General features: G+C 65.4%; 54 protein-coding genes and 1 tRNA gene (2 of these 55 running past the window's edge). 36 read left to right on the plus strand and 19 right to left on the minus strand.

Translation table 11 applies throughout. The features are described 5' to 3' along the window. Nucleotides 1-447, minus strand: the start of a protein-coding gene (locus tag ACLMAJ_RS15505; protein WP_412014353.1) for a hypothetical protein. It extends 840 nt beyond the left edge of the window; only the first 447 of its 1287 coding nucleotides appear in the window; it begins with the start codon at nucleotides 445-447; its stop codon lies beyond the left edge, outside the window. A gap of 155 nt (nucleotides 448-602) precedes the next feature. On the opposite strand from ACLMAJ_RS15505, the gene ACLMAJ_RS15510 reads away from it, so the two are divergent. From ACLMAJ_RS15510 to ACLMAJ_RS15560, 11 genes are all read left to right on the plus strand, one after another. Continuing rightward, complete coding sequence (locus ACLMAJ_RS15510; RefSeq protein ID WP_412014354.1) at nucleotides 603-1580, plus strand: ABC transporter permease; 978 nt, start codon at nucleotides 603-605, stop codon at nucleotides 1578-1580. 16 nt (nucleotides 1581-1596) lie between these two features. Continuing rightward, nucleotides 1597-2517, plus strand: coding sequence for an ABC transporter permease (locus ACLMAJ_RS15515; RefSeq protein WP_412014355.1), 921 nt, complete (start codon nucleotides 1597-1599; stop codon nucleotides 2515-2517). Continuing rightward, nucleotides 2514-4364 carry a dipeptide ABC transporter ATP-binding protein gene (locus ACLMAJ_RS15520; protein ID WP_412014356.1) on the plus strand — a complete coding sequence of 617 codons (1851 nt, stop codon included), beginning with the start codon at nucleotides 2514-2516 and terminating at the stop codon, nucleotides 4362-4364. Before ACLMAJ_RS15515 ends, ACLMAJ_RS15520 begins: the two co-directional genes overlap by 4 nt. A gap of 14 nt (nucleotides 4365-4378) precedes the next feature. After that, the gene (locus ACLMAJ_RS15525; RefSeq protein WP_412014357.1) at nucleotides 4379-6088 is read left to right on the plus strand and encodes an ABC transporter family substrate-binding protein; all 1710 of its coding nucleotides are present in this window, start codon (nucleotides 4379-4381) and stop codon (nucleotides 6086-6088) included. A gap of 31 nt (nucleotides 6089-6119) precedes the next feature. Then, nucleotides 6120-7799 carry an ABC transporter family substrate-binding protein gene (locus ACLMAJ_RS15530; RefSeq protein WP_412014358.1) on the plus strand — a complete coding sequence of 560 codons (1680 nt, stop codon included), beginning with the start codon at nucleotides 6120-6122 and terminating at the stop codon, nucleotides 7797-7799. Nucleotides 7800-7810: 11 nt separating this feature from the next. Then, on the plus strand, nucleotides 7811-9478 hold the full coding sequence (locus tag ACLMAJ_RS15535; RefSeq protein ID WP_412014359.1) for an ABC transporter family substrate-binding protein: 1668 nt from the start codon (nucleotides 7811-7813) through the stop codon (nucleotides 9476-9478). A 32-nt stretch (nucleotides 9479-9510) separates the two neighbouring features. Continuing rightward, nucleotides 9511-10131, plus strand: a complete 621-nt coding sequence (locus ACLMAJ_RS15540) for a hypothetical protein (protein WP_412014450.1) — start codon at nucleotides 9511-9513, stop codon at nucleotides 10129-10131. A gap of 95 nt (nucleotides 10132-10226) precedes the next feature. Further along, nucleotides 10227-10949 carry a FadR/GntR family transcriptional regulator gene (locus ACLMAJ_RS15545; protein ID WP_412014360.1) on the plus strand — a complete coding sequence of 241 codons (723 nt, stop codon included), beginning with the start codon at nucleotides 10227-10229 and terminating at the stop codon, nucleotides 10947-10949. A 24-nt stretch (nucleotides 10950-10973) separates the two neighbouring features. Beyond that, nucleotides 10974-11681: a sterol desaturase family protein gene (locus tag ACLMAJ_RS15550; RefSeq protein WP_412014361.1), complete on the plus strand. Its 708-nt coding sequence runs from the start codon at nucleotides 10974-10976 to the stop codon at nucleotides 11679-11681. A gap of 253 nt (nucleotides 11682-11934) precedes the next feature. Next, on the plus strand, nucleotides 11935-12858 hold the full coding sequence (locus ACLMAJ_RS15555; protein ID WP_412014362.1) for a hypothetical protein: 924 nt from the start codon (nucleotides 11935-11937) through the stop codon (nucleotides 12856-12858). A gap of 36 nt (nucleotides 12859-12894) precedes the next feature. Next, a complete protein-coding gene (locus ACLMAJ_RS15560; RefSeq protein WP_412014363.1) occupies nucleotides 12895-15309 on the plus strand; it encodes a heavy metal translocating P-type ATPase in 2415 nt (804 codons plus the stop codon). Nucleotides 15310-15434: 125 nt separating this feature from the next. Here the strand turns inward: ACLMAJ_RS15560 and ACLMAJ_RS15565 are convergent, their stop codons facing one another. Together ACLMAJ_RS15565 and ACLMAJ_RS15570 are read right to left on the minus strand one after the other, a co-directional pair. After that, on the minus strand, nucleotides 15435-16205 hold the full coding sequence (locus ACLMAJ_RS15565) for a PRC and DUF2382 domain-containing protein (protein ID WP_412014364.1): 771 nt from the start codon (nucleotides 16203-16205) through the stop codon (nucleotides 15435-15437). A 73-nt stretch (nucleotides 16206-16278) separates the two neighbouring features. Continuing rightward, entirely contained in the window at nucleotides 16279-16440 is a 162-nt protein-coding gene (locus ACLMAJ_RS15570; protein ID WP_412014365.1) for a hypothetical protein, read from the minus strand. Between the two features lie 576 nt (nucleotides 16441-17016). On the opposite strand from ACLMAJ_RS15570, the gene ACLMAJ_RS15575 reads away from it, so the two are divergent. From ACLMAJ_RS15575 to ACLMAJ_RS15610, 8 genes are all read left to right on the plus strand, one after another. Further along, on the plus strand, nucleotides 17017-18306 hold the full coding sequence (locus ACLMAJ_RS15575) for an ATP-binding protein (protein ID WP_412014366.1): 1290 nt from the start codon (nucleotides 17017-17019) through the stop codon (nucleotides 18304-18306). Next, nucleotides 18303-18719, plus strand: a complete 417-nt coding sequence (locus ACLMAJ_RS15580) for a roadblock/LC7 domain-containing protein (RefSeq protein ID WP_412014367.1) — start codon at nucleotides 18303-18305, stop codon at nucleotides 18717-18719. Before ACLMAJ_RS15575 ends, ACLMAJ_RS15580 begins: the two co-directional genes overlap by 4 nt. Next, the gene (locus ACLMAJ_RS15585; RefSeq protein ID WP_412014368.1) at nucleotides 18716-19087 is read left to right on the plus strand and encodes a DUF742 domain-containing protein; all 372 of its coding nucleotides are present in this window, start codon (nucleotides 18716-18718) and stop codon (nucleotides 19085-19087) included. The genes ACLMAJ_RS15580 and ACLMAJ_RS15585 overlap by 4 nt, the downstream gene beginning before the upstream one ends. Then, nucleotides 19068-19715, plus strand: a complete 648-nt coding sequence (locus tag ACLMAJ_RS15590; RefSeq protein ID WP_412014369.1) for a GTP-binding protein — start codon at nucleotides 19068-19070, stop codon at nucleotides 19713-19715. Before ACLMAJ_RS15585 ends, ACLMAJ_RS15590 begins: the two co-directional genes overlap by 20 nt. Beyond that, nucleotides 19712-20986, plus strand: coding sequence for a cytochrome P450 (locus ACLMAJ_RS15595; protein WP_412014370.1), 1275 nt, complete (start codon nucleotides 19712-19714; stop codon nucleotides 20984-20986). The genes ACLMAJ_RS15590 and ACLMAJ_RS15595 overlap by 4 nt, the downstream gene beginning before the upstream one ends. Beyond that, the gene (locus tag ACLMAJ_RS15600) at nucleotides 20983-22218 is read left to right on the plus strand and encodes a cytochrome P450 family protein (RefSeq protein ID WP_412014371.1); all 1236 of its coding nucleotides are present in this window, start codon (nucleotides 20983-20985) and stop codon (nucleotides 22216-22218) included. The genes ACLMAJ_RS15595 and ACLMAJ_RS15600 overlap by 4 nt, the downstream gene beginning before the upstream one ends. A 303-nt stretch (nucleotides 22219-22521) precedes the next feature. Then, nucleotides 22522-22923, plus strand: coding sequence for a hypothetical protein (locus ACLMAJ_RS15605; protein ID WP_412014372.1), 402 nt, complete (start codon nucleotides 22522-22524; stop codon nucleotides 22921-22923). 106 nt (nucleotides 22924-23029) lie between these two features. Beyond that, nucleotides 23030-24283, plus strand: a complete 1254-nt coding sequence (locus ACLMAJ_RS15610; protein ID WP_412014373.1) for an FAD-dependent monooxygenase — start codon at nucleotides 23030-23032, stop codon at nucleotides 24281-24283. A gap of 116 nt (nucleotides 24284-24399) precedes the next feature. On the opposite strand, the gene ACLMAJ_RS15615 is transcribed toward ACLMAJ_RS15610, so the two are convergent. Further along, nucleotides 24400-24471: transfer RNA gene (locus ACLMAJ_RS15615), tRNA-Gly, on the minus strand. Nucleotides 24472-24571: 100 nt separating this feature from the next. Next, a complete protein-coding gene (locus ACLMAJ_RS15620) occupies nucleotides 24572-25495 on the minus strand; it encodes an SDR family NAD(P)-dependent oxidoreductase (protein ID WP_412014374.1) in 924 nt (307 codons plus the stop codon). Between the two features lie 44 nt (nucleotides 25496-25539). Here ACLMAJ_RS15620 and ACLMAJ_RS15625 point away from each other — a divergent pair, with 44 nt between their 5' ends. Next, on the plus strand, nucleotides 25540-26346 hold the full coding sequence (locus tag ACLMAJ_RS15625; protein WP_412014451.1) for an AraC family transcriptional regulator: 807 nt from the start codon (nucleotides 25540-25542) through the stop codon (nucleotides 26344-26346). A gap of 93 nt (nucleotides 26347-26439) precedes the next feature. On the opposite strand, the gene ACLMAJ_RS15630 is transcribed toward ACLMAJ_RS15625, so the two are convergent. Continuing rightward, the gene (locus tag ACLMAJ_RS15630) at nucleotides 26440-27189 is read right to left on the minus strand and encodes a lysophospholipid acyltransferase family protein (RefSeq protein WP_412014375.1); all 750 of its coding nucleotides are present in this window, start codon (nucleotides 27187-27189) and stop codon (nucleotides 26440-26442) included. A 152-nt stretch (nucleotides 27190-27341) separates the two neighbouring features. Between ACLMAJ_RS15630 and ACLMAJ_RS15635 the strand changes: the two genes are divergently transcribed. Together ACLMAJ_RS15635 and ACLMAJ_RS15640 are read left to right on the plus strand one after the other, a co-directional pair. Next, complete coding sequence (locus ACLMAJ_RS15635; RefSeq protein WP_412014376.1) at nucleotides 27342-28307, plus strand: hypothetical protein; 966 nt, start codon at nucleotides 27342-27344, stop codon at nucleotides 28305-28307. Nucleotides 28308-28349: 42 nt separating this feature from the next. Continuing rightward, nucleotides 28350-29891, plus strand: coding sequence for a Rieske 2Fe-2S domain-containing protein (locus tag ACLMAJ_RS15640; RefSeq protein ID WP_412014377.1), 1542 nt, complete (start codon nucleotides 28350-28352; stop codon nucleotides 29889-29891). A 31-nt stretch (nucleotides 29892-29922) separates the two neighbouring features. On the opposite strand, the gene ACLMAJ_RS15645 is transcribed toward ACLMAJ_RS15640, so the two are convergent. The 4 genes from ACLMAJ_RS15645 to serS all read right to left on the minus strand — a co-directional run bounded on the left by ACLMAJ_RS15645 (nucleotide 29923) and on the right by serS (nucleotide 36152). Further along, nucleotides 29923-31179, minus strand: a complete 1257-nt coding sequence (locus tag ACLMAJ_RS15645) for an oxygenase MpaB family protein (protein WP_412014378.1) — start codon at nucleotides 31177-31179, stop codon at nucleotides 29923-29925. A 125-nt stretch (nucleotides 31180-31304) separates the two neighbouring features. Then, a complete protein-coding gene (locus ACLMAJ_RS15650) occupies nucleotides 31305-32708 on the minus strand; it encodes an MFS transporter (protein WP_412014379.1) in 1404 nt (467 codons plus the stop codon). Nucleotides 32709-32927: 219 nt separating this feature from the next. Continuing rightward, the gene (locus ACLMAJ_RS15655) at nucleotides 32928-34790 is read right to left on the minus strand and encodes a putative bifunctional diguanylate cyclase/phosphodiesterase (RefSeq protein WP_412014380.1); all 1863 of its coding nucleotides are present in this window, start codon (nucleotides 34788-34790) and stop codon (nucleotides 32928-32930) included. A 102-nt stretch (nucleotides 34791-34892) separates the two neighbouring features. Further along, the gene (serS, locus tag ACLMAJ_RS15660; RefSeq protein WP_412014381.1) at nucleotides 34893-36152 is read right to left on the minus strand and encodes a serine--tRNA ligase; all 1260 of its coding nucleotides are present in this window, start codon (nucleotides 36150-36152) and stop codon (nucleotides 34893-34895) included. 220 nt (nucleotides 36153-36372) lie between these two features. On the opposite strand from serS, the gene ACLMAJ_RS15665 reads away from it, so the two are divergent. From ACLMAJ_RS15665 to ACLMAJ_RS15685, 5 genes are all read left to right on the plus strand, one after another. After that, nucleotides 36373-37506: a septum formation family protein gene (locus ACLMAJ_RS15665; RefSeq protein ID WP_412014382.1), complete on the plus strand. Its 1134-nt coding sequence runs from the start codon at nucleotides 36373-36375 to the stop codon at nucleotides 37504-37506. Between the two features lie 14 nt (nucleotides 37507-37520). Next, nucleotides 37521-37871, plus strand: coding sequence for a metallopeptidase family protein (locus tag ACLMAJ_RS15670; RefSeq protein ID WP_412014383.1), 351 nt, complete (start codon nucleotides 37521-37523; stop codon nucleotides 37869-37871). Nucleotides 37872-38027: 156 nt separating this feature from the next. After that, complete coding sequence (locus ACLMAJ_RS15675; RefSeq protein WP_412014384.1) at nucleotides 38028-38348, plus strand: PE family protein; 321 nt, start codon at nucleotides 38028-38030, stop codon at nucleotides 38346-38348. A 45-nt stretch (nucleotides 38349-38393) separates the two neighbouring features. Beyond that, a complete protein-coding gene (locus ACLMAJ_RS15680) occupies nucleotides 38394-39545 on the plus strand; it encodes a PPE domain-containing protein (RefSeq protein WP_412014385.1) in 1152 nt (383 codons plus the stop codon). After that, nucleotides 39542-40372 carry an ESX secretion-associated protein EspG gene (locus ACLMAJ_RS15685; RefSeq protein ID WP_412014386.1) on the plus strand — a complete coding sequence of 277 codons (831 nt, stop codon included), beginning with the start codon at nucleotides 39542-39544 and terminating at the stop codon, nucleotides 40370-40372. Before ACLMAJ_RS15680 ends, ACLMAJ_RS15685 begins: the two co-directional genes overlap by 4 nt. A 13-nt stretch (nucleotides 40373-40385) precedes the next feature. Here the strand turns inward: ACLMAJ_RS15685 and ACLMAJ_RS15690 are convergent, their stop codons facing one another. From ACLMAJ_RS15690 to ACLMAJ_RS15700, 3 genes are all read right to left on the minus strand, one after another. Next, complete coding sequence (locus ACLMAJ_RS15690; protein ID WP_412014387.1) at nucleotides 40386-41051, minus strand: histidine phosphatase family protein; 666 nt, start codon at nucleotides 41049-41051, stop codon at nucleotides 40386-40388. Next, on the minus strand, nucleotides 41048-41962 hold the full coding sequence (gene pheA / locus ACLMAJ_RS15695; protein WP_412014388.1) for a prephenate dehydratase: 915 nt from the start codon (nucleotides 41960-41962) through the stop codon (nucleotides 41048-41050). Before pheA ends, ACLMAJ_RS15690 begins: the two co-directional genes overlap by 4 nt. 203 nt (nucleotides 41963-42165) lie before the next feature. Further along, nucleotides 42166-42594, minus strand: a complete 429-nt coding sequence (locus tag ACLMAJ_RS15700; RefSeq protein ID WP_412014389.1) for a hypothetical protein — start codon at nucleotides 42592-42594, stop codon at nucleotides 42166-42168. Nucleotides 42595-42740: 146 nt separating this feature from the next. Between ACLMAJ_RS15700 and ACLMAJ_RS15705 the strand changes: the two genes are divergently transcribed. The 5 genes from ACLMAJ_RS15705 (at nucleotide 42741) to ACLMAJ_RS15725 (ending at nucleotide 47108) form a co-directional block, all read left to right on the plus strand. After that, on the plus strand, nucleotides 42741-43502 hold the full coding sequence (locus ACLMAJ_RS15705) for a DUF2470 domain-containing protein (RefSeq protein ID WP_412014390.1): 762 nt from the start codon (nucleotides 42741-42743) through the stop codon (nucleotides 43500-43502). A 46-nt stretch (nucleotides 43503-43548) separates the two neighbouring features. Then, nucleotides 43549-44343, plus strand: coding sequence for a CPBP family intramembrane glutamic endopeptidase (locus tag ACLMAJ_RS15710; protein ID WP_412014391.1), 795 nt, complete (start codon nucleotides 43549-43551; stop codon nucleotides 44341-44343). Nucleotides 44344-44538: 195 nt separating this feature from the next. Further along, nucleotides 44539-45930 (plus strand): LCP family protein, encoded by a 1392-nt coding sequence (locus ACLMAJ_RS15715; RefSeq protein ID WP_412014392.1) that lies wholly within the window; start codon nucleotides 44539-44541, stop codon nucleotides 45928-45930. A 9-nt stretch (nucleotides 45931-45939) separates the two neighbouring features. Beyond that, nucleotides 45940-46488 carry a ferritin gene (locus ACLMAJ_RS15720; RefSeq protein ID WP_412014393.1) on the plus strand — a complete coding sequence of 183 codons (549 nt, stop codon included), beginning with the start codon at nucleotides 45940-45942 and terminating at the stop codon, nucleotides 46486-46488. 71 nt (nucleotides 46489-46559) lie between these two features. Next, on the plus strand, nucleotides 46560-47108 hold the full coding sequence (locus tag ACLMAJ_RS15725; RefSeq protein WP_412014394.1) for a ferritin: 549 nt from the start codon (nucleotides 46560-46562) through the stop codon (nucleotides 47106-47108). Nucleotides 47109-47411: 303 nt separating this feature from the next. Here ACLMAJ_RS15725 and ACLMAJ_RS15730 read toward each other — a convergent pair whose 3' ends face one another. The 4 genes from ACLMAJ_RS15730 to ACLMAJ_RS15745 form a co-directional block, all read right to left on the minus strand. Next, complete coding sequence (locus ACLMAJ_RS15730) at nucleotides 47412-48332, minus strand: DUF5926 family protein (RefSeq protein WP_412014395.1); 921 nt, start codon at nucleotides 48330-48332, stop codon at nucleotides 47412-47414. A gap of 481 nt (nucleotides 48333-48813) precedes the next feature. Continuing rightward, on the minus strand, nucleotides 48814-49581 hold the full coding sequence (locus ACLMAJ_RS15735; protein ID WP_412014396.1) for a glycerophosphodiester phosphodiesterase: 768 nt from the start codon (nucleotides 49579-49581) through the stop codon (nucleotides 48814-48816). Beyond that, nucleotides 49578-50672 (minus strand): DUF4328 domain-containing protein, encoded by a 1095-nt coding sequence (locus tag ACLMAJ_RS15740; protein ID WP_412014452.1) that lies wholly within the window; start codon nucleotides 50670-50672, stop codon nucleotides 49578-49580. The genes ACLMAJ_RS15735 and ACLMAJ_RS15740 overlap by 4 nt, the downstream gene beginning before the upstream one ends. Before the next feature lie 105 nt (nucleotides 50673-50777). Continuing rightward, complete coding sequence (locus ACLMAJ_RS15745; RefSeq protein ID WP_412014397.1) at nucleotides 50778-51143, minus strand: rhodanese-like domain-containing protein; 366 nt, start codon at nucleotides 51141-51143, stop codon at nucleotides 50778-50780. 547 nt (nucleotides 51144-51690) lie between these two features. On the opposite strand from ACLMAJ_RS15745, the gene ACLMAJ_RS15750 reads away from it, so the two are divergent. Beyond that, on the plus strand, nucleotides 51691-52296 hold the full coding sequence (locus ACLMAJ_RS15750) for a hypothetical protein (protein WP_412014398.1): 606 nt from the start codon (nucleotides 51691-51693) through the stop codon (nucleotides 52294-52296). A gap of 75 nt (nucleotides 52297-52371) precedes the next feature. Here ACLMAJ_RS15750 and msrA read toward each other — a convergent pair whose 3' ends face one another. Next, a complete protein-coding gene (msrA, locus tag ACLMAJ_RS15755; protein WP_412014399.1) occupies nucleotides 52372-53052 on the minus strand; it encodes a peptide-methionine (S)-S-oxide reductase MsrA in 681 nt (226 codons plus the stop codon). A 261-nt stretch (nucleotides 53053-53313) separates the two neighbouring features. Between msrA and ACLMAJ_RS15760 the strand changes: the two genes are divergently transcribed. The 3 genes from ACLMAJ_RS15760 to ACLMAJ_RS15770 all read left to right on the plus strand — a co-directional run bounded on the left by ACLMAJ_RS15760 (nucleotide 53314) and on the right by ACLMAJ_RS15770 (nucleotide 55666). Continuing rightward, a complete protein-coding gene (locus ACLMAJ_RS15760) occupies nucleotides 53314-53937 on the plus strand; it encodes a superoxide dismutase (RefSeq protein WP_412014400.1) in 624 nt (207 codons plus the stop codon). A gap of 185 nt (nucleotides 53938-54122) precedes the next feature. After that, nucleotides 54123-54650: a peptidase gene (locus ACLMAJ_RS15765; protein ID WP_412014401.1), complete on the plus strand. Its 528-nt coding sequence runs from the start codon at nucleotides 54123-54125 to the stop codon at nucleotides 54648-54650. A 293-nt stretch (nucleotides 54651-54943) separates the two neighbouring features. Continuing rightward, the gene (locus ACLMAJ_RS15770; protein ID WP_412014402.1) at nucleotides 54944-55666 is read left to right on the plus strand and encodes a TMEM165/GDT1 family protein; all 723 of its coding nucleotides are present in this window, start codon (nucleotides 54944-54946) and stop codon (nucleotides 55664-55666) included. A 163-nt stretch (nucleotides 55667-55829) separates the two neighbouring features. Here ACLMAJ_RS15770 and ACLMAJ_RS15775 read toward each other — a convergent pair whose 3' ends face one another. Continuing rightward, on the minus strand, nucleotides 55830-56418 hold the 3' portion of the coding sequence (locus tag ACLMAJ_RS15775) for a TetR/AcrR family transcriptional regulator (protein WP_412014403.1). It continues 101 nt past the right edge of the window; only the last 589 of its 690 coding nucleotides appear in the window; the start codon falls outside the window, past its right edge; it ends in the stop codon at nucleotides 55830-55832.

Here is a 56418-nt window from a genome sequence, read left to right on the forward strand (position 1 = left end):
CAGCCCGATGCCACTGCCGAGGCCACTGGTGAGCAGGGACGAGTCGCTCGTGGAACCGTCGACCTCCAGCAGGATCAAGAACCCGGCGATCCCCGCGACCACAACGAGCACGCACCCCGCGGCGACGAGAAACCGCCCGACCGGCCTGCGCAGGAACATCATGACCGCGCCGACGCCGAGCAACACCGCCACCGTCAGCGACACCGCACCGAGCACCACGAAATAGGTGGTGAACCAGCTTTTCCCGAGCAGTCCTGTCGCGTCGTATTCGGCATAGTCGCGGCCGAAATCACTGGCCGCGATCACGATATCGAGTCCGCCGCTCAGCAGATTGGCGATACTGCCGAGAACGGCGAGCACCCCGGCGATGATCGCGGTAGCGCCGTTCGGTGCGGGCTGAACCGATGGATATGGGTCGTAACCACCCGGATATTGCGGATAGTTCATGGTCCCTCTCAGCGTCTGAAAGCCCGGACGCACACCTATCCACAGAATATCGGACATGCCGAACCCCCGCGTGGCACGCGCACAGGCGCACACGTCCTTATGATCAGGGGCTAATACTCGACGCTGGCCCGCCCAGCCGTAAGACCAGAGGACTGATGACCGGCTTCCTGCTACGACGCGCGCTCAATTATGTCGTGCTGTTACTGCTGGCCTCGTTCCTGACGTTCAGCCTCGCTTCGCTGACGTTTCGGCCGTTGGACAGCCTCGAACAGCGCAACCCACGGCCGCCGCAGGCGGTGATCGACGCCAAGGCGGAGCAGCTGCATCTCAACGATCCGATCCCGCAGCGCTACGTAATCTGGCTCAAAGGCATCGCGCACGGCGACTTCGGCACCACGCTTGCCGGACAGCCGGTCAGCGAGGAGTTGCCGCGCCGGGTTGCGGTCAGCCTGCGTCTGCTGATCATCGGTTCGCTGGTCGGCACGGTGCTCGGTGTACTGATCGGCGCGGCAGGGGCGATTCGCCAATACAAATTCAGCGACTACTTCACCACGGTGATCTCGCTACTCATCCTCAGCACCCCAGTCTTCCTGCTCGCCACGTTGCTGAAATATGGTGCGCTGGAAGTCAATTCGCTTACCGGTTCGCAGATCTTCCTCTATACCGGGGAAACTTCGGCGAATACGGTCAACGGCTTCTGGCCACAGTTGCTCGACCGCGTCCAGCATCTGGTGCTGCCCACGGCGGGCCTCGCGCTCGGCGGCATGGCCGGTTACAGCCGCTACCAGCGCAACGCAATGTTGGACGTGTTGCAGAGCGACTTCATCCGCACCGCACGCGCCAAGGGCCTCACTCGCAACAAGGCGTTGTACAAACATGGCCTGCGAACCGCGCTGATTCCGATGGCGACGCTGTTCGCCTACAGCCTCGGTGGCCTCATCACCGGCGCGACGTTCACCGAGAAGATCTTCGGCTGGCACGGCGTCGGCGAGTGGCTGGTCGACTCGATCAACGCCCAGGATCTCTACGTCGTTGTGACGGTGACGGCCTTCGCCGGGCTGGTGGTGCTGGTGTCGGGTCTGCTCTCCGACGTCGTCTACGCGATTCTCGATCCCAGGGTGCGTGTGTCGTGAGGGAGCGTAGCGAGTCGTGACCGAAGCTGAAATCATCGTCCAGGGCGCGCCCGAGATCACCGCAACCGGCAGGCGCAAACTCGTCTTGCGCCGATTCCTACGCAATAAGCCCGCGATCGGGGGCGCGGTGGTGCTGGTCGCGTTGTTCGTCGTGAGCTTCGCGCTGCCGCCGCTGCTCACCTACGACTATCAGCAGCTGGACTACACCGCGCTGCTGAAGCCACCGAGCGCCAAACATCCCTTCGGCACGACGCAGATCGGCCAGGACGTGCTGGCGCAGACGCTGCGCGGCCTACAGAAGTCACTGGTCATCGGGCTGTGCGTCGCGCTGTTCTCCACCACCATCGCCGCGACCGCAGGCGCGGTCGCCGGCCTGCTCGGCGGCTGGACCGACCGGGCGATCATGTGGGTTGTCGACCTGCTGCTCGTGGTGCCGAGCTTCATCATCATCGCGCTGTTCGCACCGCGCACGAAGGGCAGCGGCTCCATCGTCTTGCTGATCGTGCTGCTCGCGGCGTTCGGCTGGATGATCAGCGCGCGCATCGTGCGCGGCCTGACGCTGAGCCTTCGCGATCGCGAATTCGTCAAGGCCGCACGGTATATGGGCGCACCGACCCGGACGGTGATCGTCAGCCACATCATTCCGAACATCGCATCGATCCTGATCATCGACACCACGCTCAGCGTCGGTGCGGCGATCATGGCCGAAACCGGTTTGAGCTTCCTCGGTTTCGGTGTGCAGCCGCCCGACGTATCGCTCGGCTCGCTCATCGCGGCGGGCACCAAATCGGCGTTGACCTACCCCTGGCTCTTCCTGTTCGCCGGTGGCCTGTTGATCATCACAGTGCTCAGCGCGAATCTGGTCGGTGACGGCCTGCGCGACGCGTTCGATCCTGGCGCCAAGCGAGCCCGTTCGCGAAAGAAAGCGAATCGATGACCGGAGCACATTCGACCGCGCCCCTGCTCGAGGTCACCGATTTGCGCGTGTCGTTCCCCAGCGAAGAGGGCCGGATCGACGCCGTTCGTGGGGTCAACTACACCGTGTCAGACGGCGAAGTACTCGCCATCGTCGGTGAATCGGGTTCCGGAAAGTCGGTGTCATCGCTCGCGGTGATCGGGCTACTGCCGGAACAGGCCCGCATCAACGGGTCCATCCGGTTGCGCGGGCGCGAGCTGCTCGGCCTCGGTGATCGCCAATTGTCCAAGCTGCGTGGCAGTTCCATCAGCATGGTGTTCCAAGACCCGCTCTCCGCACTGACGCCGGTGTATCGAATCGGCGATCAGGTGGCCGAGGCGCTGCTCGCGCACGGCACGATGGGCAGGAAAGAAGCCGCGGACAAGGCGGTGGAGCTGCTCGACCTGGTCGGCATCCCCGAACCGGCCGTGCGCGCCAAGATGTTTCCGCACGAGTTCTCCGGCGGCATGCGCCAGCGCGTTGTCATCGCGATGGCCATCGCCAACGATCCCGCGCTGATCATCTGCGACGAGCCGACCACCGCACTCGATGTGACGGTGCAGAAGCAGATCCTCAACCTGCTGCGCAAGGCACGCGACATCACCGGCGCGGGCGTCATCATGATTACCCACGACATGGGTATCGCCGCAACCCTCGCCGACCGGGTCGCGGTGATGTACGCGGGCAAGATCGTCGAAACCGCAACCACCACTGAGCTTTTCAGTGCGCCGAGGATGCCGTACACGGTGGGGCTGCTCGGCTCCATCCCGCGCATCGACGGTCCGGCGCGACGTCCACTGATCCCGATCGTCGGCGCACCGCCCGCGATGCACTCGCTGCCGCCGGGCTGCTCCTTCGCACCGCGCTGCCCGATCGCGATCGATGACTGCCTTGCGGCCGAACCACCGTTGGAGAAGACCAATCCCGGCCACTCCGCCGCGTGCATCCGCACCGCGGAGGTCGGCTCCAAGGACCTCTTCGAGGCCTACCGCCAGGAGATTTCGGAACCGGAAACCGAAGCCGTCACCGAAGACCGGGTGGTGCTGAAGGTTTCGGAGCTGGTGAAAACCTTCCCGATCACCTCGGGGGTGGTGTTCCGTCGCCGCAAGGGCGAGGTGCGCGCGGTCGACGGCATCAGCTTCGAAGTCCGTGCCGGGCGCACCCTGGCGCTGGTCGGTGAGTCCGGTTCCGGGAAATCCACCACGCTCACCCAGATTCTGGACCTCGTTCGGCCCGAATCCGGGAGCATCGAGATCCTGGGCAGCGATGTCTCGACCCTGACCAAGGCGCATAAGCGCGAGATACGCAGGAAGATGCAAATCGTCTTCCAGGATCCGACCGCCTCGCTCGACCCTCGGTTGCCGATCTTCGACGCGCTGGCCGAGCCGCTGCGCATCGATGGCCGTCCGCGTGCCGAAATCGCCCGCCGGGTACCGGAACTGCTCGAACAGGTCGGGCTGCGCCCGGAACATTCCGATCGCTATCCCGCCGACTTCTCCGGCGGCCAGAAGCAGCGCATCAGCATCGCCCGCGCGCTGGCGTTGGATCCGGAACTGCTCGTGCTCGACGAACCGGTGTCCTCATTGGACGTGTCGATTCAGGCCGGCGTGCTGAACCTACTGCGCGACTTACAGATCGAACGCGGCCTTTCCTACCTGTTCGTCTCACACGACCTATCGGTGGTCCGCAATCTGGCACATGACATCGCGGTGATGTATCGCGGCAGGATCGTCGAATCCGGTCCGGCCGAACAGATTTTCGCCGATCCACGCAATGAATACACCCGGGCGCTGATCGATGCGATTCCGGTTCCAGCCGTGAGCCGGTAGCAAAGGAGAGCGCGATGCGGATCCGATCGAACAGAGCCCTGATGGGGCCGACCCGAATGACCGCACTGCGATGCGTCGTGCCGTTGGTCGCGATCGGTCTCATCGCCTCCGGCTGCGGCACCGACGAAACCGATTCGGGCAAGGGACTGTCGGACGCGCTCGGCACCACCAGCGACATCAACCCGAAGGATGTCGGCGAACTGCGCGATGGCGGCAACCTACGCCTGGTGACGACCACGTTCCCGGCGAACTGGAACACGCTGTCCAACGACGGAAACGACGGCGAGATCGCCGACATCGAACGACCGCTTATTCCGCGTTCCTTCGATACCGATGCGGCGGGCGAGCTTTCGGTGAACAGGGACTATTTCACCGATGTCGCCCTGACCGGCACCAACCCGCAGCAGGTTACCTACACCATCAACCCGAAGGCGGTCTGGTCCGACGGCACACCGATCACCTGGGAGGACATCCGATCCCAGGCCGAAGCGCTCAGTGGTGCCGACAAGCGTTTCCTGATCGCGATCACCAATGGCTTCGAGTTCGTCGACAAGGTGGAACGCGGCGTCGACGACCGCCAAGCCGTCCTGACCTTCAAACATCCGTACGCGGAATGGCGCGGCCAGTTCGCGGGAAATTCTTCGCTGTTTCCGAAATCCGTTACCGCGAACCCGGACTCGTTCAACCACAGCCTGGTCGATGCGATGGGACCCAGCGCGGGGCCGTTCCTCGTGCAGTCCACCGATCGCTCACAGGGTCGAATCGTGTTGGGCCGCAACCCGAAATGGTGGGGAGCCACACCGAAACTCGACACCATCACCATCAGCGTGCTCGATCACCCCGCCTGGGTGGGCGCGTTGCAGAACAACGAGGTCGATCTGGTCCGACTCAACAGCATCGACGAGGTCAAGACGGTGCGCAATACCCACGGGCTGGCTCTGCGCCGCGCACCGGGTAACCGCTGGCGCCACATCACTTTCAACGGGGCACCCGGCTCCATCCTCGCCGATCCGCAGGTTCGGGTCGCCATCTCCAAAGCCATCGACCGGCAGGGCATCGCGACCGCGACCCAGAACGGTCTGGTGGAGAACCCGAAACCGTTGAACAATCACATCTTCCTGCAAGGCCAGGAGGGCTACCGGGACAACAGCCTCGGATTCGACCCCGCCGCCGCGGCAAGCGAACTCGACGCACTCGGCTGGAAGCTCAACGGCGATGTCCGCGAGAAGGACGGGCGCAAGCTGGTCATCCGCGACGTCATGTACAACGACCCGCTCTGGGTACAGGTCGCCCAGATCATCCAGCAGAACCTCGCCCAGATCGGTGTGCAGCTGACGATCGATACCAAGCCGGGCGCGGGGTATTTCACCGATGTCATCCAGCCGGGCGATTTCGACGCCGCTCAGTTCATCTTCCAGGGTGACGCGTTCCCGCTCGGCGGCATCCGGCAGATCTACCGCTACGACCCGAACGATCTGCAGGGCAACTACGGACGCATCGGCTCGCCGGAACTCAACGACCTCATCGATCGGACACTGTCGGAACTGGATCCGAAGAAGGCGATCGAGATGGCGAACGAGGTGGACCGCAAGGTGTTCGAGGAGGGGCACTCCCTGACACTCACCCAGTCCGATGGGAGCTTCGGTGCCCGTACCGATCTGGCCAATATCGGCTCTCCCGGCCTCGCGTCCTACGACTACACCAAAATCGGCTTCCTGAAGTAACTACACAGCATCCCTGCGAAAGGAGCGGACCATGCGGCTTCGTTCATTGACGACACGCCTGGCGATTCCCCTTGTCACGGTCGGCTTGATCGCGGCGGGGTGCGGCACGAGCGAGGAGGCCGCGCCCGAAGGCTCCGTCGCCGCGCTCGGCACCACCAATGACATCAACCCGAAGGATGTCAGCGAGCTGCGCGATGGCGGTAACCTGCGCCTCGCCGTCGGCTCACTGCCACAGAACTGGAACGGGCTGCAAAACGACGGAAACGACGCCGATACCGCCGCGCTGCTGCGGCCGACGATGCCACGGTCGTTCAAAACCAACGCGGCAGCGGAACTCTCGGTCAACACCGACTACTTCACCGACGTCGCGCTGACCGGCACCGAACCGCAGCAGGTCACCTACACGATCAACCCGAAGGCGGTCTGGTCCGATGGCACGCCGATCTCATGGGAAGACATCAAATCGCAGGCCGCGGCGCTCAGCGGCGCCGACAAATCATTCCTGATCTCCAACAACTCTGGCTTCGACCGGGTCGAGAAGGTCGAGCGCGGCGTCGATGACCGGCAGGCCGTCATTACCTTCAAGAAGCATTACGCCGACTGGCGTGGACAATTCGCGGGCAACTCGTTCCTGTTCCCCAAGGCCGTCACGGCGACCGCGGAGGCCTTCAACAAGAGCCAAATCGACGGGCTCACCTTGTCATCGGGCCCATTCATCGTCCAGTCGGTTGACCGGGCGCAAGGCCGGATCGTGCTCGGTCGCAATCCCAAATGGTGGGGTGACACACCGAAACTCGACACCATGACCTTCAGCGTGCTCGACAGTGCCGCATTCCTGCCCGCGTTGCAGAACAATGAGATCGACGCGATCGGTCTGGCAAGCAGGGATGAGTTGAAGACGGCACGAAACACCTCCGGCATCGCCGTACGCCGTGCACCTGGAAATCAGTGGTCGCACTTGACTTTCAATGGCGCACCAGGATCGATCCTCGCCGATCAGGGTGTGCGCGTCGCGATCTCGAAGGCCATCGATCGGCAGGGCATCGCAAGCGCCATCCAGAACGGCCTTGTCGAGAATCCGAGGCCGCTGAACAACCACATCTTCTTGCAGGGCCAGGAGGGCTACCAGGACAACAGCCTCGGTTTCGATCCGGCCGCGGCCGCCAAGGAACTGGACGCACTGGGCTGGAAACTCAATGGTGAATTCCGTGAGAAGGACGGCCGCAAACTGGAAATCCGCAACATCATGTACAACCAGGACGTCTGGGTACAGATGGCGCAGATCATCCAGCAGAACCTCGCCCAGATCGGCGTCAAAATGACTATCGAAACCAAGTCGGGTACCGGCTTTTTCACCGATGTCATCATGCCGGGCAATTTCGATGTCGCGCAGTGGTCCTGGGTCGGTGATCCGTTCCCGCTCGGCAGCCTCACCCAGATCTACGGCTACAACCCGAACGATCTGCAAGGCAACTATGGGCGTATCGGTTCGCCGGAGCTCAACGACCTGATCGAGCAGACCATCTCGGAACTCGACCCGAAGAAGGCCATGGAGCTGTCCAATCAGATCGATCGCAAAATATTCGAAGAGGGGCATTCGCTGCCGCTGTTGCAGTCACCCGGCAATATCGCCGCCCGCGCGAACCTCGCGAACTTCGGCGCAGCCGGTCTGGCGTCCTACGACTACACCAAGATCGGCTTCGTGAAGTGAAAGGATCAGCAATGAGGCTCCGTACCCTCGGCACCAGATGCGCTATCCCGGTCGTCGCCCTCGGGCTGGTCGTGACCGGCTGCTCCAACAGCGACGTGGCCGCGGGCACCAGCACCATCGGCACCACCAATGACGTCAACCCGAAGGACCCTGGCGAGCTGCGTGACGGCGGCAATCTGCGGCTTGCGCTGGGTTCCTTGCCGTCGAACTTCAACTACCTGCACGTCGATGGCGGCACCGAGGACGGTGCCACCGTGGTCAACCCCACGATGCCTGCCGCGTTCGTCAGTGATGCCGCGGGAGAACTCACGGTCGACCACAACTACTTCACCGACATCAAGCTGACCAACGCCGCCCCGCAGCAGGTCACCTACACGATCAACCCGAAGGCGGTCTGGTCTGACGGCAGCCCGATCACCTGGGAGGACATGCGCTCGCAGGCGGCGGCGTTGAGCGGCAAGGACAACGCGTTCCTGGTCTCATCGACCAGCGGCTTCGAACGGGTCGGGAAGGTCGAGCGCGGCACGGACGATCGCGAGGCGATCGTCACCTTCGACAAGCCCTACGCCGAGTGGAAGGGCCAGTTCAGTCCGCTGTACCCGAAGGCCGTCACCGCGACCCCGGACGCGTTCACCAACGCCGACCTGAACTCGCTGCCGGTCAGCTCAGGGCCGTTCGTCATCACCAATATCGACCGTGCCCAGAACCGGATCACGCTGAATCGCAACCCGAAATGGTGGGGCGCCACCCCCAAACTCGACACCATCACCCTCAGCGCGCTCGACCACAGCGCGACGCTGCCCGCGATCCAGAACAACGAGCTCGACTGGGCGTATATGTCCGGACTCGAGCTGGTGACCGCCGCGAAGAACTCGAAGAACGTCGTCATCCGCCGGGCGCCGGAGCCGAGCTGGTCGCATCTGACCTTCAACGGGGCGCCCGGCGCCCTGCTCTCGGATCCGCAACTGCGCATCGCCATTTCGAAGGCGATCGATCGACAGGGACTGGTCACGGCCGCGCAGAACGGCATCGTGGTCGACCCGAAGCCGCTGAACAATCACATCTTCATGGCGGGGCAGAAGGGCTACCAAGACAATTCGGCCCCCATCGCGTTCGACCCCGCCGAGGCCGCGCGAATGCTGGATTCGCTCGGCTGGAAACTCAACGGCGATGTCCGCGAAAAGGACGGCCGCAAGCTGGAAATCCGCGACGTGATGTACCAGCAGGACCAGTGGGTGCAGACCGCACAGATCGTGCAGCAGAATCTGGCCGCGATCGGTGTGAAGCTGACGATCCAGACCGTACCCGGCAGCGGTCTTTTCAAGGACGTGATCGATCCTGGCAACTTCGATATCGCCCAGTTCAGCTGGGGCGGCACCCCGTTACCGCTCGGCGCACTGCCGCAGATCTACGCCTACAACCCGGAAAATCTGCAAGGCAACAAGGCAAGGATCGGCTCACCGGAGCTCAACGAACTCATCGACAAGACCATCGCGGAGCTCGACCCCGACAAGGCGCTGGCGCTGGCCAACCAGTGCGACCAGATGATCTTCGCCGAGGGCTACTCGATCCCGCTACAGCAGGCCTCGGGCACCTACGCGGTCCGCGAAAACCTGGCCAACTACGGAGCCTTCGGCCTGGCCTCACCCGATTACACCAAAGTCGGCTTCCTGAAGTGACTTTCGGCCACCCCCTGGCCTACCCGGTCACCATGACGATCGGCGCCCTCGCGACCACCGTCGCCTGGGCGCCGTTCGCCGATCCGGACCAACTAGCCGCCCTGGCAACAACCGCCTTCTGCATCATCGGCTACACGACCTACCAACTCACCAGAGCACTCGGCCGCCTGCCAACCGGAATAACCGGCGCACCCCGCACAATCGGCATCAAGCGCGTCCGCCAGGACAACCGCCTCCTCAGCAGGACCTGGCTCGAAATCACCGGCACCGGCCGCCCCCGCTGGCTCCCGGTCTATTTCGACCCGGCGCTGCTCACGCTCACCGAAACGACCGGCGAGATCACCGATCGCTCCATCCACACCCCCGACCTCCGCTTCTACCCCTCCGGTCGCATCCGCGACACCGAACCCCCCGGTCGCTTGATCGACAACCCTTCTCGCCCCGATCCCGAGGCCCCGATCGTCGCCACCAACTCCACCCGCCCGATGCGCCGCCTCCTCCTCGACGCCCAATCAACAGTCGCCGCCCCCTTCATCGCCCTGATGTGGGTCTACATCGATAACGGCGGCCTCACCGCCTTCGCAGCCGCAACTTCGGTCGCCGCCGCCTCCGCTATCTGGCTCTCCGCCATCCAAGGCTCCGACCCGAGCTAGACACCCCGGCCGTTCCCGGTATCCGACAGACTCGAATCATCGACAAATTGGTCTGACCACTTGACCATCTGGCCGCTCTGGCGGACAGTGAAGACATGGCGTTGCAACCAGTGGTCAAGCGGTCGGTGTCCGGCGATGTGTTCGAGCAGATCGCGGCGGATGTGTTGAGTGGGGAGTTGGCGCCGGGGGCGACGTTGCCCAGTGAGCGGCAGTTGGCGGAGGCGTTGGGGGTTTCTCGGCCCGCGGTTCGGGAGGCTTTGCAGCGGCTGGCGGCCGCTGGGCTGGTTGCGGTGCGGCAGGGGGATGCGACAACGGTGCTGGATTATCGGCGGGGAGCGGGGTTGGAGGTTTTGCCTCGATTGTTGGTTCAGGGTGGGGAGTTGGATCCAGGGGTCGCGCGCAGCATTCTCGAGGCGCGCTTGCACAACGGCCCGAAGGTTGCCGAGTTGGCGGCTGTGCGACTCGGCGAGCACGACTCGGCGGGGGTACGAGAAGCACTCGAGCGAAGTGTCGAAGCGCTTGCGGGCGAGCAGGATTCGGTCGCGCGGCAGCGCCGTGCGATGGAGTTCTGGGATCACGTCATCGACGCGGCCGATTCCATTGTGTTCCGGCTGATGTTCAACATGCTCAGCGCCGCTTACGAACCCGCGCTCACGGCGCTTGCTCCGATCATGTCCGCCGAAGTGGGCAATGCCGAGGCGTATCGCGAACTCGCCGCCGCCATTGTGGCGGGCAGGCCGAAACAGGCCGCCGAGATCGCTCGAGCATTGCTCGAGCCGGCGACCACCATCCTGATCGATGCCCTCGGCGGGCACTGATCACGCTTCACCCTAGGAAGAAAAATGACGAAACCGCAGTCTTCAGAACAGGATTCGAGCGCACGAGCCCGCGTCCAGCGAGACGAGCGCGCCTTGCGGCGTGGCCTTTCCCTCGGCGAGGCCTTCCGCGAATTCCTCCGCCACCCATCGCCATGGCTCATCGGAATCACCCTGCTGGTAGCCCTCACTGGGCGACTCATCGTGGGCGACTGGCAGTTGACCGACGCGCTGGTGCCCGCCGCGATGCTCGCGGTCTTCCCGATCTTCGAGTGGATCGTGCACGTCACCGTGCTGCACTGGCGGCCACGCAAACTCGGCCCGGTCGCCATCGACAGCGAACTGGCCCGTAAACATCGTGAGCACCACGTGGATCCGCGCAATATCCCGCTGATCTTCATCCCGACCAAAACCCTGTCGGTACTGGTCGTCGTACTCGTCGCCCTCGCCGCCCTGGCATTCCCCCGCCTCGGCCTCGGCCTGACCTTCCTACTCACCATCACCCTGCTCGGCCTCGCGTACGAGTGGACCCACTACCTCATCCACACCGACTACAAGCCGAAAGGCTCGCTCTACCGCGCGGTCTGGCGCAACCACCGTCACCACCACTACAAGAACGAGCACTACTGGTTCACCGTCACCACCTCCGGCACCGCGGACCGCCTCTTCGGCACCCACCCGGACCCCGCCGAAGTCACCGCCTCCCCCACCGCCCGCAACCTCCACTCGGCCTGACCACCGACCCACCCACGAATCGTGGACGCCGCGAAAGATTGAAACCTGACCGTCGATCACCGATCACGGCGAGCCCGGCCCCGACGATCATCGATCGTCGGGCCGGGCTCTCCGCATTTCTGGAACCTCCACCTGCGCCCTTCGGTCCGGCACCGATCTCGACAAATCGATCGGTTGACAAAATACCCTAGGGGGGTATGGTAAAAATCGAATCCGGCGGCACTCGCCGTCATCGAAGAAAAGGAGCATCCCGATGAACGCCTCGAGCAAGTTCGCCGGCTTCACCCTCGGTCTCGCGGCGGTCTTCGGGATCGCCCTTGCCATCGGTGCCGCGCTCGGACCGAACGCCACCGACACGGCCGCGCATGATGCCCATGAGGAAGGCCCCGCCACCGATGGCGGGCCCAGCGAATACCCTGCCGGACTTATGGCCACCCAAAACGGCTACACCCTGCGACTGGACACCACACAGACCACCGCCGCGGCGAATGCCGGGCTGCGATTTCGCATCCTGGATCAGGCCGGGACACCGGTCACCCGCTATACGCGCAGCCACGACAAGGACCTGCATCTGATTGTGGTTCGCCGCGACATGGTCGGCTACCAGCATGTGCATCCGGTACTCGACCAGGACGGGACATGGAGTGTCCCACTAGATCTCAGCCGTGCGGGTGACTACCGGGTGTTCGCCGACTTCACCCCCGAGGGCGGCGACAATCTCACCCTCGGCGCGGACCTGCGGGTCGCGGGCAACTACGACGCGCAACCACTACTCGCCCCGGCGACCACCAGTACGGTCGGCGCTTACACCGTCAGCATGGACGGCACCATTACCCCGGGCCGGACTTCCGAAGTCACGCTCTCGGTGAGCCGCGACGGCAAGCCGGTCACCGACCTACAGCCCTACCTCGCCGCCTACGGTCACCTCGTCGCACTGCGCGCCGCCGACCTCGGCTACCTGCACGTCCACCCCGAAGGCCACCCCGGCGACGGCATCACCCCGGCAGGCCCTGACATCACCTTCGCCGTCACCGCCCCGAGTGCGGGCGACTACCGACTGTTCCTCGACTTCCAACATGAAGGCGTCGTCCGCACAGCCGAATTCACCCTCACCGTCGGCCCTGCTCCAGCGCCGACCGGAAACACACCCGTGCCCGAACCAGCGCACGGCCACTGACCATCCACACCCGCGTCGCACAGAACGGAGCACACGATGACCACCGCGACACAACCCTCGAGCACCGCACAGGTCGAACTGGTGATCGGTGGCATGACGTGCGCGTCCTGCGCCAATCGCATCGAGAAGAAGCTGAACAAACTCGACGGAGTCACCGCGACGGTGAACTACGCGACCGAGAAGGCTCGCGTCGACGTCAGCGGCGACATCTCGCCGGATGAGTTGATCGCCACCGTTGAGCAGGCCGGTTACACCGCAGTGCTGCCGACGCCGAAGACCGATGCACCCACGGAAACTACTGTGGGCGAGCCGGATCCGACCGCATCACTGCGGACCCGCCTGCTGGTATCGCTGGTGCTGACCGTTCCGGTTATCGCCATGGCGATGGTGCCCGCGCTCCAGTTCACCAACTGGCAGTGGCTGTCGCTGACGCTGGCCGCGCCGGTCGTGGTGTGGGGTGCGCTGCCTTTCCACAAGGCGGCGTGGACCAACCTCCGCCACGGGACCGCGACCATGGACACCCTGGTGTCGATGGGAACAATCGCCGCACTCGGCTGGTCGCTGTACGCGTTGTTCTGGGGTACCGCGGGGATGGCAGGGATGAAGCATCCGTTCGAGTTCACCATCTCGCGGATGGACGGCAGCGGCAGCATCTACCTGGAGGCCGCGGCGGGCGTCACCACGTTCATCCTGGCCGGGCGCTACTTCGAGGCCCGATCCAAGCGGCAGGCGGGTGCGGCACTGCGCGCGCTGCTCGAGCTCGGCGCGAAGGAGGTTTCGGTGCTGCGTGGCACCGGGGGACGGCAGCCGGCGGGGTGGGTCGGTACCGGGGGACGGCAGCCGGCGGAGCCGGTGGGGTGGGTAGGTACCGGGGGACGGCAGCCGGCGGAGCCGGTGGGGTGGGTAGGTACCGGGGGACGGCAGCCGGCGGAGCCGGTGGGGTGGGTAGGTGCAGTCGAGCAGCGAATCCCGGTCGGCGAGTTGACCGTCGGCGACTGGTTCATCGTGCGGCCCGGCGAGAAGATCGCCACCGATGGCGTGGTTGTCGAAGGCTCCTCCGCCGTCGATGCCTCGATGCTGACCGGCGAATCGGTGCCGGTCGAGGTCGGCCCCGATGACGCGGTGGTCGGCGCGACGGCGAACGTCGGCGGACGAATCGTGGTGCGCGCCACCCGAGTCGGCTCCGATACTCAGCTCGCACAGATGGCGAAACTGGTAGAGGACGCGCAGACCGGTAAAGCGCAGGCGCAGCGGCTGGCCGACAAGATCTCTGGGGTCTTCGTGCCCATCGTGATCGCATTGTCGGTCGCGACCCTCGGATTCTGGCTCGGTACCGGCGGTTCCATCGCGGCGGCTTTCACCGCGGCGGTCGCGGTGCTGATCATCGCCTGCCCGTGCGCCCTCGGGCTTGCGACACCGACCGCGCTGATGGTGGGCACGGGTCGCGGCGCGCAGCTCGGCATCCTGATCAAGGGCCCCGAGGTGCTCGAATCGACCCGGCGGGTGGACACCGTGGTGCTGGACAAGACCGGCACCATCACCACCGGCAAGATGACGCTGCTCGAGGTTGTCGCCGCGGCGGGCGAGGACACCGCCGAGATCCTGGCTCTGGCTGGGGCGCTAGAGGATTCGTCCGAGCACCCGATCGCGCAGGCGATCGCCAAGGGTGCCCGCGACAAGGGCGGCGAGCTGCGGCCGGTCGAGGGTTTCGCGAATATCGAGGGCCTCGGTGTGCAGGGCGTGGTGGACGGTCACGCGGTGATCGTCGGACGCGCCCGGCTGCTCGCCGACTGGTCACAGCAGCTGGACACCGACCTCGAGCAGGCGATGCGCGAAGCCGAGTCGCATGGCAAGACCGCGGTAGCGGTCGGTTGGGACGGTAGGGCCCGTGGCGTGCTCGTTGTGGCGGATGCGGTGAAATCCACTTCCGCCGAAGCGATCTCGCAGTTGAAGGCGCTCGGGCTGACACCGATCATGTTGACCGGCGACAATGCCGCCGCGGCCCGCGCCATTGCCGACCAGGTCGGTATCGATGAGGTGATCGCGGAGGTGCTGCCGAAGGACAAGGTCGAGACCGTCACGCGGTTGCAGGCCGAAGGCAAGGTAGTCGCGATGGTCGGCGACGGCGTCAACGATGCCGCGGCGCTGGCTCGAGCCGACCTCGGCTTGGCGATGGGCACCGGCACCGATGTCGCCATCGAAGCCAGCGACCTGACACTGGTGCGCGGTGATCTGCGTGCGGCGGCTGACGCAATCCGGCTGTCCCGCAAGACCCTCGGCACCATCAAGGGCAACTTGTTCTGGGCCTTCGCCTACAACGTCGCGGCGATCCCGCTGGCCATGGCGGGCCTGTTGAACCCGATGCTCGCCGGTGCGGCTATGGCGTTCTCCTCGGTGTTCGTGGTGAGCAACAGCCTGCGGCTGCGCAGCTTCCGGTCCACCGCGCTGTAGTTGTGCGACAGGACAGGTGGGGCGGCGAAGGATATTCGCCGCCCCACCCGTTTGTTCGGCAAGATCTGCGCCACTGCCCCGTCGCGCAGACCGGCCTACTGCCCGCGATCGGTCATCGACGATCGTTACCGACGATCATCACCGATCTTCGGGCGCTTTTCGGTTTCGACCTGCTCCTTGCGGACGGTCTCGGTGACGGTCTGCTGGTCTTCGACCTCGTCGACCGCCAGCCGAACCCGCTCCACCGGCACCGCGTGCTTGGACACGTGCACCTCGTCCTCGTGCAGGATCACCTCGCGTTCCTGCTCGCCCATCCGCACACCATCCATCACGGACGGGTCCGTTATCGGCTCGCGAACTACCCTGACCTCCTCGTGGATGGTCGGCACCCTGATGGACTGGTTCTCGGTCACCACGTATTTGCGCAGATGCGCGGCGCCGACCTCGTGGCGTTCGGTGCCGATATCGAGCCGTTCCTCGGACCGGACAACACTGTCGCCGTCGATGCGGCCGTCGCCCGCCATGGCGCGCCTACCGTCCGCACCGTCGTAGCCGTCCGCACCGTCGTAGCCGTCCCACCCTGCGTGACCGGGATCGACTCCGTAGTGGATGAACAGTTCGTTTTCGTCGTCGCGACTGATCCGTCCGTCGTGGTCGAGATGCGGCGCGGACTTCACCGCCGCTTTCTGGACCCGTACTTGCAACGTGTTCCCGTCGCGCTGGCGGGCTCCCGCCAGCGGCACCAGCGAATCATCGCTGAACAGGCCGGTCGACACCGCGATCCAGGTCGGCGATCCGGAGTTGTTGTCGAGGTAGATCTGATGAACCTTGCCGATCTTGTCGCCGCCCATGTCGAAGACGGTATTGCCGATCAGTTCATCCAACTTCTGGGCCATGATTCTCCTCCTCGATTGTTCGACGGGCATGGCAGATGAACGCGACAGCCCGCCGCGTATTCAGGGAATTGATTCAGTCGTTCTCGGCCGAGGTGAGCTCGTCCTCGGCCATCCGAGATGCCAGGCGAGATGTCCGCACGGCGCCATCGTGGCCGGACATACCCAGATATCGGCTGATGTCCAGCCGCTGGGTGTCCTGGTCGAGCGTGTCTTTTCGGTAGGCAATATCAAGCATCGACGTGCTCCTGCCTTTGTAGTGAATATTCCCGCTCCCGTATGGAGAAGTGGGCCGATCAGCTACAAAATGGCAACTACCCGGTGCGTACGGCGTCAAACAACCGTCCGTAGATATCGAATCCGACCGGCAGCGCTATCGGAGCCGCCATTATTGCTGCTCGGTCGCCGAAACAGTCGACTGCACCTTCCATGCAATAGGACCAGCGGCATTGTCGATATCCGCGACCGGCGGATTGCCGCAACACCGGCGCGTGCGGGGTTGCCATCATCATCTGGGTGAATATGATTCAAACTTCAAGTAACACAATGGGTTACGGGCATGTTGCTACGTCTTGCGGATTTCCCAGGATGGAGAATTTGATCTTTCGTTCACCGATCCGGGCAGCTATGCTCGGCCGCGAGATTCGGAACTGTTTGGCGGTCTGCGCATTTGGGTAGGTCGCCGCACGCAGGTGGGTCGGGGGAATCACGCCGTCTCCCGTAGGTGAACGCGAGTGCGGAAGTGCGGAACTTGTCAGAGTTATTGAATCCGCCGGATGGCGAACCGCAGGAACACGCCCATCAGGGTCCATACATGCCCTATACGGCGCTACTCACATCCGCTGTCATTACCGCGGTCGTGGTGGTAATTGCCGTGATCAGCGCGCCCTCCCAATTCCGTATCCCGCTCGCCGGGGGCACGATCCTGGCCTCGATCATCCTGTGCGCCAGCATCACCGCAACGGCGCACTATCGCGGCGAAACCGAGCGAGCCCGCCGCGCGGCCGCGACCGCGAGCGCCGACACCTCCGCCACGTTCACGGCCGCGATCACGGCCGCCGAAGAGCTGGCGGCAAGCCATGAGCAGGCGTCTATCGCCAGCGAGAACCGCAGAGCCGCAGCGATGTCCGCATTCGCGGGCGCCGCGGGCCGCATGCAAGCAATGACCACCAGCATGCTCGCGGAACTGCGGGAGATGGAGCACCGGCACGGCGACCCGCGTGTGCTCGCCGACCTGTTGCACTTGGATCACCGCACCGCACAGGCGGGCCGACTCGCCGACAGTATCGCCGTACTCAGCGGTGCGCGAACCGGTCGCCGCTGGGCCAAACCGATTGCCATGGAATCGATCCTGCGTGGCGCGATGGGCCGAATCGCCGGATATCAGCGCGTGCGGTTGCGCGCCATTACCGACATCGCCATCGCGGGCCACGCGGCCGAAGGCGTCATGCATACCCTGGCGGAACTGCTCGACAACGCCTGTAATTTCTCGCCGCCGACCACCGAAGTCCACGTCTACGCCGCCGAGGTCCCCGCCGGGGTCGTGCTGACCATCGAGGACAGCGGGCTTGTCATGAGCGAATCGGCGCTGCGCCGCGCCCAGCAGGCCGTCTCGGTATCGGGTCCGAACGGACGCGGTGGCCGGGCAGGGTTGGACCTGTCGTCGCTGACCGGGACCCGGCTCGGACTCGCCGTAGTGGGTCATCTCGCGCGCAAACACGGACTCACCGTGTCCTACCGGCCCTCCGCGATCGGCGGAACGGCGGTGGTCATGGTGGTTCCACGAGATCTCATCGCCCGCGTCGAGCGCGCACGGGAACCGATCACCGCGATCGCGCTGCCCGCACCCGCCGAACTCGCTACCGCCGTCGAACCCGCGCCGACGCCCGCTCCGGCGGCTTCGGCGCTGCCGAAGCGGCAACGGGGCAGCACCCTGGCCGCGGTCCACCCGGAAGGCCTGTCCACCCCGAGTACACAGACCGCGGCGACCCCGCCCGCATCGACGCCTTCCGCGATGGGCGCATTCCAGCGCGCGTTGGCCGGTCGTGAGACCGATACCACCACACCCCCTTCCCCTTCCGTTGCTGTGGAGAATGAACAATGACAACGTCTTTGCCGACGCAGCTGGGCTGGCTGTTGGAACAACTGCTATCCCGCACTCCGCGAACGCGACATGCCTTGCTGTTGTCCGGCGACGGCCTGAAGATCTGCCACACACCGGAACTCGGCACCGATAGCGCCGATCAGCTCGCCGCGATCGCGGCGGGTATCCAGAGCCTTTCCCATGGCGCCTCGGTCGAATTCGGTGACGGCCGTGGCGGTGTGCGCCAGTCGATGACCGAGTTCTACGGCGGCATCCTGTTCGTCGTCGAGGCCGGTATGGGCGCCCATATCGCCGTCGTCGCCGCCGAGGACGCGGATGCGGGACTGGTCGGCCACAACATGCGGGAGCTCGTGGAACAACTGGGGCACTACCTCGCCGCCGCGCCGCGCGTCGGGGGAGGGAGCGTGTCTTGAGTTGGAGCGGCCGCGACGACGACCCGGATCGGCTCTACACACTGACCGGCGGACGCAGCACACCGGACTCCGACAGCTTCGATCTGGTCGCCCTCGTGGTCAGCGAGTGCGATCCGTCACCGGGCATGCAGTCCGAACACGTGGCGATCCTCGATATGTGCCGGGCGCCGACCGCCGTCGTCGAGATCGCGGCGGAGCTACGACTACCGATCGGTATCGCAACGGTCCTGCTCTCGGACCTGCTGCACGCAGGCAAGATCACCGTGCGTCATCCGCAGACGGGCCCCACAGTTCTTGGCGCACCGTGGAATTCGCTGCCCGACGCCACCACCCTCGAGAAGGTGCTCGTTGGACTCCGCAAACTTTGATTCTCGGCCCGCACGGGCCGACGCACCGCTGAACAACAGCGCCCGTCATGGACTGAAAATCGTCATAGTCGGCGGCTTCGGTGTCGGCAAGACCACCATGGTCCGCTCGGTCAGCGAGATTCGCCCGCTCGACACCGAAGCGACAATGACTAAGGCGGGCTTGGGAATCGACGACCCGCGTGGCGCGCCCGAAAAGTCGACGACGACGGTCGCCTTCGATTTCGGGCGGATCACCATCGACGACGAGAACGTGCTCTACCTTTTCGGCGCCCCTGGCCAGGAACGGTTTCGGTTTCTGTGGGACCGCCTGTTCACCGGCGCGCTCGGTGCGATCGTGCTCATCGATCAACGCAGGATCGCCGACTCTTGGTACGCCATCGACAGGCTCGAGCACCAGCGGACGCCATTCATCGTGGCGTGCAACAACTTCGGCGAATCTGCGGATGGAGGTGACGCGGTCCGCGACGCCCTCGATCTCGATCCGCGGGTACCGCTCATCGAATGCGACGCCAGGTCACGCGAATCCAGCAAGCAGGTACTGATCACCCTGGTCGAGCATCTCCACACCGACACAACGCCCGCACCGGCCCGGCCCACTCTCCTCACCGCCTCGGAGCCCGCATCATGACAACGCCAAGTGCCACGTCGGGCAACACCCAGCAGTGCCCGGTGACCGGCGCCGTACCGCTGAGCGGCCCTGGCTTCCACATCGACCCGAACCAGCTCTATCGGGAGATGCGCCGCGAGCACGGGCCGGTGGTCGCGGTGGAGCTGCCCGGCGGTTTTCCGGCCTGGCTCGTCATCGGATACCGCGAGCTGCACCAGGTCACCAGCGATCCGGAGTTGTTCCCCCGCGACGTCGGCCGGTGGAATCAGTGGCCCAACGTCCCGGAGGATTGGCCACTGCTCCCCATGGTCGGGCGGCCAATGCCGTCGATCTACTTCACCGCGGGCGCGGAGCACCTCAGGCACGTCGCGATGGTGGAGCCCGCGCTGGAATTGGTCGATCCCTTCGAATTGCGCCGCACGTGTGAAGATTTGGCCGACCAGCTGATCGACGTCTTCTGTGGCAGAGGCGTCGGCGATCTGGTCGCCGATTTCGCGGAGCCGCTGCCGGTGCTCGCGCTCGCCAGAATCGTCGGCTTCCCCGAGGAGGACGGGCCGCAGCTGGCATGGCTGTTGAAGGCGTTGGCCGATGGCGGCGCCGATGCCCAGATGGCCTACGGGCGCCTGTTCGAGCACATGCAGCACCTGGTCGCGGTGAAGAAGGAGCGGCCCGGCACCGACCTGGTATCGCGGATGCTCGCGCACCCGATGCCGTTCACCGATGAGGAATACGCGATGGACCTGATGGCGATCACCGCCGCAGGACATCTGACGACCGCGGACTGGCTCGCGAGCTCGGTGCGACTGATGCTCACCGACGACCGGTTCGCCGCCGCACTCGGCGGCGGTCGGCACAGCGTGGGCCAGGCGATGAACGAGGTGCTGTGGGAAGAAACACCGACACAGATCCTCGCGGGTCGCTGGGCGGCCCGTGACACCAGGCTCGGCGACAAAATCATCGGGGCCGGTGACATGCTCCTGCTCGGACTCGCGGCCGCCAACGCCGATCCACACGTCCGCCAACATCTCGGCGCGAGTGCCGAACCGGCGCATACGGGCAACAGCGCACACTTCGCGTTCAGCTACGGCGAGTACCGCTGCCCGTTCCCCGCCCAACAGATCGCCGAAATTATCGCGCGAACCGGTATCGAGGTGCTGCTCGACCGGCTGCCCGATATCGACCTCGCGGTGCCCGTCGAGAGCCTGATCCGACGCCCGTCGGTATTCATGCGCGGCATGGTGTCGTTGCCTGTCCGTTTCACACCTGTTCGCGCTGTCGGAGGTAATCAGTGAGCCAAGGTTGTCCGCATGCCGGGCCTATCGCCATCGACCCGATGGTCGGTGATCTCGCCGGGGAAACCACCCGACTACGCGCCGCGGGACCGCTCGCCCGCATCGAACTGCTCGGCGTACCGGCATGGACGGTCACCGAACACGCACTGGCCAGGCAACTGGTCACCGATCCCCGACTGATCAAAGACATCAATGCCTGGTCACTGTGGACCACCGGAGTCGTAACCCGGCAATGGCCGCTGATCGGCATGATCGACGTCGGCCGATCCATGTTCACCGTCGATGGCCCCGAACACCGACGACTACGCATCAAAACCACCCAAGCACTCACACCCCGCCGGTTGGACGCACTGCGCCCGGTGATCGAACGCCTCACCACCGAACTTCTCGACGACCTGGCCGACGCCGGACAAGACAACGCGGTCCTCGACCTGAAGTCCGAGTTCGCCTACCCGCTGCCCATGCGCGTCATCAGCGAGCTCATGGGCGTGGACCGCGCCGATCACCCGATGCTGCTCACCTGGTACAAAGCGTTCTTCTCGCTCCTCACCCCGCAGGATGAGCGGTTGCGAGTGATCAGCGACCTGACCGACTACTTCACCGAGATGGTGCGCAAGAAGACCGCCGATCCGACCGACGACCTGACCACCGCCCTCATCCTCGCCGACGACGACGGCCGGCCATTGACCGAAGCGGAGGTCGTCGGCAATCTGCAAGCGCTGGTGGCGGCCGGGCACGAAACCACCGTCGGCTTGATCCTCAACACCGTGCGCGCCCTCCTGCGTGAGCCCGGCCAGTTGTCCGGCCTGCACCGTGGTGAATACGAGTGGAAAACCACGGTCGAGGAAACCCTGCGCTGGGACAGCCCCGTAACCCATCTACTGATGCGGTTCGCCACCGACGACATCACCGTCGGCGACACCGTCATCGAAAAGGGCGAGGGCGTGGTCATGTCATACCGCGCCATCGGCAGAGACACCACCCTGCACGGTCCGGACGCCGACGAGTTCGACATCACTCGCCCAACAGCCCACCGGCACATGGCATTCGGCTACGGCCCCCACATTTGCCCAGGCGCGGCCCTCGCCCGACTCGAAGCAAGCATCGCGCTACCCGCGCTGTTCGCACGCTTCCCCGACCTACGCCTCGCGGTACCCGACGAGGACATCCACAACCTCCCCGTTCTCACACAGAACGATTTAGCCGCGTTCCCAATACATTTGGGCAGCTGAACGCTTTCCAGCAATGGGAGGAAGGCGCTGCAACGATGAAGACCGCTCGAGGACAATCTTTTCGGTTCCGAGCATGCCACTGCTTGGATTCCAAGGGCCTTGGGTCCGCTCCGTCAACGCTCGTTCGTCGCACCCTTTGCGACCTTGGCCGCCAGCTCCCTCCGCCACGGAGTACGCGGACCCTCGGATTGGGGAATGGTGGGGAATGTGGCATGCATTGTAGTTGAGTCAACGCGGCGACTTCTAGAGTTCGGCGAAACCGCGTACAATTCGACCAGGTCGGGACAGCATCTGGAGCCCATCATGACTGAGAGAAAGAATTCACACACAAAATTCGCCCGGTTGGCGGCCGCCGCTGGTATTGCCGCAATTGCTGCGATTCCGGTCGTCGCAGCGGCGCAAGCGCCTACCGCACATGCAACGACGCCCAAGTCTGCAACCCAACTCGTCGACAGCCCCGGTTGGGGTAACGGCGGCGGCTGGGGCAACGGCGGCTGGGGTAACGGCGGCGGCCGAGGCAACGGCGGCTGGGGTAACGGCGGCGGCTGGGGCTGGGGGAACGGCGGCTGGGGCTGGGGCAACGGCGGCTGGGGCTGGGGCAACGGCGGCTGGGGTAACGGCGGCGGCTGGGGTAACGGCGGCGGCTGGGGCAACGGCGGCGGCTGGGGCTGGAATCCCGGCTGGGGTGGCTGGGGCAGCTTCTAGCGCAGGTGACTGAGCCCGGACACGCACAAGCGTGCCGGGCTCGGCTGCATCGAGTACCGATCATGTGACGCCAGGTTCGACCAACCGGGCTGGAGCTGGTGACCAGATGAAGATTGTGTGTATCGGTGGCGGGCCGGCCGGTTTGTACTTCGCTATTTCGATGAAGCGGCGCGACCCGGCCCATGACATCACGGTGATCGACCGCGATCCCGCCGGATCCACCTATGGCTGGGGCGTCGTGTACTGGGACGACCTGCTCGACATTCTGTATCGGAATGACCCCGACAGCGCCCACGCGGTGCGTGCCGGGTCGGTCCTATGGCGTGAACAGGCAATCCATGTGCGCGACGACCAGACCGCACATTTCGGGGGCTACGGGTTCAGCATGGGGCGCGCGGCATTGCTCGACGTACTTTCCCGACGGGCGAGCGACCTTGGCGTCGATGTCCAGCACGGGCGAGAGATCCACGATCTATCCGGCTTCGACGACACCGATCTCATCGTCGCCTCCGACGGCGCGAACAGCCAGGTACGGCAGCTGGGTAACCATCTTTTCGGCACGTCCGTCACACTCGGCGAGAATCGATATATCTGGCTCGGTACGGACAAGATCTTCACCCGATTTACCTTCGCCTTCGAACACACCTCGGCCGGTTGGATCTGGTTCCATGCCTACCCGTCGGTTGCCGAAAAAATCAGCACCTGCATCGTTGAGTGCCAACCGCAGACTTGGCATGGACTGGGATTCGATTCCCTGGACAACCTGGAGAACTTGCGTGTTCTCGAGAACATATTCACGCGCCTTCTGGACGGTCACTCGTTGATCAGCAAGACACGAGACGAGTTCGCAAGGTGGAGCCGCTTTCCCGAGGTAACCAACAAGACCTGGTATCACGACAACGTGGTACTGCTCGGCGATGCAGCACACACGACACACTTCACCATCGGTTCGGGCACCCGGTTGGCAATCGTCGACGCCGTCGTACTCGCCCAGAACCTGTACGAGCATGCCGAGGTCACCGACGCGCTGGAGAACTACGATGCGCAGCGGCGCGCTGCGCTGCGCCCAGTACAGGCCGCCGCCCGCACCAGCATGATCTGGTTCGAACACGCCGACCGGTATCTCGACCGCAACGCCGTGCAATTCGCCTATGCAATGGCGGCACGGCACGGGCTACAAATGCCGTGGCGATATCAGCAACACCTGCTCACACAGGTACCCACTGTGCGCAAGATCCGCCGCGCCATCGACTCCGGACGGCGATGGTGGCGGGCTGCCCGACGGGGGGAACTCGCGATGGCACTGCCCACGCCACGACACGCACCCGAACCGATACCGACCGATCAGTCGATGTTCTGATCCCCGCACAAGCCGGGCGCCGGCACATGGACTGTGCCGGATCAGAGGTAACGGTCGTTCGGACACAGCGACATTCAGACCCACGGAGAGGAATCCGTCGCGGCGCTTTTTATGAGAGCGGATGACGGGATTCGAACCCGCGACCCTCACCTTGGCAAGGTGATGCGCTACCACTGCGCTACATCCGCGTGCGTCGCATGTCGGCCGGGTGTCCGGCCGCGCATGTTGTGCGACGCTGAATTGTAGTGGGTGCGGCCCGGATCGGTGAAATCCTGAGGTGTCGGGGCGTTACTGGGACATCGCGTTATCGGCCGCGCCGAACGCGGCGGCGTGGTCGGTTGCCCATTCGGCGTATGCGCGTGGTGTGCGGCCGAGGACCTGTCGAACGTCGTCGGTAAGGACGGCGTTGCCGCCCGCACGAACGAAGGCCTGACCCGCGAGAGCGCCGTCGGCGAATTCCAGGGACATGCCCGCGGCGAGCATGTGTTCACGAGCGGTGTCTTCGGGGACGTCGATCGATTCAACGGGGTGGGCGAGGACAGTGGCGAGCACGGCGGCCTGGTCTGGGCCGGTGAGGAGTTCGGGGCCGGTGAGGGTGTAGATACGGCCTGCGTGGCCGGGTGCGACAAGGGCCTCGACGGCCACTGCCGCGACATCGCGTGGGTCGACGACGCCCTGGGTGCCCGAACCGGTCAGGTTGGGTACGGGCCGGCCGGACCGGATCGCATCCGACCAGCTCAGGGTGTTAGAAGCAAAAGCGCTCGGGCGCAGGATCGTCCAGTCCAGTCCACTTTCGCGGGCAGCGGTTTCCCCTGGGAGGTGCCAGGTGCCGACGCGGCCGAGCTCGGGCTCGCCGGTACCGATCGCGGAGAGTTTCACGATTCGGCGGACACCTGCCGCCTTGGCGGTCGCGACCAACGCTCGGTCGGTTTCGGCGTCGTCCGGGCCGAGCACGCCGACGATGAAGGCCGCGTCCGCGCCGGACATGGCCGCGGCCATCGATGCGGTATCGGTGTAGTCGCCACGCACCACATCGATCTCGGCGGGCAGCTGTGCCCGCTCCGGGTCTCGCGTCACCGCGCGGACCCGCTCGCCGCGTGCCGCGAGTTGACGGACGATTTCGCTGCCGATGGTGCCGGTAGCACCGGTAATGAGGATCATGATGGCCAGCCTGCCGCCGCACACCCCGCGTTCTATAGGAAATTTCGGCACACCCGTACGACCTCGAACTGCTTACAGTGGATCGGGTGACCACCATGCTGCATCCGGCGCACACGCTGACCGAAGACCTCATCGAGACCACGGTCGCAGCGCCCGAATCCTTGCGGCCGTGGATCACCGAGATGGGGCACATCCCGACCGTCGACGACGTCTCGACGCCGTTCACTCATATCCCGCACACCGCGACGACGATCGTGCTGCGGGCCGAGGCGGCGGGCCACCACGAGGCGATGGTTGTCGGACCGCAGACCAGGGCGACCTACTACCAGGCCGACAAGCCCGCGGGGTGCCTACGTCTTCGCCTCGAACCGGGGGCAACCCGTCAGCTGCTCGGTGTGCCGGCCACCGACCTCGCAGACCGAGTTTTCCGGCTCGCCGACTTTCCCGGCGTCGCGGCCGACCTGGCGGATGAACTCGCACGCCTCACACCCGACGAGGTACTGCCCTTCTTGGAAGATGTCCTCCCGCAACGTATCTCCGAGGACCGCACGCAGCGCGCGCACCGGACCCTGCTCCGAACCGCCGTAGCCGCCATCTCCGCCGCACGCACCCCCATCCACGAACTAGCCGCCGACCTGGCCGTGAGCGAACGCCAGCTCCGCAACCTGTTCACCGCAGGAGTCGGTATCTCCCCCAAGCATTACGCCCGCATCGGCCGAGTCCGTCACATCCTCGCCCACGCCGGCAGCGCCCCATGGGCCCAACTGGCGACAACCACCGGCTACTACGACCAATCCCACATGACCGCCGACTTCCGCACTCTGATGGGCGTCCCCCCAACCTCTTTCCTGCGCGGTAACCTCCCCGCCCCCACCGCGTGCCAACTCCCAAGCCGCCCCTGACTCACTGCGGCTTGCGTTCAGGGCTACTGTCGCTGGTCTTCGAGGATGGCCTCCGCGACGGTGGGCGGTGCGGCCTGGGAATCGCTCCCCCTACTAAGAATCCTTGTCCGCCCGGCGCGCAGCCTTTTCCTCGGCTTCGGCGGCTTCCATCGCGTCGGCTTCTTCAAGGGTGGGCGCGCTGCCGCCGAGGCGGGCGGGAACCCAGTAGGCACCCTGCTCGTGTGGATAGTCGCGCTGGAGGTCCAGCAGCATTTCCTGCATGACGGAGCGGAGTTGAGCGGTGAGGTCCGCGGCGGGCTCGTAGGGCTGGATCGGGGCACCGACGGCGATGAAGATCGGAGTGTTGGTGCGGCCGAGGCGTTTCGGGAAGCCCTTGGTCCATACTCGCTGGGCACCCCAGATGACGATCGGGATGATCGGGACATCCGACTCGATCGCCATGCGCGCGGCTCCGGACTTGAAGTCCTTGATCTCGAAGCTGCGGCTGATGGTCGCCTCGGGATACACCCCGACCAGCTCGCCCTTGCGCAGGTACTCGACCGCGGCAAGGTAGGAGTCGGCGCCCGCCGATCGATCCACGGGAATGTGCTTGAGCGCCCGCATGATCGGCCCGGAGACGCGGTTGTCGAACACCTCTTTTTTGGCCATGAACCGGATGTAGCGCTTCGGCGTACGCACCGGAAGCCCGGCGTAGGTGAAGTCCATGTAGCCGGTGTGGTTGACCGCGATCACAGCGCCACCCCGGGCAGGGATATTCTCCTCACCCTTGACGGTGAATTCGAGACCTTCGACGAAGAAGACGGTACGGGCGAGGCCGACGATCGTCCGGTAGACGGGTTCCACAATTCCGCTAGCGTAGTCGCAGACTTTCCTATCCAGCAGGGCACCCGTGTCTATCCGCACAGCACCCTGTCTATCCGACACAGCACCCGTACCGAACCGGCACAGCACCCGCGCCGAACCGGCAGCAAGACCTACGAAAGAGGACCTTCGAAGTGGAACGCGCCCGACCGACAACGCGCGAACGCGACCGGAAAGACCCGCGTAATCGCGACCGGACAGCCCAACTCGATTGCGACCGGTCACTGACAAGCAGCAACCGTCGGACGCCGTCGCGCATCACCCGGACCGTGGTCGGCGCACTCGCCGGAGCCTTCGTGCTCGCGGGTTGCGACTCGGCCGTCGGCATTCCCAACGACGAACCCAACCGCGCAACGGTGCTGGCCACGACGGCGCCCGCCGCTGGTCCCAGCACGCCGAGCACCTCGGCGCTGCCGCCGATTCCCGCGAACGCCCCGCAGGTCGCAGCGGTGCCGGGCCTCCAGGCCGCCGCACCCGCCGTGCAGCGCTGGGCAGCCGACCTGCAAAACGAACCGATCACCGAGCTGCAAGCCGAGTGCTGGACCATGGCTCCGGGGAACGTGGCCGACATGTACGAGGACAAGCAGGCCATCCTCACCGCACTCGCCCAGCCCGGCGTCGCGACCGAGAACACGGTCACCTGGAAGACAAGGGCCACCACGGTCACCATCGACCGCGCCGACGTCGATAGCGGCTATGCCTGCCCGCGAGTGGTTGTGGCAGGCGGCGAAACCGGCCTCAACGATGCCGACGCGAGGCACACCGTTCGCCGGTATCTGGCCCGGTCCGTCGGGGCCCCGCTCGACCCCTCCGACAAGGAGGTCACCCACCCGCTCGTCTGCAAGCCGAACCCGCCGACCTGGGACCCGACCGGCACCGGCAGTCCGGTCGCCGCACCGCTGGCGAGCAACCCTGGCAAGCTGACCGGCGCCGCGAAGTTCGCCGACCAGGAGATCCAATCGGAGCGAATGCGGGCGGATTACATCGCGGTGCAGGTGCCCGTCACCAACTCCGCCGGCGTCACCCGGACGCGAACCTTCACACTGACCGATGGTCACGAAGGCGCCGAGGGCTACTGCATCGGCGACGTTTCGCCCTAGCCATTACCCTGAATGGCTGGTAACGGCTAGGAGGAGCAGCTCGTGCAGATCACCAGCGTCGGACACGCCGGATTCCATATTCGCACCACAGCAGGGTCGATCCTTTGCGATCCCTGGGTCAACCCCGCCTACTTCGGGTCGTGGTTCCCGTTCCCCGACAACACCCAGCTGGACTGGGATGAGCTGGGCAATTGCGATTTCCTGTACGTCTCGCACCTGCATCGCGACCACTTCGACGCGGAGCACCTGGCCGAGCACGTCAACAAGGAAGCGATCGTGCTGCTGCCGGACTACCCGGTGCCGGATCTGAAGCGCGAACTGGAACAGCTCGGCTTCACCAAGTTCGTCGAGACCGAGGACTCGGTGAAGCACACGATCACCGGTCCCGGCGGCGACATGGACATCATGATCATCGCGATGCGCGCGCCCGCCGACGGGCCGATCGGTGACTCCGGGCTTGTCGTCTCCGACGGTGCGACGACCTGTTTCAACATGAACGACGCCCGCCCCGTCGACATGGATGTGCTGCACAACTCGTTCGGCCGGATCGATATTCATCTGTTGCAGTACTCGGGCGCCATCTGGTACCCGATGGTCTACGACATCCCGAGCCGCACCAAGTCGAACTTCGGCAAGCAGAAGCGCCAGCGCGGGATGGATCGGTGCCGCAGCTACATCGAGCAGGTCGGCGCCACCTGGGTGGTGCCGTCGGCGGGGCCGCCGGTGTTCCTCGACGACGAGTTGCGCTATCTCAATGACGACCGCGGCGACGAGGGAAATATCTTCCCGGACCAGATGGTGTTCCTGGAGCAGATGCGCATCCACGGAAACGCGGGCGGGGTGCTGATGATCCCGGGCTCGGTCGCCGATGTGCGCGGTTCCGAACTGGAGTTGACCCATCCGTTCGAACCGGGGCTGATCTATGACAACAAGGCCGAATATATCGAGCTGATGGCGCAGCGCCTCGCACCGACGCTGGCAGCGGAGAAGGCGGGCTGGGCGCCCGCGACGGGTGAGCCGCTGTTGCGGCCATTGCGGGCCCTCTTCGAGCCGATCATGGCGCAGAGCGACCTGATCTGCGACGGTATCGGCTACCCCCTCGGCCTCGTGATCGGTGACGAGACGGTGGTTCTGGACTTCCCCAAGCGCGTCGTGCGCGCTCCGATCGAGGGAGAAGGCAGGTACCGCTACGGTTTTCGTATCCCTCCCGAGTTGGTGCGCACGGTGTTGCGTGACAGCGAGCCGGACTGGGTGAACACCATCTTCCTGTCCACCCGTTTCCAGGCGTGGCGCATCGGCGGTTACAACGAATTCCTCTACACGTTCTTCAAATGCCTTACCGACGAACGCATTGCCTATGCCGACGGCTGGTTCTCCGAGGCGCACGATGATTCCGCCTCCACCGAACTCGACGGCTGGGAAGTGCAGCGCCGCTGCCCGCATCTCAAGGCGGATCTGTCGAAATTCGGTGTCATCGAGGGCAATACGCTTACCTGTAATTTGCACGGGTGGCAGTGGGATCTGGAATCGGGTCGCTGCAAGACGTCCAAGGGTCACGAACTTCGTTCACGCAAGTTGAGCTGAACGTAGGGTTCGGCCGGCGTTGCGGGTGCGATCAGCCCGCGCGCAGCGTGGTGCGGGTGGTGGCGTAGGCGTCGTGGCGGGCGTAGCTGCGGTCGCCGCCGTTTCGGGTGACGGAGCCGCGGACGAGGCGGGTACGGATTCGGGCGCCTAGTTTTTCTTGGAATCGGGTGGCTCCGGGGAGGAGTTGGCGGGGGACCTCCAGTGCTCCGTTGACGACGGCGGTGGCCATGACCGCGGACTGGGAGAGTTTGTTGTCCGGCAGGCCGAGGAAGTTGGAGTTGGTCGGGCCGAGGATGATTCGGCTGTAGGCGACCATGTAGCTGGTGACCGCCTTGCGAACCAGGCGCTTGGGGGCGGTGTCGTCGCCGATGAACAGGCCGCCCGCGGCGGTGACGAGGGCCTGGGCGAGGCTGCGGGAGTCCTCATCGGGGATGAATTCGGTGTCTGCGAGGATCCAGAAGGCGCGCCAGGTGTCGGTTTCGCAGGTCGGCAAGATTTCGGCGTCGATGCCGAGCAGGAAGCCTACGTAGCGCCACAGATGGAAGACCGCGTCCTTCTCCTTGGCGGAGAATCGCAGCCCGAGTGCCTGTGCGCCAACCAGATTCGCCATCGAGAACAGGCCGAGGGTGCCCACGGTGAGCACTTGGTTCACCGGCTGATCCCATGCGGCGTAGTCCCAGTCGGGGCGTCGATTCATGCCCGCACGCACGAGCGCGTGCATCAGGCGGACCCGCAGCACGCTCTTGTAGCCGACCTGATTGCGTTGCAGGCCAGCGGGAGTGGTGACATCCAGCCACCACTGGGTGGTTTCGGCGAGTCTGCGCGGCGCCATCGCGTTCAGGTCGCCGGTGCCGACGAGCGTCTTGTCCGCGCGCGAGGCGAGATAGCCGCCCATCAGAGCGAACATGCCCATTGCGATGCCGCCCCATACGCTGGTGCGGCCGACGACGCGGGCGCCGCGGTCGATCTTGGTGCGGTTGAGCCAATACGGGTCCGCCTCGACCTGATCGAAGAGTGCCCGCAGCTCTTTCGGTGCGTCCGGCACCGCGTCGATGCCGTTCTCGACGGCGATCTCGAACATCCTGCGGCCCTCGCCGACCGGCAGGCGCTGGATCATCGCCACCACGTCGTCGGCGAGCGGGTCGCCGGCCTGCGCGAATCGGCGGAACGAATCACGCTGCGCCGCGGTGCAGCGCAGATCGCCCGGCGCGAGCACCGGTACCGCCTGCCGGAAGGGGAACTCGGTGAACAGCGGCGGAGTGGGTAGCAACTGGTTGTCATGCGTCATTGCACTTCACCCATCGGATCGAGTTTCGCGTCAGCGCTCGCATCGGAAGCCGAGCACCTTCTGACAAGAACGTCTCACAGAATCGAGAATCTGGCAAGGATTCATGCCAGATGGCCCCGGACCGGTTAAGACGGTCGGTCAGGATGGTGGCGGGGTAGCCAGGAGGGGGTCAGGAGGGCGATCGGGAGGATGGTGGCACCCAGTAGAGCGACAGTCGTCGGCATCGAGAGGTAGTGGGTCGCGGTGGCGGCGAAGGCGAAGACCGCGAGGGCGACCACCTCCGAGGCGAGGCCGGATACCGAGGTGACGGTCGCGCGGGCCGGGCCCGCGATGACATCCTGTAGCCGCGCTCCCGCCACCACACTGGCGTTGTAGACGATCCCGTAGGAAACACCGATCGCGGTGAAGCCAACGCAGGCAAGGACATACACGGCGCTCGGCCAGCGGACGGCCAGACCCGCGACAAGTGCGCCGCCGACGAACAGCAAACCGCCGACCCCTACCGCGATCGCCATCGTCCGCCCCGCCATCCCCTCGGTGCGCCCGGCCGACAGCGAACCGATCAACGAACCCAGCACCGTGACTCCGACCAGCAACGGCACCACGGCAGTCGAGACACCGACCGACTCGGCGAGCAGGGCGAAGTACTCGTCGAACGCCGTAATCCCGAACAGCAGCGCCCCGAGCAGCACGCCGTTGCGCACGGCCCGCACCCGAATCGCCTCTGCGACACCGGCGCGCAGCATGGTCAGATACTCGGCGAACGGTCCAGGCGGCGCTTGCGACGAGGCATGTTCGCCCAACACCGCGGCAGTCGTCGATTGAGCCGAATCACGCTCGGCGACATCTCGTTCCAGGTCGGTGATGTCCGTCGCACACGCCTCCTTCGACGCCGTCGGGATATCGACGCCGGGCGCGCGGCTGTATCGACGCGACGAGGTGGGCGGATCGTCCTCGGTTGCATCGTCTTCCGGGTCGTCGACGTCCGCTGCCGACACCACCTTCGGCGCGCTGGGCAGTGCCAGGGCGATCAAGGTGTGGATCGCGGCGACCGCGACGCTGGCCCAGCCGAGCAGGGCGTAACCGCCCCAGATGTACAGGGGCGTCGCGGCGACGATGGCGATCACGACCGCGGCTTCCGAGGCCGCTCGCGCGTAGCCGACGATCCGCGGGTAAGCAGCGCGCTCGCCTTGTGCGGCGAGCTCGTCGTAGAGCAACGCCTCGAAAGTTCCGGACTGCAACGCGCCGGAGACACCCCACAGGACGAAGCCCGCCGCGAAACCGGGGTAGGCCGGGATAACGGTCCATGCCGCGAATCCCGCGGTGAGCAGCACGCCGCTGAGCACCAGCAAGGCCCGCCGCGAAACCGTGTCCGCCCAGGCGCCGGAGGGCACCTCCAGCAGGAAAGCGGTGGTCGACCAGATCGCGAACAGCGACGAGATCTGCCCGGTGCTCAGCCCGTGATCGGCGAACAGCAGGGCATACAACGCATACAACGGGATGAGGTCACCGATGCCCTTGAAGAGCACGACCCGGACCGTGAGCGCGTGCAGACCGCGATCGTCGACGCGCCCCGTAAACCGGGCACGTAGCGACCTACCAACTCAACAGACGTACAACAGCAAGCGCATACAGCCGAGCCTTGTCCCCACACTGCGCCCCCGTCAAGCGATTAACAGCCGAAGCGGCTCGGCATCACCGATGCCGTACTTCGGGTGGATCGCCCGCGCCGCTCCGACGGGACGGCACTATCCGAGTGGCAGCCAGCCGTTGGCGGTGTGGCGGTCACCGCCGCCGAGTTCGCGGTCCGAGACGCCGGGGCCGACCCTGCCGTGGTGTTCGTTGAGGTCACTGATGAGGTCGGCGACCGGGTGCGAATCGCTGTAGTGGTAGCCCTGGGCGAGGGCGAATCCGAGTTCGGTGAGGACCGCGGCCTGGTATTCGGTTTCCACGCCTTCGGCGATCACCTGTAGGTCGAGCGCGCTGCTGAGGGCCGCGATCACGCCGAGCAGCGGCGGGGCGGGGGAATCCGAGCGGATCGCGGCGACGAAGGACTGGTCCACCTTGATTATGTCGCTCGGCAGGGTCGCCAGCCTGCTCAGCGAGGAGTAGCCGGTGCCGAAGTCGTCGATGGCGATGCGGACGCCACGCTCACGCAGCGTGTGCAGATTGCCGATAGCCGTTTGGGATTCGGCGGCCAGTTCGCTCTCGGTGACCTCGAGTACCAGCTGATGGGCGGGCCAGCCGGTGCTGGCGAGGATGCCTGCCACCCGGTCGGCGTAGCCGGTCTCGGCGAGCTCGAGGCCGCTGACGTTCACGTTCAATGTCAGATCGAGGGAGGCGAAGGTCTCCTGTAGTCGGGCCGCGTCCGCACAGGCCCTGCGCAACACCAGCTCGTCGAGATCGGAGATGAGGTCGTATTCTTCGGCCACCCGGATCAGGCCCTCGGTGGTGACATCCGGCTGCGCGCTCGAGGTCCAGCGCAGCAGCGCCTCCACACCGACCGCCTTACCGCCGCCCTCGGTCAGGCTGACGATCGGCTGGTAATGCACGTCCAGCGCGCCACGGTCGATCGCCTCGCGCAACTCGACGGCCAGCGGCAGCTGCCGCGAAGACTCGAGCACCGTCCGGTTGCGACCGGCCTGCTTGGCCCGGTACAGACCGACATCGGCGCGACTGACCAATAGCGAACCCGACTCCCCCGGCTGCCATGAGGTGACACCGGCGGAACATCCGGTGGTCACCGCGGCGCGCAGCTGCTCGGTCAGCAGGATCGCCGCCTGTTCAGTGGTATTCGGTAGCAGCAACGCGAAGGCGTCGCCACCGTAACGGGCCAGCCGCTGATCGGGTGCGAGCAGCTTCGACCAGGTGTCCGCGACACGCTGCAACACCGCGTCGCCCGCACGATGGCCGAGGTGGTCGTTGATCTTCTGGAAGCGGTCGAGGTCGACGAGGACAAGCGCGAGACCCTGCCCGCTGCGGGTCGCCTGCTCGATGGCGGCGTTCAGCGCACGATCGAAGCCACGCCGGTTGAGCAGACCGGTCAGCACATCGACGTCGGCTTCCGAGGCCATTCGGGTCAGGACGCCGACAACGACACCGACACCGAAGGTGACACCGGCCGGGATCAACCCGGACCACCACGGCAGGCCGGGAACGACGGGCCGGGCGGGCAAAACCCACAGACACAACGCCATCGCGAAAGCGATATGTGCCAATGCCTGTGACCAGGCGAAGAACAGTGCCGCATCGCACGCGACGAAGACATAGAACGAGGCGAGGCTGATCGCGCCGACCGTGTTCGGGAACGAATGCACCGCGATCGTCACCAGGACTGTCGCGATGGCGACATACCCGTGGTGAATGGAATGCGGCAGTCGCGGGCCCCACGCGAGCAGCGTGAGTCCCAGCGTCAGCGCAATCGCCGCAGCCGTACCGACCAGCGGTCGATTACCCTCGTCGCCCGGCGCGATGGCAGTAATAACCAGGCCAAGCACACCACCCATGACGTAGAACGCCCCGGTGGTCCGAGCCATGACCATAGCTGTCGCCAGCGCCGATGCCGCCCGCACCCGGGTTCGGGTATCGCCGCGCGCCCCGATTCCTCGCACGGCAATAGCCTAGAGGCAAGGATTCGCAGTGGTTGCCACATCCCGTGAATCCGGCATGGCGAACCGGTGGCTATTTACCTGACCGCAATATGAACCGGGCGATCAGGACGGTCGCAACACGTCGGTTCCGACGAACGGAACCAGCGCGGCAGGCACCCGAACGGAGCCGTCTGCCTGCTGGTTGTTCTCCAGAATCGCCACGATCCAGCGAGTAGTCGCCAGTGTGCCGTTCAAAGTGGCTGCGATCTGCGGCTTTCCGTTTTCGTCTCGATAGCGCACCGACAGCCTGCGGGCTTGGAAGGTGGTGCAGTTCGAGGTCGAGGTGAGCTCACGGTAAGCCTGCTGGGTGGGCACCCATGCCTCGCAATCGAATTTGCGCGCCGCCGAGCTGCCGAGGTCGCCCGCCGCGACATCGATGATCCGGTAAGGCACCTCGACAGCGGCGAGCATGTCCTGCTCCCACGCCAGCAGTCGCCGATGCTCGGCATCGGCCTGGTCCGGGGTCGTGTAGACGAACATCTCGACCTTGTCGAACTGGTGTACCCGGATGATGCCGCGGGTGTCCTTGCCGTAGCTGCCCGCCTCACGACGGAAGCACGACGACCAGCCCGCGTACCGCTTCGGGCCGTCGCTCAGATCGAGGATCTCGCCCGAGTGGTAGCCCGCGAGCGGCACCTCCGAGGTACCGACCAGGTACAGATCATCATCGGCGAGATGGTAGACCTCAGCCGAATGTTGACCGAGGAAACCCGTGCCCGCCATGATCTCCGGCCGGACGAGCACCGGCGGAATCATCATGCTGAAACCGTTGGCCATCGCACGTTGCGCGGCCAATTGCAGCAGACCGAGCTGGAGCATCGCGCCGTATCCGGTGAGGAAGTAGAAGCGCGCGCCCGAGACCTTCGCGCCGCGCTCCATGTCGATCAGCCCGAGCGACTCGCCGAGTTCCAGGTGGTCCTTCGGCTCGAAATCGAATTTCGTTGGCGTGCCGATGTTCTCCAGGACGATGTAGTCGGCCTCGCCGCCCGCGGGCGCGCCGTCCTGCACCACGTTCGAGATGGCGCGTTGCGCGGCGTCGAGATCAGCGTCGGCGGCGTGCTGCGCGACCTCGGCCTCTTTGACCTTCACCGACATTTCCTGCGCCCGCGCCAGCAGCTCGGCACGTTCCTCCGGGCTCGTCTTGCCGACCAGCTTGCCCATGGCCTTGTGTTCGGCACGCAGGTTATCGGCGGTGGCCACCGCCGCACGGCGCGCGGTGTCCGCTTCGAGCAGGGCGTCGACGAGGGCGGGGTCTTCGCCACGGGCGCGTTGCGAGGCACGGACCGCGTCGGGGTTGTCCCGCAGGAATCGGAGGTCGATCATGGGTGACCAGCGTAATGGGCCGGGTATTGCTGATTCACCCCGATATCCCACGATGCGGGCCTGCGGGCGTCTCGCGCTCTGCGACCGGTTGCCGCTCAGCGTTTTCGGGGCATCGGCGCGATCTTCCTATCCGCCTTCCGCCGCCGATGATCACGCGCCTACCGTGGCCCACCGACCAGGTCGTAGCACCGACGATCAGACGCTGCCATGATGGATCGCAATGTCCTCCGATGATGTGCCTCAGCCCCCGCAGGCGCCCGAGCGCCCCTCGGGTGACAAGTCGTCGCGCCTCGGCTCGTTCCCACGGTCGCTCGATGCCGCTCGCGAGACGCTGACGGGTGCCGACCTGCACCTATCCGCGCCGACCATGCGCTGGGGGCTGCTCGCCGTCGCGGCGGGCGCCGTCATCGCGGCCATGGTCACGCTGTTCGTGACCGGGTTCGACAACGAGAAGGGGCTGGAGGCACACACTCCGGGAAAGCCGGGCGAAACCGTGCTCGACAAAGAGTTCGGCACCGCGGCCGAGGGCGATTGCCTCAGCTGGACCAGGCAGGACCGCGGTGACCTGGTGAAGGTCGCCTGCTCGAACAAGCATCTGTTCGAGGTCGCCGCCGATATCGACATGAGCAAATATCCGGGCAAGGAATTCGGCGCTGGCTCGCGGTTCCCTGATTCGCTGCGGCTGACCGAGCTCAAGGAAGAGCACTGCGTCCCCGCGGTGCAGCAGTACCTGAGCGGGCGCTTCGATCCGCGCGGACGCTACGTCGTCGGGCTGATGTACCCGAGCCCGGACGGGTGGAAGCACGGTGACCGGACGCTGCGCTGCGGGTTGCAATACTCGGGAAGCACCGGCACGCCGCTGCCGTCGGCGGGCAACGCCGCCGAGCACGATCAGTCGAAGGTGTTCGAGACGGGGACCTGCCTCGGCATCAACCAGAACCTGCCGACCGATCCGGTGGACTGCGGACAGGCACACGCCGTCGAGATCGTGTCCACCATCGACCTCGCCGCGCGGTTCCCCGGCGCCCCGCCTGCCAAGGAGGAACAGGACAAGTTCGTCGAGGAGGAATGCTCTCGCTCCGCCGGCGACTATCTCGGTTCGCCCGACCAGGTCCGCAACAAGACGCTGACGCTGTTCTTCGACTATCTCGATGCCCGCAGCTGGCTGGCGGGCAGCCGCAAGCTGGACTGCATGATCGGCAAAGGCACCGACCGTGAGGGTTTCGCCCCGATCACCGGCTCGGCGAGGGGCGAAATCCTGATCAACGGCCAGGCGCCGGTACCGCCGCCGAACTCGGGTCGCTCGACGCCGACGCCGCTGCCCGGCGCGGCGCCGCTGCCGCAGCCGCGCTAGGACCTCCCGCGACGATGTCGGTAACCATGTCCGAGAACCGGTTCGAGGAACTGGTCGGTGATGCGCTCGACCTCATTCCGCAGGAGCTGGCTCGAGCAATCGATAATGTGGTCATTCTTATCGAGCCTCGCAATTCGGAAGACCCGCGACTGCTCGGCCTCTATCACGGGATCGCGCTCACCGAACGCGACAGCCATTACGGCGGAGCACTTCCCGACACCGTGACGATCTACCGCGACGCGATCCTCGAGATCTGCGACGATGAGAGCCGAGTCGTCGAGGAAGTGGCGATCACCGTGATCCATGAGATTGCACACTATTTCGGGATTGACGAAGACCGGTTGCATCAGTTGGGATGGGGCTAGTCTTTTACGCAGCTGTGTGGGACTGGAGCGCAGCTGTTGCGACAGATAGAAAATTGGGGATTCGATGGAACCGATTGCGTGGCTGTCGCGTCCTATCACTCGTAGGGGGAATTCTCGTGGTTCCGCCCAGTAGCCGCCACTAGAAGGAGTCGAGTCATGTTTGGTGTAGACATCTCACCCGAAGCCGTCCTGGCCGCAGCGCTAGAGCTGGATCTGGTCGCCGACCGCCTCGCCGCAGCGCACCTTGTCAGCGCCCCGGCGACCCATGTCCTCCCATCCGGGATGGACGAGGTGTCGCTGCTTGCTGCCAATCACTTCAACCGGGGCGCGTTGAGCCACGACCAGGCCGTCGCCCAGGCCATCCTCGAGTTGCACCACGCCGCCGCCACCCTGCGCATGCAGCTGGCCACGCACGTCGGCGAGGACATCTTGCGGTCGAGCGTCATCAAGGCCACCGAGATGACCATCGGGACCTAGGCACGCGGACAGCACCGACTCAACGGACAAAGGGGAGAAACAAGCATGACCGCAGGAATGACCGGGGTGTTCTGGCTGCCCCGCATGGCAGAAGTGAACTCCGTCGCGCTCAACGCCGGTGCGCACGGCATCCCGATCTCGGCCGCGGCCACCGCGTGGGGCGGGCTGACCGCTGCATGGATCGACGCGACCACGACCGCCGTTCGAGTAATGGCCGAGTTGGGCATCGGCATGCAGGGCGTCAACGGCATCGCGGCGCTCAGCAGGCTCGCGGGCTTCACCGGATGGGCCGAACAGCAGAGTGTCATGGCGGCGACACTCGGCGCGAAGGCCGTCGCGAACGCGACCGCGTACACCGTCGCTTCGTTGGTCATGCCCAGCCTGCCGGAGATCGTGGCGCTCAACACGGCCCGTGCCGCGTCACACACCACCGGTGGCGTGCTGCGCGGTGACGGTGAGGCGCTCGAGGCGGCCAAGATAGCGATGGACATCCGTGCGGCACTGACCATGGAGACCTACGAGGCGGCAACCACCGCGACGGTGGCCACCCCCGGCGAGTTCGTGCCGCCGCCCGCGATCGCCAACGGCGCGGGCACCGCGGCGGGTGCGGGGGAATCGGCATTCGGAGCTGGTGACCCGGTTTCCTCCGCGATCGCAGCGGCAGCCGGGTTCGTGAACAACCCCGGCATCGCGGGCGCCGCGACGCAGGCGGCGAACGCTATCGGCGGGGTGGCAACCTCGGGTGTCAGCACGGTCGGCAGCATCGGCGCCAATGCGATCTCGGCCGTCACCAGCGCCGGAACGCCCGCGATGGGCGGCATGGCCGCGCCGATGTCCATGATGGGCGGCGGCGCTGCGATATCCGCCGCCGCGGCAACCAGGTCCGCGACTTCCACCCCGAATCGCAACGAATCGTTCAAGGTCCCCGAAGGCTGGGGTGCGGGCGCTGGCGCGGTCGTCGGAGCCTCACCTGCCACCCTCGCGGCGTCCGAACCGATGAACATGGCGCGCATGGACGCCGCGCCGGTTCGTCCGCCAGCGTCGCCTAGCAGCCCGTTGATGGGCAATCAAGTGCGCGATGACGAGGAGGAAGCCGACCACAAGTCCGCCGAGTACCTGCGCACCGATCAGTTCAACGACGGCCGCTTCACCGCCGATGGCGTCATCGGCTCGAACACCGCCGGGACGGGTAAGTGACGGTGCTCGGAGCGGGCCACGGCCCGTCGATGCTCGCGGCGGTTGTGCTGTCGCTCGACGAGATGCAGTTTCTCCAAGAGAAACTGGAGATCGACGAACTTCCCGTTGTGCTCCAAGCGATGGGAAGCTACGACAACGTGACCGACCACGATGCCGCGATGGCCGTGGCCGCTCAATCCCTCACCGATCGGGAGCTCCTGATCGGTGATGCGGTACACCAAGAACTCGAAGACCGGCTACGAACGCTGTACCGACCCCACTGGGTGGTCGCGCTGCGCCTGTTCGTGGAAGGCAACGCGAGTCGCATGTGCCTTGCGAAGGGTGACGACTTCGTCGCCGTCGCCCTTCGCGGGCCGCTGTCATATGTCATCGACCAGGTCGAGGACGACCTGCCCGGCCCGATCATCTCGGCACTCGGGCCTGCCGAGCCACTCGAGCTGACCGGTATGCGAGCCGAGACCGAACAGCTCGCACCGGTTTTCGACGACACGGGCGACGCCAAGGCGACTGCCGCCAGGCTCGCCAAGGTGGGTAATCCCGCCAACGACGCGCAGGCGATCGCCTCGGCGATGGTGGAGATCCATTCGCATGCCGAGATTGTCGGCGTGATCTACGGCGACGGCACCAAGGACTACGCCGAGAACCACATCGCCGTGTTCAACACCAGGGGCGGCCGATTCATCTCCACCGCAAGCGTTTCCGATGACGGCACCAAGTGGACGTCGCTGAGCAGCGGCACCACGGGCCGGTTACGCACCGCGTTGCAGAACTTGATCAGCGAGTTGCCGGAACGCGAGGACTTCCCGCGCAACCCGGCCCTGACCTGATACCCCGGCGCGATCAACCCATCGGATCATCGGCGGTCGGTGAGACCTGGTAGGCGAATGGGGGCGTGAAGCGCCCCCAGCGGATGCACTCCCAGCCACCGACGGCCCGCGGCACCAATTCGATGGTCTCGGTGTTGTCGAGGTGATTGTTGGTGGTGAACGGCGGCGCGACCCCGCTGAGGGTGCGCGATACCAGCCGCATGGCAGCGCCATGGATGACCAGCAGCACGTCGCCGTCGGAAGGGTCCGAGACCAGGTAGGTGGTACGGAGCGTCTCGATCACCGGCAGAAAGCGAGCGAGTACTTCGTACCCGGACTCACCGCCCGACACCCGCTCCGAAAGATCACCTTCGTGCCAGGCCCGGTATACCCGCTGGAAGGTCTCGTGCGCCTCCTGAGTTCCGAGGCCCTCCAAGTCGCCGACCTGCACCTCGTGCACACCTTCGAGCACCACGGCGGGCACACCGGTCACGGCCTCGATGTAGCCGGCGGTCTGTCTGGCGCGCAGGGCTTCCGAACAGAACAGCGCGCGCGGTGGCGCGAGCAAACTGGAGCCGAACGTCTTCGCCTGCGCCGCACCACGTTCGGTGAGCGGGAGCCCCGGCAGCTTGGTGTCGAGGATCTTGGCGACATTGCCTTCGGTCTCGCCGTGCCGGACCAGAATCAGCTTTCCGCTCATAGATCCGCCACCCCCTTTCGTAGCTGGGCCAGCCATTCGGCGGCCGCCTCGTCCGACGGCGGTGGGGTCCCTATCGCCGAGGTCGCCGCCCACGAGCCGAGGAACCTGATCCGCGCGGTGCGATGCAACGCCTTGAGCGCCTCGGCCACCGCCGCGTCGTCGATGTGTCCGACGCAGTCCAGATAGAAGCGGTAGGTACCTAGGCCCGTTCGGGTCGGTCGGGATTCGATTCTGGTCAGATCGATACCGCGAGTGGCGAATTCGGCGAACGCGCGCATCAGCGAGCCGGGTTCGTTGGGCAGCTCCAGCACGATCGACGTGCGGTCGGCGCCGGTCGCGGGCGGCGCGACCCTCGGCCGGGTCACCAGGACGAATCGGGTGATCGCCTGCTCATGGTCGGCCACCCCTGAAGCCACCGCCGCCAGCCCGAGCCGCGCACCGGCCAGCGCGGTCGAGACCGCGGCGTCGGCATGACCCGCGACCACATCCTCGGCGGCGGCGGCATTCGACGCCGAGGTGTACACCTGGGCGTTCGGCAGGTTGCGCGCTATCCAAATACGCACCTGCGCCGCGGCCACCGGATAAGCCGCGAGCGTCTGAATATCGGCGAGGCGGGTGCCCGATGCGGCGAGAATCGTGAAGGTGACCTCCAGTTCGGTTTCGGCGATGATCTGCAGGCGCGGGCCGATCGCCAGCGAATCCAGGGTTGCCGAGATGGAACCTTCGACCGAGCTCTCGATCGGCACGACCGCACCGGCGACGTCGCCGGACCGAATGAGGTCCAGCGCGGCCCCTTGGCTCGGCGCGGGAACCCGCTCGACCGGCCAGTCGAGGGCCTCCGAGGATTCGAGCTTGGCAAGGGCCATCTCGGTGAAGGTTCCCGACGGTCCGAAGTACGCGATTCGCGGCACGATTACGACAGTACTTGCGGTTGCCGGTGTGCCGGAAAAATTTGGCGGACTGGGAAGTTATGTTCACCTGGCGCTCCCCGCCGCTTCCGGTCTTTCGGGCGACGGTCAGGCGCTGGCCTCGACCGTCGCGGCCCGGTGGCCAGGCGGCACGCTCCGGCCCCCGCGAATCGGGTGCGAGACCCGTGTACTCCCGAAACCGGTTGTCACCTAGGCGAATCCGTGCCGGCGAGTGGTGAAAGGGACCGGATCACCTCGTCCGGTTCTTCGGTCTCGATAGCGAGCAGGACGGTGCGAAAAGCCTCGATCGCAGGAGGTTTCAGCGCGGTCAGGAAGGCGATGTCCGGGGTGCGGAGGGCGGCGCGAATATCCTCACCGCACAGGGCGGCCACAGTTGCCGCGACGATTGCCAGGGCCCGATCGCCGTTGGCGGTGCGTGCGATGAACCCGGTATCCGCGTGTGCGACCTCGGCGAGAAAATCGGCGATCTCCGCATCGGGAACATCCACATCGACGGTACGCGCCACCAAGTTTCGATCTCCGGATCCGACGGCGCGCACCAGACCCGCCGCCAGGCTTCGCCGGGCAGGCGCCGTCAACGAGATCAACACCGGTTCTCCCGATCCATCCGCCATCCCTTCACCGTAGCGATGGCCGTTCGCGGCTAACTCCCAGGATCCGGCCGACGCGAAAGCTTGCGAAACAACCGCTCCGTGACTTAGCTTAGGTTTACCTAATTTAGTCACGCGAAGCGGGGCAACGCCGAGTACTGGAGGTCTGCATGCCGAACCCGACCGTCGCACCATCCACCGCCGAGCGGGTTCGCAGCGCATGCGCGCATGCTGAGCAAGCGGTACTTGCGATGCCGGGCATCGATCCGACCCCGGTTTCGGTACATCATCTGCGGCAATGCGGTGATGCGGTGATCGCGGTGCCGACCGCGTCGATGGCCGCGGTGCTCGCGGCGAATTCCGGCGACGCGGGCGCGCCTGCGGTGCTGGAGCTCACCGACCATTCGCCGCTGACCTTGCGGGAGCCGGTACGGGCCCTGGTCTGGTTGCGCGGCTGGGTGCGCACGGTCCCGAAACAGGCGCAACGCGCGTTGGCCTCCGAGGTGGCCGCGGACCTTCCACATCCCGGCCTGCTCGACGTAGGACACACCGCGACCCTGCTGCGCGTGGTGATCAACTCCGCGGTGATGGCCGACTCGACCGGCGCCGAATCCGTCTGTGTCGACGAGCTTCGCCTCGCCGAGCCCGACCCGTTCGGCGAGCTCGAGTCCGCATGGCTACAGCACATGGACGCCGACCACGCGGATGTCGTCGCGCAACTCGCCCGCCACCTGCCGCCGCGCCTACAGCGCGGCTCGATACACCCGCTCGCCATCGATCGATACGGCCTCACCCTGCGCATCGAAGGCACCGACGGCGACCACGACTTTCGCCTGCCCTTCAACGCACCGGCCGAGGACATCGAATCCTTGAGCCGCGCCGTCCGCACGCTGGCAGGCTGCCCGTTCCTCAACGGGTTGCGCCGCATCTGAAGCGCGCATTGCCCGCGCACGGTGCCCTGGCAATAGATTCGAGCCCATGAGCGCTGCTGAATCGGTTCCCACCTGGGACAGGCCCGAGCCGAAGGATCGGGAGCGATTCGCGATCAAGCTCGAGATCGCGGTGGTTCTGGTCGTCACCTTCGGGCTGAGCGGGCTCAATGCCGCGCTCTCGCTGATCGAAAGCGCACTCTCACCCGGTGGTGTCCGTGGACAGACCGTCGCGCTGAATCCGTCGCGTGCCGCGCAGTCGACGATCGACCTGCTGTTTCAGCTGCTCGGGGTTTTGCGGCTGGCCGGTTGGGCCGCGCTGGGTCTGTACCTGTTGTGGCGCAGCGGGATCGGGCCGCGCGTGGTCGGCCTTGCGCGGATACGGTGGCGTTCGGACGTGCTGCCCGGGCTCGGGCTCGCGGCGCTCATCGGCCTGCCCGGGCTCGGCCTCTACCTGACCGCGCACGCGTTGGGCGTCAGTGTCACCATCGTGCCCAGTTCGCTCGGTGATCATTGGTGGCGACTGCCCGCACTCATCCTTTCCGCGTGCGCGAACGCGGCGGCCGAGGAAATCCTGGTTGTCGGGTACCTGATCACGCGGCTACGCAAGCTCGGCTGGTCGGAGAACTCGTCGCTGCTGGCCTCCGCACTGCTGCGCGGCAGCTACCACCTGTACCAAGGCCTGGGCGGCGGCCTCGGAAATTTGGTGATGGGGGTGATCTTCGGCCGCTACTGGCAACGCTCCAATCGCCTGTGGCCGCTGATCCTGGCCCACGCCACCATCGACACGGTGGCCTACATCGGCTACACCCTCTTGCGCGGACATGTTTCTTGGCTGCCGTAACCAAGTTCGGTCCGTTAGCGAATTCAATAGGGAGCGCCGATACTCGGCCGCTCACGATCGGTGCTGGGTAGCGTCCTGCGCCGCCCGAGGGGATTCCGAACAGACACACCCGCATCGACCAGCTCCGCCGTCCGAACCGATATCCGGCCGCCGCGAATCACCCCGCGCGGCCCCTGATCAGTAGAGTGCCTAGTGATGAATGGCGACGACCCCCAGCACAACGCACGGACGCGCCGGGTCCCGCCACCACCCGGTCGGCCCGGTGAACCGCCGACCCCGCGACCGCAGCGGCCCGAGCCACACCCGCCCAACCCGCGCAGAGGCGAGCCTCAGCATCGCGGAGCGCAACGGCCGGAGCAGCCACCCATCGAATCCACCCACAAAATGCATCGCGATGGGCCGCCGAGCTACGCGCCGCCCCTGGCCTACTCCCAGGTCCCACCGGAACCGGCCGGACGGCGCATGCCGCCGTCGATGAGAAAACCGCCATCGGCGTACCAGCCGACCCAGCAGCCGGTTCCGTATCACGATCCCGCGCAGCAGCCTCATGCACAGCGACCGCGCCAATACCGGGAACCACCGCCGCCGCCGCCCGCCGCGCCGCCATCGCGCAGGGACCGCGGGGCCGAGCCACCGCGCAAGCGCCGCAAACTACATCTTTTCCGCTGGTTCCTCGTCCTGCTCGTGGTGCTCGTCGTTGCAGCCGTCGCGGGGGTCATCAAGCTGGACAACTCGCTGAACCGGATCGACGCGCTACCGAATTACGCCGATCGCGTCGGCGACACTCCCGGCACCAACTGGCTGCTGGTCGGTTCCGACGGCCGCGCGGGCCTGACGCCCGAACAGGAGCAGGAGTTGGCCACCGGCGGCGAGGTCGGACCCGAGCGCACCGACACCATAATGTTGGTGCACGTCCCGAAGTCGGGACCGACCACGATGGTCAGCCTGCCGCGCGATTCCTACGTCGGAATCCCCGGCTACGGCAAGGACAAACTCAACGCCGCCTTCGCTATCGGCGGCCCGCAACTGCTGGTGCAGACCGTCGAGATGGCCACCGACGTACGGATCGATCACTACGCGCAGATCGGCTTCGGCGGCTTCGCCGGCATCGTCGATACCCTCGGCGGCATCGATGTCTGCGTGCCCAAGCCCATCGACGATCCACTGGCCGGTATCAACCTGGCGGCGGGTTGCCAGCGGCTCGACGGACCGGAGGCACTCGGCTTCGTGCGCAGCCGAGCCACCGCGCTCGCCGACATCGACCGCATGAACAACCAGCGCTTGTTCATGGCTGCCCTGCTGAAGAAGGCCACGAGCGGCGCCACCCTTGCCAACCCGTTCAACCTGTGGCCGCTCGCGCGTGACACCGCGAAATCCCTGAAAGTCGATGACGGCGACCACATCTGGAATCTGGGGCAGCTCGGCTGGGCGCTGCGCGGTGAGACGGTGACGACCACCGTCCCGATCGGCGGCTTCGACGATACCGACAGCGGAAACGTGGTGCTGTGGGACAAGAGCAAGGCCGGCCTGTTTTTCGATGCACTGGCCAAGGACCAACCGGTCCCGAAGGATCTGCTGACGAGGTAGCGTCGGGTTATGCCCGACTCCGACGTCGACCAGCCATTCCCCGACCTGCTGCGCGCACAGATCCGCCACGGGCTCACTGCCGCCCAGCAGTACCTCTCCGCCGCGGTGTATCTCGATTCCGATCGCCTGCCGCAGTTGGCCAAGTACTGCTACGGCAAGTCCGACGAGAACCGCGCGCATGCATTACGCATGGTCCAGTACCTGCTCGATCGCGATATGGAAGTCCAGGTAGCCGGGCTGAACGAGGTGCGGGCGAGCTTCGAATCCCCGCGTTCCGCCGTCGCTTTCCTGCTGGACTCCGAGCGCACCAGCGCGAAGCAGATCACCGCACTCGCCGATGCGGCGCGCACCTCCGGTGACTACCTCGGCGAACGGTTCATCCAGTGGTTCCTCAAGGAACAGGTGGAGGACGTCGCGGGGATGACCACCCTGCTCAACGTTGTCGACCGTGCCGCGGGCGATCTGTTCGACGTCGAAGACTTCATCTCGCGTGAACTGCGGGCGGCCCCGCGCGCCGATCTGACAGCCCCCAAAATGGCAGGAACTGCAAAGAATTAATTAGGCAACACTAGCCTCAATAAGGTTGCACTTGGATGACATGCGGGCTGACCAGCGCTAATGTCGCTGGCATGTCCAGCCACCCGGAGTCCCCACGCAGCAAATTCCACGGCCTGCTCCACGACCAGATCCGGCATGAATTCAACGCCGAACACCAATACATCGCAATCGCGGTGTGGTTCGATAATGCCGACCTGCCACAGCTGGCCAAGCGCTTCTATGCGCAGGCGGTCGAAGAGCGCAATCATGCGATGATGATCGTGCAGTACTTCCTCGATCGGGATATAAGCATCGACCTTTCCGGTATCGATAGCGCGAAATCTCAATTCGAGAATGTCCGCGAACCGATCGCGTTGGCGCTCGCGCAGGAGAAAGCCGTCACCGAACAGATCATCCAATTGGCGAGCACCGCCCGCGAAGAGGGCGACTACCTCGGCGAGCAGTTCATGCAGTGGTTCCTCAAGGAACAGGTCGAGGAGGTCGCGAACATGACGACACTGCTCACCATCGCCGATCGCGCCGGGTCGAACCTGTTCGACCTCGAGGATTTCATCGCCAGGGAAATGAGTGGTCCGAGCGATACTTCCGGCGCCCCGTCCACCGCGGGCGGCTCGGTCTAATCGAAAGTATCTGCCAACCGATCAGGCCCAGCTCGCCACGACGAGCTGGGCCTTTCGCTGGTATATCGAGGGCGGGTTTCGAATAACTCCGCCGTCAATGTTCTGCGAGATGCTTATGAGGCACTCAGCGAGCTGAGCAGAGTCTTGAGCAGTACGAGGATCGCGTCCATAATGTTCCCTATCTTCCTCATCAGATCGGTGAGGTTGTCCTCACCACCACCATCTTTCGGTGATAAAGAGAACCTAACCGAGCCTGATTAGAAATGAGAGTGTTTCACAAAATTCTTTCGAGATATTTTTCGATCATCGCAAGGTGATCTGACGCGAACGCAAGCCGTCGCGCGAACGACGCTCATCGGCCGAAAGCGGCGCATCCTTCGCAAGCGCCTCCGACAGCCGCGCACCGAACTCGATGGCAGGCTTGGTCCATTCTGTGGCATGCAGTTCGGGATCGAGATCGAACACCGGAACCAGCAGCCCGTGCGTACGGAACGACCCCGCGAAACGCGAACCTTCGCCGAGGTGCAGTCCGCCCGCGGCGTGCAGCCTGGCCAGCGCGAGCATCAGCGCATCCTCGTCCTCCGGACGGACCCAGCGCACATGCGCCTTCTCGCCCGCATCGACCCACCAGGCCGCACCGATCGAGTCGGCGCCGAGCTCGAGCCGCGCCGACGGCATGATCGCCTTCTTCGCCTGCACGATGGTCGCGGCGACCTGCGGATCGGGAGTTACGCCCTCGGGCACCCACCAGTCGAAGTCCTGATGCACAGTGAGCTCGAGATCGGCGCCGGGATCGATCACATCGGCCAGACTCAGGCCACCATCCACGCTCTTCGCGGCGGCCAGCGACTCGCCGGGCTCCGCGGACTGCGTCCACAGAATGGCGGCCGCGAGATCGGAAGCCGGGTCGACGTCCTGGAACTGGACCTGCACACCGACGTAACCGGTCGGCTGATCGCCCGCGCGCACCAGCGCGGCGACCGCACCGGGCAGCACCGTTGCCAGCACCACCGAACGCTCGGCCGCGACACCGGGCGACAGCGTCAGCGTCGCCGTCGCCGACGGCACGAACTCGCGTAGCGCGACAAGATCGCACTCCGCGGCCAGCCCCTCGAACGGGCGCGTGACACCCTGTCCCGACTGCTCCAGCGCCTCCCGCCGTTCGGTGAGACGCTGCGCCCGGTTGCCTCCGGGCTTCGGACTATTCCGCTTGCTCTTACCCACGGCGCACAAACTACAGTGTTTGATTTGCAGCGCCTGCGGCTGTGCTTGTTTGGCGACGCCTGCGGCGTCGCGTGTTCGCGGCCCCCTTGGTCTCGTGTCCGAGCGTCCGAGACTCGCGCCTGCGGCGCATGCGCTTCGGACGCTCGGACACGAGACGGGCCGCGAACTCTAGTGCTCGGTCTCGCTTCGCTCGGAATACGGGGTCGTGCCTATTGGGGGCGGCGGTGGCGATGGTCGTGACCTTGCGGACACGCTCGGCCAGTGGTGTTGCCGGGCATGGTTGTTTGTGGGACTGGTTCTCGCCGTTTCGGGATGTGCTTTGCCTGCTTCGGGGCGAGACGGGTGACGGGCTCTGAGCTGGAAGCCGGGGCATGCCAATTCGCGGCGGCGATGGCAATGGTCGCGAGACTGGATGCTCATCTATCGCGCGGTCATAGATCGGTGACCGGCGGGCGGGGGGCGCACGTAGGGTGTCGAGCCTTCAAGCGTCGGCGAGTAGGGCCTTGGTGCGGGCGGGGTGATTGGTGGCTACCCAGCTGACGCCGAGGTCGGCGCAGAGGCGGACGTCGTCGGGTTCGTCCGCGGTCCAGCAGTAGGTCGCGCGGCCCGCGGCGGCGGCTTTGTCGACCAGATCCGGGTGTTCGCGAAGGGTTTTCACCGATGGTCCGACGGCTGTGGCGCCGACCGTGGTCGCCGCGCCGCCACCGAGGTAGCGCGATGATTCGCCGAGCAGCACCGTCGGAAGCAGCGGAGCGGAACGGCGGATACGCCATACCGCGGTGGCCGCGAAGGACATCACCACCGCACGGGAGTGGTCCGCGGAAGCCGGTGCCGCGATACCGAAACGCTGAAGTTCCGCGAGCAGCTTGTTCTCCACCAATGCGCCGTAGCGGACGGGATGCTTGGTTTCGATGAACAGCTTCGTCGGCCTGCTACGCCAGTCGAGCACCAGCTCGATCAGTTCGCTCAGGGTGAGCACTTCCGCTGGTGCGCCGTCGATTCCGAAGTCGAGAGCCTTCAGCTCGGCGAGGGTCATCTCGCTCACGAGGCCGGTGCCCGACGAGGTCCGATCGACGGTGCGGTCGTGCACACAGACCAGGTGACCGTCCCTGGTCAGCCGGACATCACACTCCACGCCGTCGGCGCCCTCCTGGAGCGCAAGCTCATACGCGGCGATCGTGTGCTCGGGTCGCGCCGCCGAGGCTCCCCGGTGCGCGACCACGAACGGTGCGCGATTGCCCTGGCTCACTTGGCCACAACCTCCTCGTGCTCACGATTCATTGCACTGCTGTCGTCATCCTGATCCTCGACTGCACCGGTATCCACAGCACCACGCTCCGTTGAACTCGCGGAACCGAGCCGATTCGTATTGGCCGCACCACCTGGGTACACCGGTTCGATGACCGGCACCCGGGGATCGACCGCCATCACCCAGCGGCGCGCGATCCTGTTGTGACCGAACAGATCCCGGCCCTCGATCATCCGCATCAGCCACAGGGTCAGCAAGGCGACACCGACGGCGGTGGCGTCGGTGAACGCGGTGAACATCACCCCGTCCGCCTTGGCCTGCAAGGAATCCGCGGTACGCCACAGCAGCGCGGCCGCCGCGACGATGCCGCCGAACACCCAGGCGCACCACCAGATCCGAATCGCACGAAGCACCCGCGGGTCGGCCGGTCGATCCGGTGCGGACACCGTCACGGTCTCCATCAGGAAGACACCGGGCCACACCAGATTGACCACCGGGATCAAACAGCCGAGGCCGAGGGTGCGCACCGATCGCGGGTCACGCCGCCCGGACCGCTGATAGGCAACCCGCCGCGTTTCGATCAGCCAGCCGAGCATGCCCAACGCGGCGGCGAGCGCGACTCCGAGTCCGAGCAGAGCCGAAAGGTAGAGCAGGTAATCGGAAACCGTCAGCAGCAGCGGATTCACCAACCTGGTGCGGTTGCGCAGCAGAATCCCATATCGCCCGAGTTCGGCGAGGCAGGCAAAGGCGAACACCGCCGCGGTGGCTACCAGCAGGGTGTCGACCCGCTCCGCGAAGGCACCGAGCGGGCGCCGTCGTTCGGCGGCGGGCACGATGCGCTGATCCGACAATCCCCAACGCGGCATCTGGGTGTAGCGCGGGGTTTCGACCGGCGGACCCGGGCGGCTCGACGCCGATGATCTGCGGGTGCGCTGGCCGGGCCTGCGCGCCACCCAGCGGTAGTTACGCCGTTCGGCTGGGGCGTCGATAGGGGCGGGCGAGAGCAACACGCCTCGGCAGCGCGGGCACCAGTGCATGGGAGTCGTCTGCACGGCCCAGCGAGCGCCGCAGCGCGCACAAGGTTGCACCACCGTACTCAACCAGTGCCTCCTTTCGGCATTCGCGGCCGTCCGTGGTTATCCAGGCTGCCGACTCCGGGCCTGATGCTCATGTACCGAGCACCTCGGCTCTTTCGTTCAGTAGATCTTTGCCTGGTGCTCGCCATCGGCGACCAGCGGACGACCCGATTGCTGCCATGCCACCATGCCACCGTTGACCTGCACCGCATCGAAACCGATGTGCGTGAGGTATTTGACGACCTCCAACGAACGACCACCCTGCCTGCAGATGACATAGAGGTCGACGTCGTACTCCAACTCATCCACCCGAGCAGGCACGTCGACCATCGGAATGTGGATCGCGCCCGGCGCGTGCCCGAGCCGCCATTCGTCATCCTCGCGCACGTCCAGCAGGATCGCCTGTCCTGCTCGGCTCTCGGCGGTGTCGTCGAACTCGCCGGGCACGGCTTCCACCGGCACCGACGGGACCTCGGGGCTCGTCACTCTTCGATCCTGCCATGGGCGCCGCGCTGCCGGGGAGTTGTGGGCTCCCGCTGTACCGGCGACCGCCCCGCTACGACGCGCGGAACGGGCTCGACATCGGTCGGCTACCTCGGGTATGTTCTGTCCTTCCGGATCCTGCCGAGCACCCCGATATCGGGGTGCTTGTGCATATCTTTGTCAGAGTTATCCACATAATCCACAACTCTATCCACAGGCATCAGCTATCACACAGCACACGCCTCGCAGCTCGGACCTATCAGGAAATCAGCTGGTCCACTCGATCCAAGAGCGTCGCGGCACTGAATTCGCACCAATCGACCCCCGCCCAGCAGCCCCGTGGCGAACCAAAAGATACGAATAACCGATCCGAGACTCCCCTCCTGGCTATCCCGGAGCGGTCATTCGCCGCACCTTCGGGGCCAGCGGCTGAGCCGGTCCCGATAACTACTTGGACGGTGCCAGGGTCGATTCGGTTCCATAAAAACGAGAACACTAGCGAAAAACTGAAATACCGGGTTCCCGCAGGTGCTGTCGGTAGCCTGGATGCATGAATGTGAGCAGGGGGCTACTCGACGGATGGGACACGGCCGGGCTCAACACCGCTCTGTCCGAGGCCACATGCCTAGGACTGGAGGTTGACGAGGCGGGTCGTCGATTGAGTCTGGAATTGGAGGCGTTGACACTTCCGCAGGAAGGACCCGCATCAGATCGGGTGCGGCTGACATTCACCGGCGTGAGCAGGGTCGCCGCCTCGATGCGCATTCAGCGCTGGGACGATCTCGCTGCGACAGTGCTGCCCTTGCAGCTGGACGGGCTGGACGAGGGCATCCGCAGTTTCGGCGGTGGACGCCTGCACGGCTGGGAGTTCATCGATGTGGACGACAGCGGCTGGGCGCTGTGGAGCGAACTACTCAGCTTCGACACCAAGATCGGTGACGAGATTGCCGCGCACGTGTTGGAGTTCTCCCAGGAGGAGGGTATCGATCCGCGCGAGCTGGACGTGCGCGTGTGGTTCGACAACATGTCCATCCACGACAAGAGCGGCCGTGAGATCCCGCTACCGGAGTTCATCGCCGGCGGTAAGCGCTGGTGGAAGGCTCATGACGAGGGCGATCCGCAGACCATGCGCCCCGGCATCGTGCCGCAGCTCTGAGCTCGGGCACCACACCACCGCACATCCATACCGCACATCCGATCACGGATGTGCGGTATTTCGTTCAGCCGCAGCTCAGGCGCCCAGACCCACTGGGCAACTCACGCCGGTCGCGTGCACAGGACAGTAACCGCCGGGATTCTTGGCCAGGTACTGCTGGTGGTAGCCCTCCGCGTAGAAGAACCCGGACAGGTCGGGCAATTCGGCGATTTCGGTGGTGATCGCGCCGTAGCCCGCCGCGGCCAGCCGCTCACCATAGGCCTTCGCGGTGGCGTGCGTAATCGCCGCCTGCTCCGGACTCAGCGTGAAAACGGCTGAGCGGTACTGGGTTCCACGATCGTTGCCCTGCCGCATACCCTGGGTCGGATCGTGATTCTCCCAGAACTGCCGCAGTACACCGGCATAGTCGATCACGTCGGGGTCGAACACGATCAGCACTGCTTCGGTGTGCCCGGTCCGCCCACTGCACACCTCCTCGTAGGTCGGGTTCGGTGTGTAGCCGCCGACGTAACCGACGGCGGTCGTATAGATACCGTCGAGCTGCCAGAACTCTTTCTCCGCACCCCAGAAACAGCCCATCGCCACCACCGCGACCCGCATATTCTCCGGAAACGGCGGATAGATCGGATGCCCGTTCACGTAGTGCCTCTCGGGCGCGACGAGCGGCTCACCCCGGCCGGGCAAAGCTTGGTCCTGCGACACCATGACCGGCTGCGGAAGGCGTACCCGCCCCACTAGTTCGTCATACCAGGACATGCTTCGATGCTAGCCGCCTCCCGGAGTTCTCGGTCGGCAAGTTGGACGCCGACAGCTTGCGGTCCGGGTCAGCGGGTATGGCTCGGTAGGAGGTCGCCCGTTCCCGACGAGTTGTCCTATGTGCTCACACAATCAGCAGTTACGTCAGCAACCAGGAATGTAGGGGGCACAGGGTGAGGTTGGACCGAGCGGGTGTACGAATGATGGTTGAGTGTGCTCGAAGACGAGGGCGCACACAGCCCGACACAAGGAAGGGACATCGTGGCTGACTACACGTTGCCAGATCTGGATTACGACTACAGCGCTCTGGAGCCCCACATCTCCGGGCAGATCAACGAGATCCACCATTCGAAGCACCACGCCGCTTACGTCGCAGGGGCCAACGCGGCGCTGGGGAAGCTCGAAGCGGCACGCGAGGCCGGCGATCATGCCGCCATCTTCCTGAACGAGAAGAACCTGGCCTTCCACCTCGGCGGCCATGTGAACCACTCCATCTGGTGGAAGAACCTTTCCCCCAACGGCGGCGACAAGCCGGTCGGCGACTTGGCCGCGGCGATCGACGATCAGTTCGGTTCGTTCGACAAGTTCCGCGCGCAGTTCACCGCCGCGGCCAACGGCCTGCAAGGCTCCGGCTGGGCAGTGCTCGGCTTCGACACCCTCGGCCAGAAGCTGCTGACCTTCCAGCTGTATGACCAGCAGGCCAACGTGCCGCTCGGCGTCATCCCGCTGCTGCAGGTCGACATGTGGGAGCACGCCTTCTACCTCCAGTACAAGAACGTCAAGGCGGACTACGTCACCGCGTTCTGGAACGTCGTGAACTGGGAAGACGTCCAGGACCGCTTCGCGCGCGCCACCGGTCAGGCCAAGGGCTTGATCTTCGGATGAGTCTTTGACAGCGCCGAAGGCGCTGTCGAACACCAGCCCGCAGTCGGATTTCCGCTGCGGGCTGGTCTGTTTTGTCCGGTTAGCACTCTTTGGTACTTGTGTGCCAGGTGATTCGTAAGCCATTCTCAGGAGTCCACGTACGAGGACGGGCAAAGCCGCCCCCGGGTTCCATGACGGGAGGCACCATGCACACGAACGGACCGATCGGCATCACGCCGTTCCAGGCTCGCGGATCGTTGCGGGGTTTCGTTATTTCCGGCCGTTGGCCGGATACCACCAAGGAGTGGGCACAGGTGCTCGTGCTCGCGGTGCGGGTGGCGACGATGCCCGGATTGCTCACCACTTCGACCGTGTTCGGCGTGCGCGAGGATCTGCCAGACGACCCACAACCCGGCACGGTGGGCATGGTGCTCGCCGAGGGCCCGGTACTCGGCGCGGAGGCGCTGGCTCCCGGCCGGTTTGCCGGTCATGTGCCCACGGCCCTGCTGATGCTGCATCCGCCCTCGGAAACCCGCCCTTCGCTGCCGGAGTGCGCGGGCGCGGCATCGGGCTGCGTGCTGCTGCCCGGCGTTCCGCATCTCGGGCTGGAGCATCGGGCGGCCTGGGTGGAGGCCGAGTCCGACGGCACGATCACCTCGCTGATCAGCCGGGTCGGACTCGATCCGATCAGCGATCCCGACACCGCGGTTCTGGCTATGCTGCTCGCCGCGTGAGGGTAACCGAAACCTGCCACGTGGATCGCCAAACTTATTGTGCGCATTGCGATTTCGACAACAGCAAGTTGGCACACAAGTAGCGGGCCGGGTACAGTCGATGATAACGAAGGGGAGTAGCCCCCAATCATGCAGTCGACATGCTGACTTGTGGCCACACAATGGCGCGGGTCCGGTTGTGTGAACCGGTATCGGTCCGGTGGGCGAGACCTTCGGCCTAGACATCAATTTCGTTGTCGGCCGGAGACATACCCCGATCTCCCGGCAGGCAGGCCGAAGACCCGGGAGTACACATGATCGCCACGATATTGCTGAGCGTCGGTATCGTCTTCCTCGCCGAACTCGGCGACAAATCGCAGCTGATGGCGCTGACATTCGCGCTGCGCTACCGCTGGTGGGTCGTGCTCGGCGCTATCGCGTCGGCGACGGCGGCGGTACATCTGATCTCGGTCGGCGTCGGATTCTTCCTCGGCGCCTCGCTGCCGACCCGGGCGATCTCACTGGTCGCCGCGATCACCTTCCTCGCCGTCGGCCTGTGGACCCTGCGCGAACATTTCGGTGACCAAGACGTAGACGCCGAACCGAAGCCGCCGAACTCGACCAAGGCGCCGTACTTCGTGGTGTTGTCGGCGTTCCTGCTTGCCGAACTCGGCGACAGGACCATGTTCGCGACGGCGGCGCTCGCCACCGACAACAGTTGGGTCGGGGTCTGGATCGGATCGACCATCGGCATGGTCGCGGCCGACGCGCTCGCGATCGGGGTCGGGATCCTGGTCGGCAAGCACCTGCCGGAACGGGTGATCGGCATCTGCTCAGGATTGCTGTTCCTCTACTTCGGCACGGCGACCCTGCTCGCGGTAATGCTGCCCGGACTCGGTGTCCTCACCGGCGCGACACTTGCCGCGGTCGCACCCGCCCTCGCGGGCGCACTGTTGCTGGCCAGGTCACGGCGTCGCCCGCAGATCATCGGTAGCCACAGCCACCTGTCCATTGAGCGCGCCGACGAATTGCAGTAGTAGCGTCTGCGGGCCTTCCAAGCTCAGCACATTGAGGCAGCTCAGATCCGTGACAGTGATACCGAGGCGCGCGGCAACCGCCGAGTGGAAGATGACCGTGCGCGTCGCCTGTATCCGCAGCTCTGCCTGCAACGAATTCAGAGGCTGGCAGCGGAAGTGCTGCTCAGGCGCGCACCGCGCCGTGCTCGATCATCGCGTTCCCGTACAGATCACCGCTACGGCGAACCAGCTCCAGCAGCGGTTCACGCAGCGCGCGAAGCCCGTCCAGATCGTCGGCCGCAATTCGAGCGGTGACCATCGCGCTGACCGCGGCGGCGAGGGTCTGGCAGGCGAAGCGTTGCTGTTCGGTGCTCGCGCCGAGGACATCGGCGATCAATGTCACGAACGATTCCTGGAGCAGGGCACGACGGGCTACCGCCGTGGAACCCACCGCGTAGACCTCGACGAGGAACAGCCTGGCATAGGCGGGCTCTTCGGCGAGGCCGTCGAGGTAGGCACCGAGAATGCGGTCCATCCGGTCGGGATCGGCCGGCGGTCGGGATCGGTCGATCTCGCTCGCCGCTGATGGCGGTGCGGCGGCATCCGCGATACGCGAGAGCGACCGGTCGACCGCTCGTTCGTAGGCCACCTCGAAACAGTCTTCTTTGGAGCGGAACTGCTCGTAGAAGGTCTCCCGAGACACTCCCGCGCGTTTGAGCACAGCGGCGACCGACGTTCCGACATAACCGTTTTCGGCCATCGCCTCGGCCATC

It is taken from the genome of Nocardia arseniciresistens (assembly GCF_046764875.1).
Taxonomy (GTDB): Bacteria; Actinomycetota; Actinomycetes; order Mycobacteriales; family Mycobacteriaceae; genus Nocardia; species Nocardia arseniciresistens.

What these genes read in the sequence shown, in the direction of transcription:
- ACLMAJ_RS15510 (WP_412014354.1), top strand. Translation starts at nt 603, where the DNA reads ATGACCGGCTTCCTGCTACGACGCGCGCTCAATTATGTCGTGCTGTTA.
- ACLMAJ_RS15520 (WP_412014356.1), top strand. Translation starts at nt 2,514, where the DNA reads ATGACCGGAGCACATTCGACCGCGCCCCTGCTCGAGGTCACCGATTTG.
- ACLMAJ_RS15525 (WP_412014357.1), top strand. Translation starts at nt 4,379, where the DNA reads ATGCGGATCCGATCGAACAGAGCCCTGATGGGGCCGACCCGAATGACC.
- ACLMAJ_RS15530 (WP_412014358.1), top strand. Translation starts at nt 6,120, where the DNA reads ATGCGGCTTCGTTCATTGACGACACGCCTGGCGATTCCCCTTGTCACG.
- ACLMAJ_RS15535 (WP_412014359.1), top strand. Translation starts at nt 7,811, where the DNA reads ATGAGGCTCCGTACCCTCGGCACCAGATGCGCTATCCCGGTCGTCGCC.
- ACLMAJ_RS15540 (WP_412014450.1), top strand. Translation starts at nt 9,511, where the DNA reads ATGACGATCGGCGCCCTCGCGACCACCGTCGCCTGGGCGCCGTTCGCC.
- ACLMAJ_RS15545 (WP_412014360.1), top strand. Translation starts at nt 10,227, where the DNA reads ATGGCGTTGCAACCAGTGGTCAAGCGGTCGGTGTCCGGCGATGTGTTC.
- ACLMAJ_RS15550 (WP_412014361.1), top strand. Translation starts at nt 10,974, where the DNA reads ATGACGAAACCGCAGTCTTCAGAACAGGATTCGAGCGCACGAGCCCGC.
- ACLMAJ_RS15555 (WP_412014362.1), top strand. Translation starts at nt 11,935, where the DNA reads ATGAACGCCTCGAGCAAGTTCGCCGGCTTCACCCTCGGTCTCGCGGCG.
- ACLMAJ_RS15560 (WP_412014363.1), top strand. Translation starts at nt 12,895, where the DNA reads ATGACCACCGCGACACAACCCTCGAGCACCGCACAGGTCGAACTGGTG.
- ACLMAJ_RS15565 (WP_412014364.1), bottom strand. Translation starts at nt 16,205, where the DNA reads ATGGCCCAGAAGTTGGATGAACTGATCGGCAATACCGTCTTCGACATG.
- ACLMAJ_RS15570 (WP_412014365.1), bottom strand. Translation starts at nt 16,440, where the DNA reads ATGCTTGATATTGCCTACCGAAAAGACACGCTCGACCAGGACACCCAG.
- ACLMAJ_RS15575 (WP_412014366.1), top strand. Translation starts at nt 17,017, where the DNA reads ATGCCCTATACGGCGCTACTCACATCCGCTGTCATTACCGCGGTCGTG.
- ACLMAJ_RS15580 (WP_412014367.1), top strand. Translation starts at nt 18,303, where the DNA reads ATGACAACGTCTTTGCCGACGCAGCTGGGCTGGCTGTTGGAACAACTG.
- ACLMAJ_RS15595 (WP_412014370.1), top strand. Translation starts at nt 19,712, where the DNA reads ATGACAACGCCAAGTGCCACGTCGGGCAACACCCAGCAGTGCCCGGTG.
- ACLMAJ_RS15605 (WP_412014372.1), top strand. Translation starts at nt 22,522, where the DNA reads ATGACTGAGAGAAAGAATTCACACACAAAATTCGCCCGGTTGGCGGCC.
- ACLMAJ_RS15610 (WP_412014373.1), top strand. Translation starts at nt 23,030, where the DNA reads ATGAAGATTGTGTGTATCGGTGGCGGGCCGGCCGGTTTGTACTTCGCT.
- ACLMAJ_RS15625 (WP_412014451.1), top strand. Translation starts at nt 25,540, where the DNA reads ATGCTGCATCCGGCGCACACGCTGACCGAAGACCTCATCGAGACCACG.
- ACLMAJ_RS15645 (WP_412014378.1), bottom strand. Translation starts at nt 31,179, where the DNA reads ATGACGCATGACAACCAGTTGCTACCCACTCCGCCGCTGTTCACCGAG.
- serS (WP_412014381.1), bottom strand. Translation starts at nt 36,152, where the DNA reads ATGATCGACCTCCGATTCCTGCGGGACAACCCCGACGCGGTCCGTGCC.
- ACLMAJ_RS15665 (WP_412014382.1), top strand. Translation starts at nt 36,373, where the DNA reads ATGTCCTCCGATGATGTGCCTCAGCCCCCGCAGGCGCCCGAGCGCCCC.
- ACLMAJ_RS15670 (WP_412014383.1), top strand. Translation starts at nt 37,521, where the DNA reads ATGTCGGTAACCATGTCCGAGAACCGGTTCGAGGAACTGGTCGGTGAT.
- ACLMAJ_RS15675 (WP_412014384.1), top strand. Translation starts at nt 38,028, where the DNA reads ATGTTTGGTGTAGACATCTCACCCGAAGCCGTCCTGGCCGCAGCGCTA.
- ACLMAJ_RS15680 (WP_412014385.1), top strand. Translation starts at nt 38,394, where the DNA reads ATGACCGCAGGAATGACCGGGGTGTTCTGGCTGCCCCGCATGGCAGAA.
- ACLMAJ_RS15690 (WP_412014387.1), bottom strand. Translation starts at nt 41,051, where the DNA reads ATGAGCGGAAAGCTGATTCTGGTCCGGCACGGCGAGACCGAAGGCAAT.
- ACLMAJ_RS15700 (WP_412014389.1), bottom strand. Translation starts at nt 42,594, where the DNA reads ATGGCGGATGGATCGGGAGAACCGGTGTTGATCTCGTTGACGGCGCCT.
- ACLMAJ_RS15705 (WP_412014390.1), top strand. Translation starts at nt 42,741, where the DNA reads ATGCCGAACCCGACCGTCGCACCATCCACCGCCGAGCGGGTTCGCAGC.
- ACLMAJ_RS15710 (WP_412014391.1), top strand. Translation starts at nt 43,549, where the DNA reads ATGAGCGCTGCTGAATCGGTTCCCACCTGGGACAGGCCCGAGCCGAAG.
- ACLMAJ_RS15715 (WP_412014392.1), top strand. Translation starts at nt 44,539, where the DNA reads ATGAATGGCGACGACCCCCAGCACAACGCACGGACGCGCCGGGTCCCG.
- ACLMAJ_RS15720 (WP_412014393.1), top strand. Translation starts at nt 45,940, where the DNA reads ATGCCCGACTCCGACGTCGACCAGCCATTCCCCGACCTGCTGCGCGCA.
- ACLMAJ_RS15725 (WP_412014394.1), top strand. Translation starts at nt 46,560, where the DNA reads ATGTCCAGCCACCCGGAGTCCCCACGCAGCAAATTCCACGGCCTGCTC.
- ACLMAJ_RS15750 (WP_412014398.1), top strand. Translation starts at nt 51,691, where the DNA reads ATGAATGTGAGCAGGGGGCTACTCGACGGATGGGACACGGCCGGGCTC.
- msrA (WP_412014399.1), bottom strand. Translation starts at nt 53,052, where the DNA reads ATGTCCTGGTATGACGAACTAGTGGGGCGGGTACGCCTTCCGCAGCCG.
- ACLMAJ_RS15765 (WP_412014401.1), top strand. Translation starts at nt 54,123, where the DNA reads ATGCACACGAACGGACCGATCGGCATCACGCCGTTCCAGGCTCGCGGA.
- ACLMAJ_RS15770 (WP_412014402.1), top strand. Translation starts at nt 54,944, where the DNA reads ATGATCGCCACGATATTGCTGAGCGTCGGTATCGTCTTCCTCGCCGAA.